Source organism: Pseudomonas fluorescens (genome assembly GCF_001307155.1).
Taxonomy (GTDB): domain Bacteria; phylum Pseudomonadota; class Gammaproteobacteria; order Pseudomonadales; family Pseudomonadaceae; genus Aquipseudomonas; species Aquipseudomonas helvetica.
The window spans coordinates 1470226-1527061 of the sequence record NZ_CP012830.1 but is presented as its reverse complement, the minus strand read 5'-3'; the positions used below and the strand labels follow the sequence as shown (position 1 = coordinate 1527061).

Genomic DNA, 56836 nt, shown 5'->3' with positions numbered 1-56836 from the left:
ACGCCAGTGTTCTTCATCCGTGATCCGTTGAAGTTCCCGGACTTTATCCACACCCAAAAACGTTTGCCGCAAAGCAACCTGAAAAGTGCACAGATGATGTGGGACTTCTGGTCGCACTCGCCTGAGGCGTTGCACCAGGTCACCATCCTGTTCTCGGATCGTGGCATCCCTGATGGCTATCGTCACATGCACGGTTTTGGCAGCCACACCTACAGCCTGATCAGCGCTAAAGGCGAGCGTCACTGGGTTAAATGGCACTACAAGACCAAACAGGGCATCAAGAACCTGGCGCCGGCAGAAGCTGCACGCCTGGCAGGTACTGACCCGGATTACGCTCAACGCGACCTGTTCGGTGCAATCGAACGCGGTGACTTCCCGAAATGGCGGGTATGTATCCAGATCATGACCGAGGCCCAGGCCGCGGCGCATTACGAGAACCCGTTCGACGTGACCAAGACCTGGTCGCAGAAGGAATTCCCGCTGATCGAAGTCGGTGAGCTTGAGCTCAATCGAAACCCGCAGAACTACTTCGCTGAAGTCGAGCAAGCGGCGTTTGGCCCGAGCAACATGGTGCCGGGTGTGGGCTTGTCGCCAGACCGTATGCTGCAAGGTCGAGTGTTTGCCTACGCCGATGCCCACCGCTACCGTGTCGGCACCAATCACCAGCAGCTACCGGTGAATGCGCCGCGCAGCCCGGTCAACAGCTATCAGCGCGACGGCTCCATGGCATTTGGCAGCAACGGTGGCAGTACACCGAACTACGAGCCTAACAGCTACGCTGGTGCAGCGAAGCAAGCTCCACAATACGCAGAGCCAGCACTGGCCCTGAACGGCGCGGCCGATCGTTACGATCACCGGGAAGATACGGATTACTACAGCCACGCCGGTGCGTTGTTCCGCTTGATGAGCGATGAGCAGAAAACCCTGCTGATCAACAACATTGCCGGTGCTATGTCGGGCGTTTCCAGTGATGTGGTTCAGCGTCAGCTGCAGCACTTCTACAAGGCAGATGCTGCTTACGGAGAAGGCATCGCAAAGGCCTTGGGTGTACAGCTTAACTAAGTCTAAACGATAAGCAGAACCGCCCTCATTTGGGCGGTTTTTGCGTTATTTAAGCTAGTTTTCTCGGAGTATCTTCGCTTTTATCGCGCTATTCGAGTGACCTATCAGTCCGCTTGGTTCAAACTACAGCCTTTCAAGCAGGGAGATGTAGGGCGATGCAAGGCCACCCAGACGTAATCGATTACCTCAACACGTTGCTCACCGGCGAACTGGCAGCGCGTGATCAATATTTCATCCATTCGCGGATGTATGAGGACTGGGGCTTTACCGAGCTCTACGAGCGCATCAATCACGAGATGGAAGAAGAGGCCCAGCACGCCGATGCGCTGATGCGCCGAATCCTCATGCTCGAAGGCACGCCACGCATGCGCCCGGACGATCTGGACGTTGGCACCACGGTGCCTGAGATGCTCGCTGCCGACTTGCGCCTGGAATATAAAGTTCGTGCCGCGCTCTGCAAAGGCATCGAACTCTGCGAGTTGCACAAGGATTACGTCAGTCGCGAGATTCTGCGGGTTCAATTGGCTGACACCGAAGAAGATCACACGTACTGGCTGGAGAAGCAGTTGGGTCTGATCAAGCTGGTCGGCCTGGAAAACTACCTGCAATCGCAGTTCTGATGCTATGACCGGCTTGTAGGAGCCAAGCTTGCTGGCGATGGCGATTTCAAGGACGCCATCGCCGGCAAGCCGCGCTCCTACAACTCAGGTACAAAAAAGCCCCGGTCACAGATGAAGTGACCGGGGCTTTTTCATGCGCGGACGTTAAGCCCGATCGCGTTCCAACAATGGCTTGAGGTAGAAACCGGTATGCGACTGCTTCATCTCGGCGACTTCCTCCGGCGTACCTACTGCAATGATCTGCCCGCCCTTGGAGCCACCTTCCGGCCCAAGGTCCACCAGCCAGTCAGCGGTCTTGATCACATCCAGGTTGTGCTCGATCACCACCACGGTGTTGCCGTGATCGCGCAGGCGATGGAGTACATCAAGCAACTGCTGGATATCTGCGAAGTGCAGGCCAGTAGTCGGCTCGTCGAGGATGTACAGGGTTTTGCCGGTATCGCGCTTGGACAATTCTCGGGACAGTTTCACCCGCTGGGCTTCACCGCCCGACAGGGTGGTCGCCGATTGCCCCAGCTTGATGTACGACAGGCCTACATCCATTAACGTCTGTAGCTTGCGCGCCAGCGCTGGAACCGCATCGAAAAACACTCGGGCTTCTTCGATGGTCATTTCCAGCGTTTCGTGGATGCTCTTGCCCTTGTACTTGATCTCCAGGGTTTCGCGGTTGTAGCGCTTGCTCTTGCAGACGTCGCACGGGACATAGATGTCCGGCAGAAAGTGCATTTCCACCTTGATCAGGCCATCGCCCTGACAGGCCTCGCAACGTCCGCCTTTCACGTTGAAGGAGAAACGTCCCGGACCATAGCCGCGTGAGCGGGACTCCGGCACGCCGGCAAACAGTTCACGAATCGGTGTGAACAGCCCGGTGTAGGTCGCCGGGTTGGAACGCGGCGTACGGCCGATCGGGCTTTGGTCGATGTCGACGACTTTGTCCAGATGTTCAAGGCCCTTGATGCTGTCGTGGGCTGCGGCTTCCAGGGTGGTTGCACCATTCAGTGCGGTGGCGCTGAGCGGGAACAGGGTGTTGTTGATCAGTGTCGACTTGCCGGAGCCGGACACGCCGGTCACGCAGGTCAGCAAACCAATCGGAATCTCCAGATCGACGTCGCGCAAGTTGTTGCCCCGGGCGCCCTTGAGCGACAACGAGAGCTTCTTGTTGCGTGCTGTGCGTTTGGCCGGGACTTCGATTTTCACGCGGCCGGACAGGTATTTACCCGTCAGCGAGTCGGGGTGCGCCATGACTTCGGCCGGGGTACCTTCGGCGACAATGTGACCACCGTGTACGCCCGCACCCGGGCCGATGTCCACCACATAGTCGGCCAGACGAATCGCATCTTCGTCGTGCTCGACCACGATCACCGTGTTGCCGATATCGCGCAGATGCTTGAGCGTTCCCAGCAGTCGATCGTTGTCGCGCTGGTGCAAGCCAATCGACGGTTCGTCGAGAATGTACAGCACGCCCACCAGGCCGGCGCCGATCTGGCTGGCCAGACGAATACGTTGTGCTTCACCGCCAGACAGCGTGTCGGCACTGCGGTCCAGCGACAGATAGTCGAGACCGACGTTGACCAGGAACTGCAAGCGCTCGCGGATTTCCTTGAGAATCTTGTCGGCAATTTCGCCGCGTCGACCGGTCAGTTTCAGCGTGCCGAAGTAATCGGACGCATCGCCGATCGGCAGGTTGGTCACCGCCGGCAGTGTCTTCTCGCCGACCCACACATGCCGCGCTTCACGGCGCAGGCGAGTACCGCGGCAATCCGGGCAAGGCTGGGTGCTGAGGAACTTGGCCAGTTCTTCGCGCACCGAAGCGGACTCGGTTTCGCGGTAGCGACGGTCCAGGTTCGGCACGATGCCTTCGAACGGGTGCGAGCGTTTGACGATGTCGCCGCGGTCGTTCAAATATTTGAAATCGACGTTCTGCGTGCCGCTGCCGTGCAGGATGACCTTCTGCTGATCGGCTGGCAGCTGGTTGAACGGCACTTCCAGGCTGAAGCCGTAATGCGAGGCCAGTGAACCGAGCATCTGGAAGTAGTAGACGTTACGCCTGTCCCAGCCGCGAATCGCCCCTTCAGCCAGGGTCAGCTCGCCATTGACCAGGCGCTTGATGTCGAAGAACTGCTTAACCCCCAAGCCGTCGCAGGTCGGGCAGGCGCCTGCTGGATTGTTGAAGGAGAACAGCTTGGGTTCAAGTTCGCTGATCGCATGGCCACAGATCGGGCAGGCGAAGCGTGCGGAGAAGATCATCTCTTCGCCCGGCTCGTCGTCCATCGGCGCGACCAGCGCAATTCCGTCGGCCAGTTTCAGCGCCGTCTCGAACGACTCGGCCAGCCGCTGTTGCAGATCGGCGCGGACCTTGAAGCGGTCGACCACGACATCGATCGAGTGCTTCTTCTGTTTATCCAGCTTCGGCAATTCGTCCAGTTCGAAGAGCTTGCCGTTGACCCGGGCCCGGACAAAGCCCTGGGCGCGCAGTTCTTCGAAGACCGAAAGGTGTTCGCCCTTGCGCTCGCGGATTACCGGTGCCAGCAGCATCAACTTGCTGCCTTCGGGCTCGGCGAGGACCAGGTCGACCATCTGGCTGACGGTCTGCGCTTCCAGCGGAATATCGTGATCCGGGCAGCGCGGAATACCCACGCGGGCATAAAGCAGGCGCAGGTAGTCGTAGATTTCGGTGATGGTGCCGACTGTCGAGCGCGGGTTGTGCGAGGTCGACTTCTGTTCGATGGAGATGGCTGGCGACAGACCTTCGATGGTGTCGACGTCAGGCTTTTCCATCATCGACAGGAACTGCCGGGCATAGGCCGACAGCGACTCGACATAACGTCGCTGACCCTCGGCGTACAAGGTGTCGAATGCCAGGGAAGACTTGCCGGACCCGGACAAACCGGTGATGACGATCAGTTTGTCCCGCGGCAGGGTCAGGTCGATGTTCTTCAGGTTGTGGGTTCGAGCCCCACGAATCAGGATCTTGTCCAAGGTGGCCTCGCTTGGCGGGCGTCGAAAACGTAGGAGTATACGGGCAAATACTGGATGGATGCACACTATCAAATGACGCTTGCTGAACGGCGCCTGACAACGGCGCGAGGCAGGCTCGCGACAAAGCGTCGCCCTATACCCCGTCAACCGATGGGACTGGTAGAATCGCCGCCGGTTCACATGAGGTTATTCCATGCACGATCCCCACAGCGAACGCATGAGTGGTGGCGAGACCCGCGCAGCAAGCGGTCTGGCCCTGGTGTTCGCCTTCCGTATGCTTGGCATGTTTATGGTGTTGCCGGTGTTGGCGACCTATGGAATGGATCTCGCAGGAGCGACCCCGGCCCTCATCGGTCTGGCGATTGGCGCTTACGGCCTGACTCAGGCGATTTTTCAGATTCCGTTCGGGATCATTTCCGACCGTATCGGCCGCCGCCCGGTGATTTACCTGGGGCTGATCGTCTTCGCCCTCGGTAGCGTTTTGGCCGCCAATGCCGATTCGATCTGGGGTGTGATCGCCGGACGAATCCTGCAAGGCGCCGGGGCGATTTCCGCGGCGGTCATGGCCTTGCTGTCGGACCTGACCCGCGAACAGCACCGCACCAAAGCCATGGCCATGATCGGCATGACCATCGGTCTGTCGTTTGCCGTGGCCATGGTGGTCGGGCCGCTGCTGACCCGCGCCTTTGGTCTGTCCGGCTTGTTCCTGGCGACGGGCGGCATGGCGCTGTTTGGCATCGTGATCGTGATGTTCATGGTGCCGCGCGCCACCAGCCCGTTGCATCACCGCGAATCCGGCGTTGCCCGCCAGGCGCTGATCCCGACGCTCAAGCATCCGGACCTGCTGCGTCTGGACCTCGGTATTTTTGTGTTGCACGCGATGTTGATGTCGAGCTTCGTCGCGTTGCCATTGGCGCTGGTCGAAAAAGCCGGATTGCCCAAGGAGCAGCACTGGTGGGTGTACCTGACCGCGCTGCTGATTTCGTTCTTCGCCATGATCCCGTTCATTATCTACGGCGAGAAGAAACGCAAAATGAAACGAGTTTTACTCGGTGCGGTCAGTACGCTGATGCTCACTGAGCTATTCTTCTGGCAGTTCGGCGACAGCTTGCGGGCTCTGGTGATTGGTACGGTGGTGTTTTTCACCGCATTCAATCTGCTCGAAGCTTCGTTGCCGTCGCTGATCAGCAAGGTTTCACCGGCAGGCGGCAAGGGCACGGCGATGGGGGTTTATTCCACCAGTCAGTTCCTCGGTTCGGCACTGGGCGGGATCATGGGCGGCTGGATGTTCCAGCATGGCGGTCTGTCGGCTGTGTTCCTTGGATGCGCAGGACTGGCTGCCCTCTGGTTGGCCTTTGCTGTTACCATGCGTGAACCTCCCTATGTGACGAGCCTGCGCTTGCCGTTATCGCCTGAAGCGATCCGCGAAGCTGGTTTGGTCGAGCGCCTGCTGGCCGTCGTTGGGGTAACAGATGCAGTGGTGGTTGCTGATGAAGCGGCCATTTACATCAAATTGGACACCGAACTATTGGATCGCACGACCCTCGAGAGCCTGGTCAACAACCCGGCCCCGACTGCGTGCGAAGCCTAGGAGAACGTTATGGCCCGTGGGGTTAACAAAGTCATATTGGTCGGCACTTGCGGCCAGGATCCCGAAGTTCGCTACTTGCCTAACGGTAACGCCGTGACCAACCTGAGTCTGGCGACCAGCGAACAATGGACCGACAAGCAAACCGGCCAGAAAGTCGAAAAGACCGAATGGCACCGTGTATCGATGTTCGGCAAGGTTGCGGAAATCGCCGGTGAATACCTGCGTAAAGGTTCGCAGGTCTACATCGAAGGCAAGCTGCAAACCCGCGAGTGGGAAAAAGACGGTATCAAGCGTTACACCACTGAAATCGTGGTCGACATGCAGGGCACCATGCAGCTGCTGGGCGGCCGTCCACAGGGCGACCAACAGGGCCAGGGCGGCGGTAACAACTACCAGCAATCCGCTCCGCGTCAGCAAGCTCCGCGTCCGCAGCAGTCGGCTCCGCAACAGCGTTCGGCTCCGGCACCACAGCAGGCCGCACCGCAGCCAGCTCCAGATTTCGACAGCTTTGATGACGATATTCCGTTCTGATCATCAGATCCGCCGGATATAGACAAAAGGCCCGTAGCAAACGCTACGGGCCTTTTTCTTTGGGCGCTTTCCAGGAGATAAGTCGTTCAGTCGAGTATCAGGTGCGGCAAAAACCGGCTTGAGTCTTTGGTGATCAAGCTGTTGTCCTCGCGCACGCCGATGCCGGCCGCCTGATCGCCGATCACCCAGGAACCGATCAGCGTGTAGCTGTCGCCGAACTTCGGCAGCGGGGCGAACTCCTGGAGGATGAACGGCGCGTCGGTGTACGGCCCGTCTTCCTTTACGACCAGGCCATCCGGGGTGTGCAGCTCGATGTTGGCGCCTTCGCGGGAGAAGAACGGTTTGCGTACCCAGCCTTTCGGCACCGGTTTGCCAGGCTCGGGATCCAGGTGGGTGGCAAGCAGGTTCGGGTGCCCTTTATTGAACTCCCACAGCAAAGGGAGGATGCCTTTGTTCGAGATGATCGATTTCCAGGCGGGCTCGAAAAACTGCGTGTCACTCTGGGCGATGGCTTCACCAAACGGCTCGTGGAAAATGAATTCCCAGGCGTGCAGTTTGAACAGGTGAGGAATCCAGCGTTCTTCGAGATCGACGAAGCGTCCTTCGCTGTTGAGGCCGATGTCTTCGATATCGATGTGGCGTGACTCGATCCCGACTTTTTCCGCAATCAGGCGCAAGTAGTCGGTGGTGCCCTTGTCTTCGACCGAGGCTTTCATCGAGGCGAAGTAGAAAGGCTGTTTGATCTGCAATTGCGCAAAGGCCTGATGCAGCTTGGTGTCGATGCTGTTGAACTGGTCGGCATGGCTGGGCAGTAAGCCGCGCTCGATGCATTGTTCCAGCCAGCCCCACTGAAACGCTGAGGCCTCGTACAAACTGGTGGGCGTGTCGTAGTTGAGTTCCAGCAATTTGGCGGGGCCGCTGCCGTTGTAGGAGAAGTCCAGGCGACCGTAAAGGTGCGGATGGCCTTCGCGCCATGAAGTGCGAATCATGTCGAAGAAGGGCGCCGGAATGCTCAGGCGCTCCAGCAGCTCTTCGCTCTGCACCACTCGATCGACCAGGTCCATGCACATCTCATGGAGCTCGGTAGTCGGGTCTTCGAGATCGTTCTCGATCTGCTTGAGCGTGAATTGGTAATACGCGCTCTCGTCCCAGTAGGGCTCGTCGTCGATGGTGTGAAACATGAAACCGAGGTTTTCGGCGGTCTGCTTCCAGTCGTGACGTTCCTGGCAGAGGATTTTCTTCATGGCGCTCGCTCCTTAACTGCTCGATCGACCGGAACTGCTCGAGCCACCCCAGCCGCTGCGGGCGCTGGCTTGGCTGCCAAAGCCGCCCCGGGAAGTGGACGATGCCACCGAGATTGGCTTGGAACTGCTCGACTTGAACGTAGAGCTGCTGTAGCCGCTACCGTATTTCGCCTGCTCGGACTTGGTGAAACTCGAGCCGGTGGCGATGCGCTGGCTGAGCGTCGACGATGAGTAATCGCCACGTGAGTCGCGGTAGCGGTAAACCGGTTCGGAGTTGTAGCTGCCCCGGTTGCTGTTCAACATGTTGCTGATCAGCATGCCGGCCAGAAGGCCGTTGACCATTCCTCCTGAACCGCCTGAGCTCGCCTCGGAGGCGGGCAGTTGGGCTTTGGCGGCGTCCAGCTGGGTCTGGGTGACTTCGCCATTGGCTGCCAGCTCGAAGCCGCCGAGTTTTGGAATGAACTTGCCGGTGGAGTCCTGTTGGCACCAGTCAGCGACAAAGTCGGCGTCGCAATCGGCCTGGCTGTCATACAGCGGCGCAATGCGACGGTGTTCGGTGAGGGCGGTCATGTAGGCGTTGGAGCAGACACTCACCGGAAGCTTTTGATCCACGCACTGCTGCACGGATTGAAAGTTGAACTTCTGATTCACTGTGTAGGTTTTTTCTGTCGGCCCGCAACCTGATATTGCGACGGCGACCGATGCCGCTAGGGACAGTTGAACGTACTTGCTTCGTTTCATCATTGCCTCCGTGGCGCGATCAGTTCTGCGAAGGGGTCATGCACGCAGCATTGAGCAGGCCAACGCTGATGGCGACGGCTGCGACGTAGATGGCGGCAGCGATTTCGCCATTACGGATGCGTTCGGAGGTGCCTTTAAGCACCAGGCTGGTCATCAGGAACGCCAACAGTTGCACCACTGCGGCAATCAGTGCCCACACGGCGAAGTCCAGCAGGTTGACCGAGTAGGCAATCACATTGCTCGCCGGGATCGCGAAACCGATGATGGCGCCGGACAGGGCGATGGCGGCCGCGGTGTTGCCGGAGCGAATCAGTTCGAACTCTTTGTGCGGCGTGATGCGGGTGTAGACGAACTGGAAAATCGCGAACAGCAGGGCGGCACCGATGATGTACGAAACAAATCCCAGGACGGCGGCTTTGTTCAGCGAGACGGAGAGTGCTTCTAGCATGGGCTGTTCCTTTTTAAAGAGTAGTGAGGTCGGTGGTGTACAGCGAGATACCCAGTGAGGTGCTCAAGCTGATGCTGCCTTCGGCGTCTTCTTCGACCGAGAACAGCAGGAATTCGCGGCGGTCGGTCAAACCGGTCTCGCGGGCGTAGAGCATCGAGCGATGTTCCACGACGTAGGACTGATCCGGATTGCTGACCTGCTCAGTGAAGGCCACCAGCTCGGTCTGCCCGGCCTCGGTGCCCCATTCGCGGCTGTATTCGACGCCGTCATGGGTGTAGGTCGGCAGGCCGATCAGGCTGTCCGGCCCCGCGAGCCTGCGCAGTTCGGATTCACTGTTGAGGGTGACGTAGCTCTGGTAGTTGAACAGGATCACCGACTCGACCTGGCCAGCGACGGCGCCAGTGGTATGAACCTGCAGCCAGAAGTCTTCATCGTCCATGTAGTAGCGCGAAAGCCAGGTCGACTGGCCGAGGTCAACAGTGCCGACGCTCCAGATCTGCTGGGTGCCGGGAATGACCACGCTGGTTTTTTCGTCAAGCAACAGCTTGAGGGTAGTGTCGAACACCAGCGCTTTGCCCTGGCCGAGCCCGAGGGGGCCGGCAACCGGTGCGCTGTCCTTGGGTGTCGGGGCCTCAAGGCCCATCAGCTGTTTAAACCATCCCATGGGTGATTTCCTTTAGGCGGGTGGAAGCGATATTGATCGAAGGCTCTAGTGGGCCTTTGGCGCGGAGGCCTATGAGGAGCGCCAGTTCGCCCAGGCAGGTGCTGGCAGCGTGTACGCCCAAGGTGATGGCGAGTCCGCCCGATCCAGACGTGTGGATGAGCGACGCTGCGTACATGCGTAAAAAGAGGAAAATCGACATTTGTCCCTGGCTCCCTGGGGTGGCGCGTCCTTGACGAATAAACCCGCTGCGGACGTTTTTGGTGCCTGCGTGTTTACCGGGCTGCATTAGACCTGCTGCGCGGCCTGGAGAGAAGTAGCCGGGCTGCAATAAAACCGGCGAATGCGCCGCCAATATGCCCTTCGAATGAGGTGCCCTGGCGCGGAATAAAGCCGAAAATCAGGCTTGCGTAGAGGAGGGCGACAATGCTGGCGATCAGAACGTTGCTCCAGCTGCGGTGGAACCAGGCTCGCGCCAGAAGGTACGCCCAGAGGCCAAAGACCCAGGCGCTGGCGCCCACATGAACGCCGTTGAAACCGAACAGCCAGACCAGCGAGCCGCCGAACAGAATGATGATTGCGCTGACGGCCGCAAAGCGTTTGAAGCCCTCGGCGATCACCAGGGTTCCCAGCACCAGGAACGGCACCAGGTTGGCGATCAAGTGCGCGAAGGATATGTGCAGAAACGGTGAGGCCATAATTCCGACGAGGCCGTGGGCGGTTCGGGGGACCAGGCCGAATATCGTCAGGCTGTAGCCTGTCAGTGCGTTCAGCAGGTGGATCGCGACCATCAGCATGGCCAGGCCTGCGATGATCTTGAAGCCGGTTACCCTGTCCATCCTTGTCCTCGAATCAACAAAAAGAAGGGCACGTCGGTGCCCTTGCTTCTGAGTGCTTGCGTAAGCCGGTTACTCGGCCGATTGTTTTTTCAGGCGGTCCAGAATCGAGTTCGCACTGCCCTGGTCCGGTGTGATGCCGGCTTCGCGCAGCTTGCGCTCCAGGTCGTTGCCGGTGGACGCGTCCGCCAGTTCGTCGCTCGCTTCCAGCTCGGCAGCACGTTGTTCCTGCTTGGCTTGCAGGCGATTCAAGGTGCCGACGGCGGTTTCCAGTTTGCCGTTGGCGCCGCCGCTGGCGATGGAGGCGCTGACCTGCGCTTTCTGTACGCTTTCACGGGCCTTGGCCATGTCCACTTGTTGGCGCAGGCTCTTGATGCGGGCTTCGGCCTTGGTGATGTCCTTGCGCATTTTGTCGGCGTAGGCACCGAACTCGGTGGTTTGCTTCTGTTCGGCGTCGTGTTCGTTGGTCAGGGTCGAAATGGCTTCGGCCACTTCCAGAGCCAGGTCTTCACGGTTGGCCTGGAGCGCGGCCATGGCCTTGGATTCCAGGTCCTTGATCTTGGCGTTGTACTGCGCCACGCGCTCGGCCGAGAGTTTGTGCTTGGCCATGATGGTGACCAGTTCGCGCTTGGCGTTTGCCAGAGCGCTGTCGGCGTCGCGGATTTCCTGATCGAGGATGCGCAGGGCCTGTTGGTCGGCGATGGCTTCGCCGACTTCGCTGGCACCGCCACGCAGTGCGGTGAACAACTTGCTCCAGATCGATTGGTTTTGCATGCGTCGGTACTCCCGAAAATTAGTTGAAGAAGCTTTCGAAGGCTTCGCTGGCGCGCTGAACGTTGTCGACGAGGGTTTTGATTTCGGTCACGACGTTGGTCAGGCTGGACTCGGAACTGAGCGCACCGAACATGTTGTAGACGGTCTGGCCGTTGGGCATGGATTCGATACCGATCGACGACAGCGGGAACATTTCCCGGCTGCGCAGCACGGCATCGTTGAAACGCTGCACGTCCTTGATGGATTCGAGATCGACCAGCACCGTGTCGACGATGATTTGCTCGCCGACGACAGCGATGTAAATCGGCAGCCCGCCAAACTCGTTCATTTCAAGCTTGATGCTCTGCTCGGAGCCTTGAATCAACGTCAGGGTGATTTCGTTGGATACCACCTCATCAAGGGCCTGCAGGGCGCTGAAGAGGCGATCGATGTTCCAGTTGTTACCTGCGCTCATGTAATCCTCCAACATGAATGAACCAGCCAGGATCGGCTGGCGTAGCTGTTTCTCCATTTGCTTGAGCAGGCTCCGGTTTTCGGGAAGCACCCAAGTTTCATGTTTCACATAGCCGGCGGCGCTAAGTCCTCCGCGCATCTGCTTCATATAGAAGCTCGATGGTTTTTTCGCGGAGGGTTTCGAGCGCTCTCCCTGGCTGCTCGCGGGTGTTGTGTCTGAGGCTGCTGGAGAGCGACGTTTCATTGCAGTGGCTCCGCTTTGTTTTGTATCACGCGTGAGAACACTACAGATAAATTCAGGCACTCTCAACAACTCACGCGTGAGATTTTTAATCGACTGATTTTCATCACGAAAAAAGGCCCGCAGTGCGTCAACGCTGCGGGCCTTTTTCGTGATGGGGGGCAACGCCATCAGGTCTGCCCCCCTGGTCTTGCTCGGTTTTAGTTTCTGCCAACAATCGTCTGGCTGCAGAGATGGCCAAAGGATACGTACGGAACGTTTTCCCCGCCAACCCCTACGCCTGGGAACTCCTTGAGCTCGATGCGCCAGGCGCCATAGTCGTAGGTGGTGTCCCAAGTATAGAGATACGGTCCGCTATAGGCCTGGTACTGCGTCTGATACCGGTAGTTGCAAGCACCCAGCGTGACACTCGACGTCGACGTACCGGCGCTATTGGTTTTAGCTTCATGGTCCTTGTAGTTGATTTCGGTGTTGACCCAATCCTGATCGAGGCGAAGTACCGGGGTTACCCCAAGCAGCGGAGCGCCGGTACTGTCTGACCAGTTCGTCGACCAGGTCAGCGTTTTAGCCGCCTGAGTCGTCATGTAGCCATAGGCGGTCGGGGCCGAGTTCGGGATTCTGACAACGCTGTCGCCCTGGACATCAGAGCTGTTCAGTCGTGGGCTGGAACCCAGGCTCAGTTTGTATTGAGAACCTCCATTCCAGGTCACTTCCGGATTTGCCCGTACGCGAACTTTCACCACGGCATTGGGGGCCAGGGTTGGGTAAGTCGATGTGGCGTTGGCAGGAATGGTGATCCAGTTGGCTCCGTCGAAACGTTCGAAGATCCACTGGTTGCGAGTGCCCTTTTTGTCATCGCCCAGGTACATGCTGACGCTCTGACCACGCACAGCGGTGAAGTCGAAGTAATCGACGTCAGTCGGACTGTCGAGGTTGCCAGTGATCTGGTTCAGTGCATCGGGCAGTGCGCGGGCTGTCTGCGCGGTGTCATTGGGCTCGTAGTCATCGATGTTGCTGTTGACGTCGGCACCGAAACTGAAGTCCGAACCATCGGCAGTATTGGCCTGCATGAACCAGTAGTAGTCACCTGCTTCAAGGATGCCGCTCAGTGATTCATCGCCATTACCCGGGCTGTCGGATGTGCCGAGGGGGATCAGGTTGTTTTGACCGTCGTCCTGAAACAAGGTCAGCGCCATGTTGGTGCCAGCGCTCTGACCGACCAGCAGCACAGTGGCCTTGGCCTTTTTCGGCACGTTGAAGTGATAGCAAATGCTGGCACCGGTCTGTGTATTGCTCAGGGTGTAAAGGTTATTGATCTCCAGCGTATCGCACAGAGGAACGAACGCAGCCTGGGCTTCGCTCGCGGCTTTCGTCTGGCTCTGTTTGAGAACGTTGGTCCCCGGTGCAGACAGCACCGTTTCGTAAGGTGCGGACCTGGCGGCGGCCTTGCTGACAGCCTTGGACGGACCGGAAGCTTTCGCTTGTTGCGCCGCTTGAGCCTTCAGCATCAGCGTCGGCGAAACCTTCTTCGCCTCGACTTTACCGCCAGCCTTGAGCGCCTGCTTCACCGCTTGCTTGATAGCCTGCCTGGTGAGCTGTTCGCTGGTGTGTGTGGGGTATTGCTCAGCCAGGGCATAGGCCGAAATGAAGCAGGAAGCCGCAATGGCGGTTCCTAACAAAAATCCATTTTTTACTTTCATTGTTTATCCAAACCTGCTTAAAAAAATAATGCTATGGGTACAAAGTGAATCCCTGCACCTGGGATTGAATGTAAATTTGTACTGTATATATGTCCAGTATTTTGTAGGATTATTCTTACTCGCCTCTCAGGACGAAATGATTGGATCGGCCTGCAGCCCACGCCAGACAAGGCTCGGCGCTTGAGTTAAAGGCGTTGGCTTTAGAGATAAAAAATCTCGACGGCTGTTGTTTTTCTGACGACAAACAAAAGGCCCATAGCGCTAAAACGCTACGGGCCTTTTGTTTTCGGCGGTTTGGATCAGCCTTTGGCGAGCGCCGACATGTCCGCATTCGCCTTCATGGGTATCCGTCAGCCCATGGGGCGCGCCCGGATAGGGGAAGCTCAGTGACTGGCCGCCAGGAAATCGTCGGTGGACACCACCGTTGCATAGGCAAATCCCAGGGCCGACATGAAGGCCGCGTGTACCTGGGCCGCCGGAACGATAACCCCGTTGAACTCCAGGTCACGGGTGGCGCAGGCGTCGTGGATCACTGTGACGCCGTAGCCAAGATCGGCCGCGGCACGTGCGGCGCCATCGATGCACATGTGGCTCATGCTGCCGACGATCACCAGGTTGTCGATGCCGTGTTGGTCAAGGATCGCCTCCAGTTCGGTTTCGCGGAACGCGTTGACGAAGTGTTTGAGCACCACCGGTTCATGGCTGCGGTTGCGGACTTTTTGGTGCAGCTGCGCACCCTCCGAGCCCGGTGTGAAAAACGGCGCGGTGTCAGAGGTGAATTCGTGGCGGATATGCACCACCTGATCACCGGCATCACGGAAGGCCTGGATCACCCGCGCAGCATTGTCGGCCGCCGCGTCAGCGCCGACCAGCGGCCATTTGCCTTGAGGGAAGTAGTCATTCTGGATATCGACTACGATGAGCGCTTGCTTGGCCATGGGTGTTTCCTCGGAAGGGGTGGTGTGGAACGAAGTATTGGGTTTCGCCGGCCGTTCGAGGATTGGCCGCACCGACAATAGAAGGGGGAAAACTGACAATGGGCGTAGAACGCGCAGTCGCCGAGTTGGGCGTGCTGATCTATCCCGGCGCGCAGATGGCGGCGGTGCATGGTTTGACGGATTTGTTCGGTGTCGCGAATCGCATTGCCGCCGAGCATCAGAGCGTGCAACTGCCATTGTTGCGAGTCAGCCACTGGCAGGCGAATGCCGAGCATGCGCCCCAACGCATTTACGACAGTCATCCCGCTGCTGACGGCGCACTGATAGCGCTGTTGATCCCGCCCTCGATTGGCGGCTTTTCCGAAGGTCAGGCATCGCCTGCGCTTATTCAGTGGATTCGCCAGCAACACGCGGCCGGCGCGACCCTTGGCGGGGTGTGCGTGGGGTCTATTCTGTTGGCCGAAAGCGGTCTGCTCGACGGTCGCCGCGCCACCACCCACTGGACCTCGGCGAAAAAATTCGCCGAGCGTTACCCGAAGGTCGCGCTCAACGCCGACAAGCCCATCGTCGACGACGGCGACCTGATCACCACTGGCGGATTAATGGCTTGGTCGGAGCTGGGTTTGCGCCTGGTCAATCGTCTGATGGGGCCGAGCATCGCCACCAGCACTGCGCGTTTTCTGGTGATCGAACACAGCGACAGTGCGAGCGAATGCGGCAGTAACTTCGCACCGATTCTGAGCCATGGCGATGCAGCGATTCTCAAGGTCCAGCACTGGCTGCAAGCCAATGGGGCGGTGGAGGTGTCGCTGAGCGTGATGTCGCAGCAGGCAGGGCTGGAAGAGCGGACATTCCTGCGGCGCTTTCGAGCTGCGACCGGTTTGAAACCGACCGAATACTGTCAGCATCTGCGAGTCGGCAAGGCCCGGGAAATGCTTGAGTTCACCAACGGCACCATCGATCACATCGCCTGGAACGTCGGCTACTCGGACCCGAGTGCGTTTCGCGCCACGTTCAAGAAAATCACCGGTCTGGCGCCGAGCGATTATCGCGCACGATTCGGGGTGACGGCCCCCGCACGGCAATAAGCAACACAGCCCCTGCGTGAAGCACAAAAAAACGCAGCCCGAAGGCTGCGTTGGTTTGAAGGATCAGTGCCCGGCGACAATCTGTGCCGAACCCTGCACCGGCTCGGCATACACCGGGCCGAGGCGATCGAGACGACCGCTCCAGGCGGTCAGCGCCAACGCGACCAGCACGACCAGACCACCGATCCACGCAGTATGGATCAAGCCCATGTGGGCGACGATCAACCCGCCACCCCAGGCACCGCCAGCGATGCCGAGGTTGAAGGCTGCGATGTTCAGACCTGACGCAACGTCCACCGCGTTCGGCGTGTGATGCTCAGCCTGACGCACCACATACACTTGCAGGCCGGGCACGTTGCCGAACGCCACGGCGCCCCAGACCAGTACGGTGGCCAGTGCCAGCCAAGGATTACCGGCGGTAAAGGTCAGTACGAACAGCACCGCGGCGAGCAGGGCGAAGATCAGTTTCAGCGCGCTGATCGGGCCGCGTTTATCGGCCAGTTTGCCGCCCCAGATATTGCCGATGGCCACCGAGACTCCGTAGACCAGCAGCACCAGGCTGACGGTGCTGGCGCTGAAGCCGGAAATATCCTGAAGAATCGGTGCCAGGAACGTGAAGGCGATAAACGAACCGCCGTAACCGACTGCCGTCATGGCGTACACCAGCAGCAAACGCGGTTGTTTCAGTACCTGCAATTGCTGCAACAACGACGCGGGTTTGCTGTGGGCGATGTTTTTTGGCACGTAGATCAGGCTGCCGATGAATGCAATCACACCCAGCGCCGACACGGCGAGGAAGGTCTCGCGCCAGCCGAAATGTTGACCGATAAAGGTCCCCAACGGCACGCCGGTCACCAGGGCCACGGTCAGGCCGGTGAACATGATGGCAATCGCGCTGGCGGCTTTTTCTTTCGGCACCAGGCTGGTGGCGATGGTCGAGCCAATCGAGAAGAACACCCCGTGGGCCAGGCCGGTGACGATTCGCGCAATGACCAGCGATTCGTAACTCGGGGCTTTCCAGGCCAACAGGTTGCCGAGGGTGAACAGCACCATCAGCGACAGCAGCAACAATTTGCGTGGGACCTTGCCAGTCAGGGCGGTGAGCACGGGTGCGCCAATGGCGACACCCAGTGCGTAAAGGCTGACCAGCAGGCCGGCTGACGGCAGGCTGACCCCAAGGTCGGCACCGATGGTGGGTAACAGGCCAACGATGACGAACTCGGTCGTCCCGATGGCAAAAGCGCTAAGGGTCAGCGCGAGCAAGGCAATGGGCATGGCTGCAACTCCGGTGGTTTGATTCAGGAGCGCAGTGTCGGGGTTGGGTTCTTGCGGAAAAATAGCGAGACGGGCATTTGATATTTGACCTTTAAGCAAAGATCAAAGTCGCGTAACCGAAAACCGCTTACAGGGTTCTGTATTGAGTCAGTTTTTTGTGCAGCTCAGCGGTATTGGGCTGATCCAGTTCCAGCCAGTAATGCTGCGTACCGGCGATTTCGGCGGCGGCCGGCAAACCATCGCGGTACACCAGCCGGTTGCTGGCGAGGGCCGGGACTTTGTGCCCCGGCAGCAGAGTGCCGGCGAGGTTTAGCGGGTCGACGCCGCAAACACTGATCAGGCTGCCGTCATGCTGACGGCGGCGCACTTCGCGCAGCAGCGGGATCGCTTCGGGCAGGGCGAATTGTTCGCCCGCCAGACCACTGACAAAACGTCCGCCGCGAATCTCTCCACGCGCCTCCAGCCGGTGAAAGGTGCGCAGCAATTCGCGCCAGCTCGGCAGCCACTCGGCCTCGCGTTCCAGCAGCCGCCAGAACACCACGCCGTAACGCCTGAGCAAGGTCAGGGCGATGTGTTCGAGGGTTTCGCTCGGGGTGCCACGGTTATCCACAACCGGCGGCGTCGATTGACGGCGCAACAAGGCCCAGCGCCCGGCATCGTCCATTCCGCCGACAAACGCCCCGCGTCCCCGTCGGCTGCTGCGCGCCTGGCGTTTGCTGGCCGGTGTAATCAACGCACGCAGGCCGGCGAAGCTGTCGGCGTTGACCAGACCGGCGCCGACCAGTTCCTGTAAGGCGATCTCCAGCTCACTGCGCAGCAGATGGGCTTCGTGCAGCAGCTCATCGAAGAACAACGCGCCATGTTGGCTCAGCGCTTGATGGACTTTCTGGGTTTTGGGCGACAGTTCGCTGACCTCCGGTGGCTCGGTCAGGCTGCTCCAGAGCGGGACCTGCGCCCGTGGCAACAACACAATCGGCGTGCTGCGCAGCGCTGCGCTAGTGGCTTTGTTGCGCACCGTCAGCCGGGTCCAGACCAGTTTGCCGCTGCGGCACAGCTCATCCAGCCACGTCGACGAATAGTTCTTGAGCCGCGCCGGCAGAAGATCGCTGTCCCAGGCAGACGCGGCTGCCGGGTAGCCTTCGAACTGACTGACAATCGCCGGCAACACCGCGCTGCCCTGGCCTTGGGTGGCTGGCGACAGATGCTGCCAGTCAAACAGAAAGCGCATGAAGTCCTGCAATGCCACGGGCTCGATTTCCCGTCGGAGGCGTTTGACCGTGTAACGATGAATGCGCGCCAGCAAATGCCGCTCGCACCATTCTTCCTGCGGGGCTGCCGGGCTGAAGCGCCCGCGCAACACGTAGCCTTCGCGCTCCAGTTGTGCCAGCGCTTGGGTGACTTGAGCCGTCGAAAGCCCCAGCGGTTGAGCAATCGCATGAATCGGCAACGGACCAAATGCGCTCAGGCGCGCGCGGATCAGTTCGACCAGTGCTTCATCGACGTCCCAGGGTTCATCGAAACCCGGCAAGGCTTGCAACGGCGGTAACAACGTGGCGTGTGGGTAGATCGCTTGCAGGCAGGTCAGGCGTTCCAGTGCCAGCCATAAAGAGTGCTCCGCATTGATCTGCAAACGACTGGCGCGACCACTGTCGGCCAGGGTCTGCAGCCAGTGCGACCACTGCGGATTGGCCAGCGCTTCGGCGTTGCTGATCGCGGCCAGGCTCATCAGCGCTTCATGCATTTCATCGACGCTGGTGGGCTGCGGCCAGGCCTCATCGCGCACCGATTGAATGGCCTCGGCATCCAGCGCACCGAGGTCATCGGTCGATTGCGGGTCGCTCCAGCGCCGATTGAGCACCGCTTGAGTACGGCGTTCTTCCAGCGGCGCATCGTCGAGAAAGGTGTAGGGCCGGGCGCTGAGAATTTCTGCCGCCAGCGGCGAGGGCGCAGGCAAGTCGCGGCTGATCAAGCGCACTTCGCCGCTCTCCATGCGTCGCAACAGCGCCAGCCAGCCTTCGCAGTCCATGGCTTCGTGCAGGCAATCGTCGAGGGTTTGCTCGACCAGCGGGTGATCGGGAATTTCGCGCTCGCCGACGAGGTTTTCCAGGCAGGCGATCTGGTCGGGAAACACGCTGGCGATCAGGTCTTCGCTTTTCATCCGCTGGATCTGCGGCGGCACTTTGCGTCCGCCGCTGTACCGCGGCAACGCGAGGGCGACGCCGGCGTTCCAGCGCCAGCGCACGCCGAATAGCGGCGCGTCGAGTACCGCTTGAATCAGGATCTGTTCGGCAGTGTTGCTGTGCAGATAACGCCAGACCTCGTCCAGCTCGAAGCTGTGGCTGGTGGACAGCGACAAGACGATGGCGTCTTCGCTGGCGGCAGCCTGCAATTCGAAGTTGAAGGTGCGGCAAAAACGCTTGCGCAAAGCCAGGCCCCAGGCACGGTTGATGCGGCTGCCGAACAGCGAGTGAATGATCAACTGAGTACCGCCGGACTCGTCGAAAAACCGCTCCATCAGCAGCGTGTTCTGAGACGGCAGGGCGCCGAGCGTCAGCCGGGCGCGGGCGAGGTAGTCCACCAGTTGTTCGGCGCTGGCGAGGTTTAGGCCGAGGGTCTCGGTCAGCCAGTCGATGCTCGGTTGCACATCGCCGGGCGTGGCGCCCAATAGCTCATCAAGATGCGCATGCAGGCGCGCCACGGCGAGCGACAATTCGGCACTGCGCCCTGGCGCTTCACCGAGCCAGAAGGGGATGGTCGGCGGCTGGCCCTGGGCGTCCTCGACGCGGATCTTGCCGGTTTCGACCCGCAAGATCCGGTACGAAGTGTTGCCCAACTGAAAGACGTCGCCAGCGATGCTTTCCACCGCGAAGTCTTCGTTGACGCTGCCGATGTTCAGCCCTTGTGGCTCCAGCAGCACGCTGTAATCGGCGTTGTCGGGAATCGTCCCGCCACTGGTCACCGCCGTCAGTTTGGCGCCGCGCCGGCCACGCAATGTGCGAGTCACCGCGTCGCGGTGCAGGTAAGCGCTGCGGATTCCCTGACGACCGTTATAGCCTTCGGCGAGCATCTGCAGCAGCGCTTGATAGTGTGTGTCGTCGAGTTCGGTATAGGGCGATGCACGGCGTACCATTTCGAGCAGGGCCCGCTCCTGCCATTCCTGGCAACTGACCTCGGCGACGATCTGCTGCGCCAGTACGTCCAGCGGAGCGTGGGGGATCAGTAAGGTGTCGAGTTCGCCCCGGCGCACACAGTCGAGCAGGGCGGCGCATTCGATCAGGTCGTCGCGGGTGGTGGCGAACAGACGGCCCTTGGGTGTGCCGCCGACCTGGTGCCCGGAGCGTCCGACCCGTTGCAGAAACCCGGCGATCGAACGCGGCGAGGCGATCTGGCAGACCAGGTCGACGTCGCCGATGTCGATGCCCAGTTCCAGCGACGCGGTGGCGATCAATACTTGCAGGTCGCCACGCTTGAGCCGCTGTTCGGCATCGAGGCGAAACTCCTTGGCCAGGCTGCCGTGGTGGGCGGCGACGGCGTCTTTGCCCAAGCGCTCGCTAAGGTGACGGCTCAAGCGTTCGGCCAAGCGTCGGGTGTTGACGAAAATCAGCGTGGTCCGATGCTCGCGTGCAAGCTCTGCGATACGGTCGTAGACCAGCTCCCAGACATCGTTGGCCATCACCGCCGACAGCGGCACCGGCGGCACTTCGATGCCCAGGTCCCGCCGACGAGCGTGGCCGATATCGATGATCTCGCAGGGGCGGCCGGTGCCCACTAGAAAACGCGAAACCGCTTCGATGGGTTTTTGCGTGGCAGACAGGCCGATGCGCATCAGTGGCTCGCAGCACAAGGCCTGTAAACGCTCCAGGCTCAGGGCCAGGTGGCTGCCGCGCTTGCTGCCGGCGATGGCATGGATTTCGTCGACGATCACTGTGCGGGTGCTGGCGAGCATGCGCCGGCCGGAGTCGGAGCCGAGCAGCACGTACAGTGACTCCGGGGTGGTAACCAGAATGTGCGGCGCGCTTTTGCGCATCGCCGAGCGGTCCTTTTGCGGAGTGTCGCCAGTGCGCACGGCGGTGTTGATCTGTAGTTCGGGGAAGCCCAGTTCTCGCAGTTGCTCGGTGATACCGGCCAGCGGGGTTTGCAGGTTGATCTGAATGTCGTTGGACAGCGCCTTGAGGGGCGAGACGTAAACCACCAGGGTTTCGTCGGGTAATTCGCCACCGTGGGCCAGGCCTTGATGGACCAGATCGTCAATGACCGCAAGAAACGCCGTAAGGGTTTTGCCGGAGCCGGTCGGCGCGGCAACCAGCGTCGAACGGCGCTGGCGAATCAACGGCCACGCGCCGGCTTGCGCGGCGGTGACCGCTGGGAAGGTGCTGTTGAACCAGGCGCGGACGGCAGGGTGAAAGCCTGCCAAGGCGCTCTCGGCTGATACGGGGAGGTTCATGGGGTAATTTATGCGGCTGGGTGGCTGAAGATGCAAGTTTCTGTGGCTGATCGGTGACCCCCGTGGCGAGGGAGCTTGCTCCCGCTGGGCTGCGAAGCGGCCCCAAAACCTGCAATCGCGATTTGTCAGGCACACCGCATCGGCCCATTGCGACTGCTTCGCAGTCGAACGGGGGCAAGCCCCCTCGCCACAACAAGCCCGTTTACCCAAATGAGCGGGCGTCAAACCTGAGGATCTACACTTTACGAGTGACGGTTGCGCTTTAAACCCGCAAAATGCAACGATTCTGGCAATTCTCAACGGCAACGCCTGCGGGCTGTGCCGATAAAATCATCGTTCCAAACAGACTGGGCCTGCTGACTCTATGCGAATGCGCCTTATGTTACTGGGTGGCGGAAATGCCCTTGGGCAGGCGCTGATTCGCCTCGGTGCAGAGGAAGACATCGGTTTCCTCGCCCCCCGTCCACCGCAAGACGGCTGGGACGCCGCAAGCCTGACGCAGCTGCTCGACGACACTCGTCCTGACGCGCTGATCAATCTCGCCTACTACTTCGACTGGTTTCAGGCGGAGAGCGTGGCCGAGGCGCGCTTGGCTGCCCAGGAGCGGGCGGTCGAGCGGCTGGCCGAACTGTGCCAGCATCACAATATTGTCCTGGTGCAGCCTTCCAGCTATCGGGTATTTGATGGCTCGCGGGCGACGGCCTACAGCGAAAAAGACGAACCGGTGCCGCTGGGGCTGCGTGGCCAGGCCTTGTGGCGTATCGAGCAAAGCGTGCGCGCGACCTGCCCGCAACATGTGATGCTGCGGTTTGGCTGGCTGCTCGATGACAGTGTCGACGGCACCCTTGGGCGTTTCCTCGCGCGTGCCGAACTGCCTGAAGAGCTGCTGATGGCCGATGACCGGCGTGGCAACCCGACACCGGTGGACGATGCTGCGCGGGTGATCATTTCGGTGCTCAAGCAACTCGATTGCGCAGCGCCACTGTGGGGCACTTACCATTACGCCGGACATGAGGCGACCACGCCGCTGGCGCTGGGGCAGGCGATCCTCGCTGAAGCGCGCACTCTGCACCCGCTGGCCATTGAAGCACCGACCGCGCAGGCTCACGCCGCACGGCCGGATGCCGCCGAAGAACCGCAGCACGCGGTACTCGCCTGCAAGAAAATTCTGCACACCTTCGGGATCAAGCCGCGCGCCTGGCGCGCAGCGCTCCCGGGCTTACTGGATAGGTTTTATCGTCATGGCTGATGGCCCTGTTTTGATCACCGGCGGTGCCGGTTTTATTGGTTCGCACCTTGCTGACGCCTTGCTCGCCAAGGGGCATTCGGTGCGCATCCTCGACGACCTGTCCACCGGTAAACGCAGCAACCTGCCACTGGACAATCCACGGGTCGAACTGATCGAAGGTGACGTCGCCGATGCTGCGCTGGTGGCAAAGGTGATGCTCGGTTGCAGCGCGGTGGCGCATTTGGCCGCCGTGGCGTCGGTTCAGGCGTCGGTGGATGATCCGGTGCGCACTCACCAGAGCAATTTCATCGGCACCTTGAACGTCTGCGAAGCGATGCGTCAGGCCGGCGTCAAGCGCGTGCTGTTCGCTTCAAGCGCAGCGGTCTACGGCAATAACGGTGAAGGCGAGTCGATCGACGAAGAGACCGCCAAGGCACCGCTCACGCCGTACGCCGCAGACAAGCTGGCAGGCGAGTACTACCTCGACTTCTACCGTCGGCAGCACGGTCTGGAACCGGCGATTTTCCGTTTCTTCAACATCTTCGGTCCGCGGCAGGATCCGTCATCGCCGTACTCCGGGGTGATCAGCATTTTCAGCGAGCGGGCGCAGAAAGGCCTGCCGATCACCGTGTTCGGTGACGGCGAACAGACCCGCGATTTTGTCTATGTCGAAGACCTGGTCGACCTGCTGGTGCAGGCGATTGAAATGCCGACGCTTGAAGTGGGCGCGGTGAATGTCGGCTGGAACCAGGCGACGACCCTCAAACAAATGCTCCAGGCGTTGGAGGAAGTGGTGGGGCAGTTGCCACCGATTGCCTACGGCCCGGCACGCTCCGGCGACATCCGCCATTCGCGGGCGAACAACCAGCGTCTGTTGCAGCGCTTCACCTTTCCCGAGCAGACGCCAATGAGCGTCGGGCTGGCGCGGTTGTTGGGGCGCTGAGTTTTTCGCAGTCATGAAAAAGGCGCCTTTCGAGGCGCCTTTTTCATGCGGCGGGTTTAGAACTTGTAACCCAGACCCACCATGTAGATCCACGGGTCCACGTCGATGTTGACCTTGGCGCGGGTGCCGGGGGCGACTGCGTTGTTGTCCACGTAGCCGGTGGTGTCGATGTCGATGTAGCGCACCTGGCCGTTGAGCATGATGTGGTCGGTCAGCATGTAATCGGCACCGACCTGCCATGCGAGGCCCCAGGAGTTTTTCGTTTTGAAGTTGCTGAAGCCGTTGGCTTGCGCTTCGTTACTGAGCTTTTCGTCGTAGATCCAAGTGTAGTTGATACCGGCGCCCACATACGGCTGGAATGCAGACTTGTTGTTGAGCGGGTAGTAAACCACGCTCAGGGTCGGCGGCAGGTGTTTGAGGGTGCCGAGCTTACCGTTGGCCGCGCCCAGGGAGGTGCCTTTGAGGTTTACGTCATGCTGGAACGGCGAGGCGGCGAGCAGCTCGATGCCGATATCGGGGGTGAGCATGTACGCGAAGTTCAGGCCCAACTGCGTGCTGCTGTCCATGGTCGCCTTGCCACCCAGATCGGCACCCGCCAATGGACCGCGATCAACCTTGACGCTGGAACTGCCGGCTGTCGGGTTTACGGTGATTGCACCGGCCCGAACAATGATGTCACCGGCTTCATGGGCCTGGGCGAAGGGGGGTGCAAGCGCGAATGCAATGAGGGACGCGCTGAGCAATGACTTGTGCATGGGGGCTCCAAAGGAAGATTCAAATTCTGTATCTCCAATGGTACGAAGCGTCAGGAACGGCGCTTTTGACTCAGCTCAATGAAACAGTGATGGGGTTTGAATCGGGGGAGCCTTCTGCGACCGCTTCGCGGTCGATCGCGGGCAACGAATGACTGCCAGATTCACTCCGGCAATTCGTACACGTAGATCTTGTCCGCATCCATCTGATACCCGGCATCCGCCAATTCGCTGGTCGACGCCTTGACCTGCATTGCCCCTTCAATCCAGTACGGCTGATACAGCTCGTCGAGCTTCACTCCAACCGCGCTTTTGACATGGACGATCTGGTTCGACGGCGGAGGCGGTACGTGGATGCACGCGCCGAAATACGGCACCAGCAGAAAATCGGTGGTGCGACCTTCCTCGCTGACTTCCAGCGGCACGATGTAACCCGGCAGGCGAATATTCTTGCCGTCGAGGTTTTTCACCACCGGCGCATTGGGCATGTCTTGCTTGGCCGCTGGCGCGGACTCGGCGGACAACGCGCTGCTCATCTGCGACAGGTCGTGCAGCGGTTTCATGTTCGGCACTTCTGCCGGCGCGTCGGGCGGGATCATTTCCGCCCAGGTCAGGTCTTTCGGTGCAGCCGCCCACAGGGGCAGGGCGACCAGCATCAACAGCGCAGGCAGAGTGCGGAGCATCTTCAATGTCCTCATAAACGGATCGACAGACCATCGGCCAACGATTGGCGATAGGCGCGCCAGGCCGGCACGCTGCCCATCAGCAGCGCGGCGATCAGGATGCCACCGAGCAGCGTCCATTCATACTCGCTTGGCCAGGCCAGCGGCAGGTACAAGCCGTAGGTCGATTGCACGTAGCCTTGGGCGGCGGCGATGCATACATACAGCAGCGCCAGGCCCGCAACCACTCCAGACAGCGCCAATGCAAAGGCTTCCAGCACCAGCAGCGTTGCAATGTGCCATGGCCGGGCGCCGACCGAACGGAGGATCGCCATCTCGCGGCGACGTTCGTTGAGGCTGGTGAGAATCGCCGTGAGCATGCCGATCAACCCAGTCAGCACTACGAACAGCGACACCACGAACAGCGCTTTTTCGGCGGTGCCCATCAGGCTCCAAAGCTCCTGCAAGGCGACGCCCGGCAAGATCGCCAGCATCGGCTCGCCACGGAATTCATTGATCTCGCGTTGCACGGCAAAGGTCGAAATCTTGTTGTTGAGGCCGAGCATGAACGCGGTGATGGCTTGCGGCGTGAGGTCCATGTTGCGCGCCTGATCGGCGCTGATCCGACCACTGCCCTGAGCCGGCACTCCGTTGTGCCAATCGATGTGAATCGCCTCCATGCCGCCGAGGCTGATGTGCAACGTGCGGTCGACCGGGGTGCCGGTGCGTTTCAGGATGCCGACCACGGTGAACGGTTTGTCATCGTGCTTGACCAGGCTGATCACTGCCACGCCGTGAGCCAGCACCAGTTTGTCGCCGAGCTTGTAATGCAGCGCATCGGCCACTTCGGCACCCAGCACCACTTCGAACGGATCCGTGGCAAACGCCCGACCGCTGGCCAGTTGCAGGTTTTGCTGACGGCCGTACTGGTAATGCTGGAAGTAGGCGTCGGTGGTGCCCATCACTCGATAACCGCGATGCGAGTCACCGAGGGAAATCGGGATCGCCCATTTCACTTTCGGGTTGTTGGCGAAGTGCTCGAAGCTGTCCCAACGGATGTTGTTGGTGGCGTTGCCGATGCGAAACACCGAGTACAGCAACAGGTTCACCGAGCCTGAGCGCGCGCCGACAATCAGGTCGGTGCCGCTGATGGTGCTGGCGAAGCTGTTCTTGGCTTCGGTGCGTACCCGTTCCACCGCCAGCAGCAGGCAGACCGACAGGGCGATGGCGAATGCAGTGAGGATCGCGGTGAAGCGGCGGTTAGCCAGGCTGGCCATGGCTAGACGAAACAAATACATTTCAGACCTCGAACGGCGTAGCGGCGCGATTGAGTTCGGCCAGCGACAGGTGACGATCGAACAGCGGCGCGAGGCTCTGGTCGTGACTGACGAACAGCAGGCTGGAACCGGCTTCGCGGCACTCGGCGAACAGCAAACGGATAAATGCCTCGCGGGCGTCGTAATCCAGCGCCGAGGTTGGTTCGTCGGCGATCACCAGTTCCGGCTGGCCGATCAGCGCCCGGGCAGCGGCGACCCGCTGCTGTTGGCCGATGGACAGCGAGTCGGCACGGCGGCCGAGCATGTTTTCATCCTTGAGCCCCAGGTGTGCGAGTAAGGTCGCTGCCGCCTGATCGATGCTGCCGTGGCGCTGAATCGCACGGCTGGCGCGCAGTTTGGAGAAGTGGCACGGCAGCTCGACGTTCTCGCGCACCGAGAGAAACGGCAGCAGGTTGAACTGCTGGAAGATGTAGCCCGTGTGGTCGACCCGAAAGTGATCGCGGGCGCCGGCCGACAGCTCGGTCAGCTCCTGGCCGAGCAGGCGAATGCTCCCGCGATTGGGTTTCTGCACGCCACCGAGCAGGCCGAGCAGGGTGGTCTTGCCACTGCCGCTGGGACCTTTGAGAAACAGCGTTTCACCGGGCTCCAGGCGAAACGCCGGGATATCCAGTAAAGGCGGATGACCGGGCCAGCTGAAGCCCAGGTCTGACAGTTCGATGAGTGCTTGGGTCATAGCGCCGATTTCATGGAGATTGAGGTCCTGTAGGAGCAAGGCTCGCCCGCGATGAGTACGCGGCGGTCTACCTTTAAAACCGCGTCATCGTTCATCGCGGGCAAGCCTTGCTCCTACGGGATTGCGGTGGATCAGAATTTCAGGGCAGCAGCTTTGGAGGTCACTTCAACCCCTTGCTGGCCGCTTGGGCTGATGAGTTGTACCTGAATTTTCTGCGTCGCGGGGAAGGTCGTGAACACTTGCGACAAGTCCAGGGTCTTCAGCGCACCCGGGGCGGCGCAGGTGAATTGGTAGTGCGCGTGGATTTCGCTGTGATCGTGATGATGCTCTTCGGCGGCTGCGCCTTTACCGTCAGTCGCGTGGTCGTCATCGTCGTCATGATCATCGGTATCCGGTTTGTCACCGAACAGCGGGCTGTTCAGTTCTTGCTGACTGACTACGCAGTTGGCCGCTTTTGGCAGGCTGAACAGCACCAGCGGTTTCTCCAGTTGCGCACGGGTGGCGGCGACTTTGGCCTTGTCTGCATCAGTGCTGGCAACGTGTTCGAAGCCCACCAGGTTCATCGCCGGGCTTTCCAGCTCCAGTTCCAGCGTCTGACCGTCCAGCGCCGCGTTCAAGCGCCCGACGCCGTGTTCGTGGGCGCCCAGGCTGCCGTGTTCATGTTCGTGATCATGAACTTCAGCGGCCTGAGCGATAGCCAGCGGCAACAGGGCAAACGGCAAAGCGAGTAACAGACGACGCATGGACTCTCTCCGGGAAGGAAGATGAAAATTTTGTTATGTAATCTTATAACAAGAATGGCGAGAGTTTGACTGTCCGCTTGGCGTTGCGCAAGACGCATGGGAGCATGTTCGTCATAAACCTGAGGAAAGCCCAATGTTGCGCATTCGTGGAAGCATCGGCGATTGGCCGGTGGATTTGACCCTGGAGCTGGATGATGGGGATTGGGCGAGGCTTGGCGCGCAGTTGCAGGTAAGCAAATCAGAAAACAGTGCAGCAGTGGCCGATCCGGTGGTCAAACCGGTCAATCAGGATGAGCTGCTGTGGCAACTCGCCAAGGATCTGCTGCGCAAGTCCGGGCAATTGACGGGGCCGGACCTGCTGGAGCAACTGCAGGGTTTGACCGGCAACACCGTCGCCGGCAAACGTCTGCTGGTGCGCTTGCGCCATAGCCCGGAGGTCAAGGTCGTGAGCGGCGGGGATACGCCGCTCTATAGTTGGATCGAGCAGGCCTAGTAGAGCGCTGCAAACAGCTTGCGGCGGTAAACGGTCACCAGCGGGTGATCGTTGCCCAGCAGTTCGAACACTTGCAGCAGGGTCTTGTGCGGCAACCCTTCGCTGTAGCTGCGATTGCGGATGAACAGCTTGAGCAGGGAGTCCAGCGCCGGCTCGTATTGTTGACGGGCCAGTTGCTGGATCGCCAGTTGGTAGACGGCTTCATCGTCCTGCGGGTTTTGCGCCAGACGCGATTTCAGGTCGGCGACATCCGGCAAGTCAGCGGCCTGGCCGAGAAACTTGATTTGCGCCTTGGCGCCGGCCAGTGCCGCTTTGTGTTCATCGCTTTTCACCGCATCGAGCACGGTCTGGGCTTCACCCAATTCGCCGCGTTCGGTCAGGCAGCGCGCGTAAAGGATCAGCGCGCGGGCGTTGGTATTGTCCTCACCCAGCAGCACTTTCAGTGTGGCTTCGGCATCCGCGAAACGACCTTCGTCGAACAGCGCCTGCGCCTGTTCGATCGGGTCGGAAGCGGCCGGCGGAGGCATTTTTACGTGTGGCTCAAGCAGTGCGCGAACAGCGGACTCGGGCTGTGCGCCGGCAAAGCCGTCCACCGGCTGACCGTCCTTGAACAGCACCACTGTCGGCAGGCTGCGAATACCGAAGCGCGAAACGATGTCCGGCTCGACGTCGCAGTTGACCTTGGCCAGCAGCAACTCGCCCTGATAGCTCTCGGCGATGGATTGCAGCATCGGCATCAGCGCCTTGCACGGCGCACACCATTCAGCCCAGAAATCCACCAGCACCGGCTTGTGGAACGAGTTCTCGATCACCGACTGGTCGAAATCGGCGGTAGTGGCGTCGAAGATATACGGCGTGTCTTGACTCATGGGGAATCTCGAAGAAACGTGAATGGGAGAACTATAAGGGCTGGCGGCGACGGGCATAAGTATCTACACAACTTTCTGCTCCAACGCCCGTAGCAGCTGTCGAGCCTGCGAGGCTGCGTTCGAGGACGAAGTCCTCGTAAATCCCGGGTACACGGACTGCCTGAAAAAACGTGCTGCCTGATTCCACGACTGCTTCGCAGCCGAACGCAGCCTCGCAGGCTCGACAGCTGCTACGGGCTGGAACGATCATGTACGTTTGGCGTGGTACAGGCTCACATGCCGAAACTCTTCTGGTTCTGCCAGATCCGGTAAGGTCATCGCCTCAAGCATTTCCAGCCGCTGATACAACGGATGACGGAAATCCCGAACTCGTGAATCCGCCACCAACGCCTCGCGGCCACGGCTGAGAAACTCATCGAGCAACGGCAGGTTGGCCCGGTCGTACAACACGTCGGCCACCAGAATCAGATCAAAACGATCGGCCTCGGCAAAAAAGTCTGTCGAGTAGCTGAGCTCGACGTCATTGAGTTCGGCATTCGCCCGGCAGGCTGCAATTGCCAATGGATCAAGATCACAGGCCACCACTTCCAGCGCCCCTGCCTTGACCGCTGCAATCCCCGCCACCCCGGAGCCGGCGCCGAAATCCAGCACGCGCTTGCCGGCAACCCACTGCGGATGCTCCGCCAGGTAACGGGCCATCGCCAGGCCGCTGGCCCAGCAAAAGCTCCAGTACGGTGGCTCGTGCAGAATGCGCCGGGTTTCTTCCGGGCTGAAGGCGCGGTCCATGTTGTCGCCGTCGATCAGCCAGAGTTTCAGCGTGGTTTCAGGCAATGGACACCGGACCAGCTGTGCATCGCCGAGCAGTTCACTTAACGCCTGTTGCAGGTCGAGCGGTGCATTCATGGCGCTTTGAGGAACTGCAATTGGCCCAGGGCCTGGGTCTTCGGCTCAAAGATGCGTTGCGCCGGCAGGTGCAAAATCAACTGCCCGGACTGGCTGGCGCGACCCCGCAGTTCGACGCGTGCACCGACCGGGAACGAGTCGGGATTGAATCGCAGATGGAATGGCAGAGCCTTGTTGTTGCCGATCAGGTTGGCGCTGGCGAGCAATTGCTGCGGCCGGGAGCGTTCGTCGATCACCAGCAGCGCAAGTTCAACCTCGGCGCCGGCCGGCACGCCCTGCAAGGTGCCGCTCAATTCCCGTTGATACGCGGGCAGCGGTCCGAGGTCGGCCGAGGCCTGGGCTTTTTTCTGGGCCATCTGCGGTGCAGGGCCCGGAGTCGGTGCCGCCGGTTTGGGTGCGCTGCTACACGCGACCAACAGGCCGATGAGACTGAGTAAAACAAGCGGTCTTAGCGGCATTTGCGGCTCCAGCAAAATGAAATCCATCGATCAGACAGTGTAGCCCGTCTGTATACCGCAAACCCTATGGCTTGTCTTGCCAGTGGGATGCGCTACCATGGCCCTCCCTTTTTTTGTTGCCTGCCACCATGCACTGTCCCTTCTGCGGTGCCAACGACACCAAGGTCATCGACTCGCGTCTGGTCGCCGAGGGCGAACAGGTGCGCCGCCGGCGCGAATGTCTGGCCTGCGGCGAACGTTTCACGACGTTCGAAACTGCCGAACTGGTGTTGCCGCGCCTGATCAAAACCGACGGCAGCCGTCAGCCGTTCGACGAAGAAAAACTTCGCGCCGGCATGCAGCGTGCGCTGGAGAAACGCCCGGTAAGCGTCGAGCGCCTGGAAGCGGCGCTGGCCCATATCAAACACAAACTGCGAGCGACCGGCGAGCGCGAGGTCAAATCCCTCGTGGTCGGTGAACTGGTGATGGCCGAGCTGCAAAAGCTCGATGAAGTCGCCTACATTCGTTTCGCTTCGGTGTATCGCCGCTTCCAGGACCTCAACGAGTTCCGCGAAGAGATCGATCGCCTGGCCCGTGAGCCGGTAAAAGAATGAGCATATCCCCGGAACAACAGGTCCTCGACGCCCATTACATGGCGCGCGCGCTGGAACTGGCGCGCAAAGGTCACTACACCACCCATCCCAACCCTCGGGTGGGCTGCGTGATCGTGCGTGACGGGCAGATTGTCGGCGAAGGCTGGCATGTGCGCGCCGGCGAACCGCATGCCGAAGTCCACGCCTTGCGCGCCGCCGGCGAAAACGCCCGCGGTGCCACTGCCTACGTCACGCTGGAGCCTTGCAGCCATCATGGCCGCACGCCGCCGTGCGCCGATGCGCTGGTGAACGCCGGCCTGGCGCGAGTGGTTGCGGCGATGCAGGACCCGAACCCGGAAGTCGCTGGCCGCGGTCTGCAGCGTCTGGAGCAGGCGGGCATCGAGACCCGCAGCGGCGTGCTCGAAGGCGAGGCGCGCAAGCTCAATGAAGGTTTTCTCAAGCGCATGGAACACGGCTTGCCGTTCGTGCGGGTCAAGTTGGCAATGAGCCTAGACGGTCGCACCGCCATGGCCAGTGGCGAAAGCCAATGGATCACCGGTCCCGCCGCCCGCTCGGCTGTGCAGCGTCTGCGGGCTCAGGCCAGCGTCGTGTTGACTGGTGCCGACACGGTGCTGGCCGATGATGCGCGCTTGACCGTGCGTGCCGACGAGTTGGGTCTGGATGCCGAGCAAACTGCGCTCGCCATGAGCCGCCCGCCGCTTCGCGTGCTGATCGACGGCCGCCTGCGCGTGCCGCTCGATGCGCCGTTTTTCAAGGCTGGCCCGGCGCTGGTCGCTACCTGTGTCGCGGTGGAAGAGCAGTACGCCAACGGCCCCGAATGCCTGATCGTGCCCGGCGATGATGGCCAGGTCGACCTGCGCAAGCTGCTGCTCGAACTCGCCGCCCGGGGCGTCAACGAAGTGCTGGTGGAAGCCGGCCCGCGTCTGGCTGGAGCGTTTGCCCAGCAAGGGTTGGTGGACGAATTCCAGATCTTCATCGCGGGCAAGTTCCTCGGCTCCACGGCGCGACCATTGCTGGACTGGCCACTCGCACAAATGAAGGATGCGCCGGAGCTGAAAATCACAGAAATTCGCGCGGTGGGCGATGACTGGCGAGTCATCGCGGTCCCCGTTCCGCCAGCGAGCGTATAATTCCCGACCTGCGCCACAAGCGAAGGTTTTGTTCTCGAGGAGGACTCCATGTTTACCGGCATCATCGAATCCATCGGCAGCATCCGTGCATTGACCCCAAAAGGTGGTGATGTACGGGTTCACGTAGAAACCGGCAAGCTCGACCTGAGCGACGTCAAGCTCGGCGACAGCATCGCGGTCAACGGCGTCTGCCTGACAGCGGTTGAACTGCCGGGCAATGGCTTTGCAGCGGACGTCAGTCGCGAAACCCTCGACTGCACCGCCATGAATGACCTGAAAAGCGGCAGCCCGGTCAACCTGGAAAAAGCCTTGACCCCGACCACCCGCCTCGGTGGGCATCTGGTCAGCGGTCACGTCGACGGCGTCGGCGAAGTCGTTGCGCGTACCGAGAATGCCCGTGCCGTGGAGTTCCGCATTCGTGCGCCGAAAGACCTGGCCAAATACATCGCCCATAAAGGCTCGATCACGGTTGATGGCACCAGCCTGACGGTGAACGCGGTCGATGGCGCCGAGTTCTTGCTGACGATCATTCCGCATACCCTGAGCGAAACCATCATGGCGTCTTACCAGCCAGGTCGCCGGGTCAACCTTGAGGTCGATCTGCTGGCCCGTTACCTGGAGCGTCTATTGCTGGGTGACAAGGCCGCAGAATCCTCGAAGGGCAACATTACCGAAAGCTTTCTGGCCGAGAACGGCTACCTCAATTCCTGAAACTCAATTTTTGAAAGAAGGGGGGTGCCGCGTGGCGCTCAATAGCATCGAAGAACTGGTTGAAGACATCCGCCAAGGCAAGATGGTCATCCTCATGGATGACGAAGACCGCGAGAACGAAGGCGACCTGATCATGGCCGCCGAGTGCTGCCAGCCTGAACACATCAACTTCATGGCCAAGCACGCTCGTGGCCTGATCTGCATGCCGATGAGCCGCGAGCGCTGCGAGCTGCTCAAGCTGCCATTGATGGCGCCGCGCAACGGCTCCGGTTTCGGCACCAAGTTCACCGTGTCCATCGAAGCCGCTGTCGGTGTCACCACCGGTATCTCTGCGGCTGACCGTGCGCGCACCGTGCAAGCGGCCGCTGCCAAGGACGCCAAGGCCGAAGACATCGTCAGCCCGGGCCACATCTTCCCGCTGATGGCCCAGGCCGGCGGCACCCTGGCCCGTGCCGGCCACACCGAAGCCGCTTGCGACCTGGCGCGCATGGCCGGTTTCGAGCCGAGCGGGGTGATCTGCGAAGTGATGAACGACGACGGCACCATGTCCCGTCGCGCCGAGCTGGAAACCTTCGCCGCCGAACACAACATCAAGATCGGTACCATCGCCGACCTGATTCACTACCGGATGATCCACGAACGTACCGTTCAGCGGATTGCCGAGCAGCCGCTGGATAGCGAACTGGGCCAGTTCAACCTGGTGACCTACCGTGATTCGGTGGAAGGCGACGTGCACATGGCACTGACCCTGGGCACCATTTGCGCCGAAGAACCGACCCTGGTTCGCGTGCACAACATGGACCCGCTGCGCGACCTGTTGATGGTCAAGCAGCCAGGCCGCTGGAGCCTGCGCGCCGCCATGGCCGCGGTTGCCGAGGCTGGCAGCGGTGTGGTGCTGTTGCTCGGTCACCCGCTTGATGGCGACGTGTTGCTGGCGCATATCCGCGAAACCGCCGACCACGCACAGCCGAAAAAACCGACCACCTACAGCATCGTCGGTGCCGGTTCGCAGATCCTGCGTGACCTGGGTGTACGCAAAATGCGCCTGATGAGTGCGCCAATGAAATTTAATGCGATATCCGGTTTCGATCTGGAAGTTGTAGAATACGTGCCCTCCGAATAAAGACCGGCTGTTTTTGTCTTGAATTCGCGGTTCAAATATCACTGAGGGACGCGTACTGAACGCGTCCCGGCTCTTTAAGAGATTTATCGAATGACCCTGAAGACCATCGAAGGTACCTTCATCGCCCCCAAAGGCCGCTACGCTTTGGTTGTTGGCCGCTTCAACAGCTTCGTTGTTGAGAGCCTGGTAAGCGGTGCTGTTGATGCCCTGGTTCGCCATGGCGTGAGCGAAAGCGACATCACCATCATCCGTGCCCCTGGCGCCTTCGAAATCCCGCTGGTTGCGCAGAAAGTCGCTCAGAAGGGCGAGTTCGCGGCAATCATCGCGCTGGGCGCGGTCATTCGTGGCGGTACTCCGCACTTCGAATACGTGGCTGGCGAGTGCACCAAGGGCCTGGCCCAGGTGTCCATGGAATTCGGCGTACCGGTCGCTTTCGGCGTACTGACCGTCGACTCGATCGAACAAGCCATCGAACGTTCCGGCACCAAGGCCGGCAACAAAGGTGCTGAAGCGGCCTTGTCCGCTCTGGAAATGGTCAGCCTGCTGGCGCAGTTGGAGGCCAAGTGATTAGCGACGAAAGCGATCGTTTCAACCCGCGCGATCCAAAGCCTGCGGATGCTGGCAAACCATCGAAAAGCGTCAAGCGTCGCGAAGCCCGTCAGCTCGCGACCCAGGCGCTATATCAATGGCACATGGCCAAGCAATCGCTGAACGAGATCGAAGCACAGTTCCGGGTCGATAACGATTTCACCGATGTCGATGGTGCTTACTTCCGCGAAATCCTCCACGGGGTTCCGGCGCATCGCACCGAGATCGACACCGCGCTCAAGCCATGCCTGGACATCGAAATCGAAGAGCTGGACCCGGTTGAACTGGCGGTTCTGCGCCTGTCCACCTGGGAACTGCTCAAGCGTGTCGACGTGCCTTACCGCGTGGTGATCAACGAAGGCATCGAGCTGGCTAAAGTCTTCGGTTCCACCGATGGCCACAAGTTCGTCAACGGTGTACTCGACAAGCTGGCCCCGCGCCTGCGTGAAGCTGAAGTGAAGGCGTTCAAGCGCTGATCGGCGCTTGAACTGCCATTGCCATGGGCGAGTTTGAGCTGATCCGCAATTACTTTGCCGCCGCGCCTTGTGCGCAAGGCGGTGAAGGCGTTGACCTGGGAATCGGCGACGACTGCGCCTTGCTCGCTGTTCCCGCAGGGGAGCAGCTGGCAATTTCCACCGACACGCTCGTGGCCGGTGTGCATTTCGCAGACCCTTGCGACCCGTTTCTGCTCGGTCAGCGTTCGCTGGCTGTGGCGGTCAGCGATCTGGCTGCCATGGGCGCGACCCCCATTGCCTTTACCCTTGCCCTGACTTTGCCGACGGTAACCGCCGATTGGCTGGACGCCTTTGCCCGTGGTTTGAACGCCATGGCGCAACACTGCGGTGTACGGCTGGTGGGCGGTGACACCACACGCGGCCCGCTGAGCCTGACCATGACCGTGTTCGGTCGGGTCCCGACAGGCAAGGCACTGACCCGTAGCGGTGCGCAACCCGGTGATCTGGTGTGCGTGGGCGGTGAACTGGGCAACGCCGCCGGTGCATTGTCGTTGGTGTTGGGTGAGCGCGTCGCGCCCGCCGATGTTGCCGAGCCGTTGTTGGCGCATTATTGGTCGCCACAGCCGCAGCTTGAATTGGGCATGGCGTTGCGCGGCAAAGCCACTGCGGCACTGGATATCTCTGACGGTTTGCTCGCCGATTGCGGGCATATCGCCAAGGCCTCGGCTGTCGGCTTGCTGATCGAAAGCGAAAAGCTGCCGCTGTCTACGGCACTGGTGAGCTTTCTCGGTGAGAATGCGGCTCGCGTGGCGGCCTTGAGTGGTGGTGACGACTATGTGCTGGCGTTCACTCTGCCACCCGCGCAACTACCGGGACTGCTCGCCGACGGCTGGCCGATTCACGTTGTCGGGCGGGTCGTGGTCGGGCAGGGCGTGACGCTGCTGGACGCGAACGGGCAGGACATCACCCCACAAGCCCGGGGTTATCAACATTTTCGGGAGACACCGTGACAGATCATCCCAAGCAGAGCCCGGCAGGACGCGTGCCGCCATCGGTCTGGCGTAATCCCTGGCATTTCCTGGCGTTCGGTTTCGGCTCGGGCACCTTGCCCAAGGCGCCAGGCACCTGGGGCTCTTTGGTTGCGCTACCTTTTATCCCGTTATGGCAGATGTTGCCCGGCTGGGGTTACTGGCTGATGCTCGGCATCACGATGCTGTTCGGCTTCTGGCTGTGCGGCAAGGTTGCCGACGATTTGCGGGTGCACGACCACGAAGGCATCGTCTGGGACGAAATGGTCGGGATGTGGATCACCCTGTGGCTGGTGCCGGCAGGTTGGTACTGGCTATTGGCGGGGTTCCTGCTGTTCCGCTTCTTCGACATTCTCAAGCCATGGCCGATTCGCTGGATCGACCGACATGTGCACGGCGGTGTCGGGATCATGCTCGACGACGTGCTGGCAGGCGTGTTTGCCTGGTTGGCGCTGCAGGGGCTGGTCCGGTATTTCGCCTGATTGGCTGATTGAGGGGCGAATGGATTGAGGGGCTGGGGGATGGTCGGGCGCTGGCTGTGGGTTCTGGTTTTTGCGGTGTTCTGTTCGCTCGCCCGTGCGGCGGATGTGCCGACGACACCGGCCGTGATTCATCTGGCCAGCGAGGACTGGGATGACTATACCGCCGCCGATGGCCATGGGCTGGCCTGGGACATTTTGCGCGCCGTGTTCGAGCCGTCCGGAGTGAAACTGGATATTCGCACCGTGCCTTACACCCGTTCGGTGGGGCTGGTACAGCGTCGTGAAGTGGACGCGCTGGTTGGCTCCTATTCCAATGAGGCCGATCAGGTCCTGTATCCCCGCTGGAATTTCGACTCCGATCATATTTATGCCCTGGGCCTTGCGAGCAACCCGGTACCGACTCTGGAGACTCTGGGGGCGTACCGACTGGCCTGGGTTCGTGGCTATCGCTACGAAAGTTACCTGCCGAACATCCACCGCTATAACCAGATCGAACGCCGCACCGGAATCTTGCCGATGCTCAAACAGGCTCGGGCGGACTTCTATATCGACGCGCTGACGGAAATCAATGAAGTGCTCGCGGAGGCTGAGGATCCGTCCCTGTATCGGCGCACGCACTTGACCGAACTGCCGTTGTACCTTGGTTTCGCCGATACACCACGGGCCCGTGCCTTGATGGCGCTGTACGACCAGCGCATGGTGTTGTTGGTCAAAAGCGGCCAGTTGAAACCGATCTTCGAACACTGGAAACAACCTTACCCCTTTGATGAGAGTGCCAAGCCGGCAGGGCAGTGATCAAACTTTTTGATCGTTATGGCCGATAATTCAGCCTAAGCGTCTGTAGGAACCTGCTGTTACAATGCCGCCTCTGCGAATCTCCAGTACATACAGATCAGGAGCACACCGGTGCCTGTCGTTTTTGTCGCCGCTTCCAAGCTGCCAACGCCTTTTGCGCAATTCACCATGCATGGCTTTCTCGATGAGGCTACTGGCCGCGAGCACGTCGTACTGAGCCTGGGTGATGTCGCCGACGGTGCCCCGGTACTCGGCCGGTTGCACTCCGAATGCCTGACCGGCGACGCCTTGTTCAGCCAGCGTTGCGACTGCGGTTCGCAACTCGAGGCGGCGTTGCAGGCGATCGCCCGCGAAGGTCGTGGCGTGTTGCTTTACCTGCGTCAGGAAGGTCGTGGCATTGGCCTGCTGAACAAGATCCGCGCGTATGAATTGCAAGATGGTGGTGCCGACACCGTTGAAGCCAACGAGCGTCTTGGCTTTGCTGCCGACCAGCGCGACTACGCCATGTGCCTGCCGATGCTCCAGCACCTGGGCGTGAAATCCCTGCGCCTGATGACCAACAACCCGCGCAAGGTCAAAGCCTTGACCGACATGGGCATCGTGGTTGCCGAGCGCGTGCCGCTGCACACCGGCCACAATCCCCACAACAAGCTCTACCTGGCGACCAAGGCCAGCAAGCTCGACCACATGATGGGCAACGAGCATCAGGGCGAGGCAGACCGGGCGTGACTCGCGGTCAGGTCCGGCGGCGACTGTCCGTCAACTGGTGGCAATACCTGGCGCTGGCTTTGCTGCCGCTGCTGGTGATCAACGCTGTGTTCGGCCAGAGCGAGGCGTTTTTGCCAGTGCTGGCGATGCCGTTTTTCATTGCCGGGGTGGCCTCGATGTTTGTCAGCCTGCGGTTTTTCGGCGGCTACAAACATGCCTTGATCGCCACCCAGAAAGCCCTCGATACCCCGGAAGAACCTGCTGCCTGGGTTGCCCTGGCGGCTAAACGCCGCCAAGCATTCCTTGTCGCGGCCTTGCCGGCCTGGATCGGTGCTCTGGCGGTGTTCGTCGGCCTCGAAGCGGTGCCTTTGGTCCTGCTGGCGCTGTCGACCACGGTGCTGTTCTACCTTTACCGTATTCCGCGTCAACTCGGCTGATGCGCCGTTGGCTGGCGGTTCTGCTGCTGGCCCTCAGTGGCTCGGCGGTCGCGGTAGAGCGGGTGGTCAGCCTCGCGCCGTCACTCTCGGAAATCGTCGTTGAACTGGGCTCGGCCGACCTGCTGGTGGGCGTGCTCGATGCTGGCGAGCGTCCTGCAGAACTCAACTCCATTCCTTCTGTTGGCCGTTACGGTCAGCTGGATATTGAGCGCCTGCTCAGTCTCAAACCGGATTTACTGCTGCTCTGGCCTGGCAGTGTCGGCCCGGCGCAGCGTGAGCAACTGAGCCGATTGGGGATCCCGACCTACGTCGCCGAACCGCATAACCTCAAACAACTGACCCACCAAATCGAAGCGATCGCCGAGCAGCTCGGCCGACCTGAACGTGGGCGCATGCTTGCGGTTGATTTGCGCAAGCAGCTCGACGATTTACGCCAGCGCTATCAACGCAAAGAACCGCTTCGGGTGTTTTATCAGGTCTGGGATCAGCCGCTCTACACCGTGGGCGGCGGGCAGATCATCAGCGATGCGCTTGAGGTGTGCGGTGCGCGCAACGTGTTCGCCGACATGACCTTGCCGGCACCGCAGGTCAGTGTGGAGTCAGTGCTTTCGCGTAATCCCCAGGTGATCCTTGCCAGCAGCCAGGTGCAGCTCGACGCCTGGAAAGCCTGGCCGCAGATGACCGCGGTGGCTCAAGGGCAATTGCTGTTGGTGGCGGATAAAGGCCTGGAGCGGCCGAGTGGGCAGATGATCGCGGCGACGGCCAAGTTGTGCCGGTTGATCGCGCCACAGCGTTAACCTGTGGCGAGGGGGCTTGCCCCCGTTCGGGTGCGTAGCAGCCGTAATCCAGTTGATGCGGTGTGCCTGATTAGAACCGGTTGCTGAATTTGGGGCTGCTTCGCAGCCCAACGGGGGCAAGCCCCCTCGCCACAAATGACCGAGGCGGTCTTTAGAGCTGCGGCATCCACGTCACCCCAAACATCAACGCCCGACCTTCTTCCCGATACCCGTACTGGCTACCGTCATGCTCGTAGAGTGCGCGGCTGTACGTCTTGTTCAGCAGGTTATCGACTTTCATTTCCAGCGTGACCTCGTGACTCGCCGCCCAACGACTGCGTAACCCGAGCAGGGCGTAACCGCCCAGCGGCTGGCGGTTGTCCTTGTCGTCATAGCTGCCGCTCACTGCTTGCCAGCTGGCGCCGAGGCCGAGCCGATCAAACTGACGGTCCAGATCCAGGCTCAAGGTCCGTCGTGCACGGCGGGCCAGGGTGTGGCCGCTGTCTTGATCCCGTGGGTCGATGACCGCAACGCCGAGGTTGCTCTGCCAGCCGAACCACTCCTGCCGGAGGGCGGCTTCGAAACCATTGATCTGCGCCGACGCGATGTTTTCCGGGCGCGAATGGCTACCGAAGATGATCGCGTCTTCAAGGTCGGTGCGGTACAGCGAGGCTTCCAGCCGACTGGTTTCGCTCAGCTGACTACGCCACTGTACCTCGTAGCTTTTCGAGGTTTCGGGTTTCAGTTGCGGGTTGCTGAAGTCCGGGTAGTAGAGGTCGTTGAAGGTCGGCGCGCGGAAGCCTTCGCTGTAGCTCAGCAGCACGTCGTTGTCCGGGTTCAATGGCAGGGTGAAGGTGCCGCTCCAGCTGTTCTGGCCGCCAAACTGTTGGTTCTGATCGCGACGCAGACCCAGTTCGGTGGAGAAACTTTCAGCCTGGAAGCGATGCTGGATAAACACCGCGCGGTTCCAGCGACTGTCTTCGGCAAACGCTGTGCTGCTGTTGACCCGGTCTTCATACCAATCGCCGCCAAGAATCAGGCCGTTCTGTGGGTTCAGCGTCAGGTCGTTCTGCCAGTTCAGCGAATTGCGATAGGTGTTGAACACGCTGTGATCGTCACTGAGTTTGTCGAAGGTCTCTTCGCGGTTTTCGCTGTGGCCCAGTTCCACGCGGGACTTCCACGCATCGTTGATGCGTGCGTCGACATAACTGCTGACGCTGCTCACGGTGAAATCGTTGTAGGGCTTTTGCTGGACGCTGTTACTGGTGTTCATGTCGTAGCGACCGAACGGGTTGTCGAATTCGTTTTTGCCACGGTTATCGAGGATGTTCAGGCCGGCCTCGATATCGTCATTGACGGCATGGCTAAGGCTCAGGCTGACGGACTGGTTGCGATAGGCATCATGGTCGTCATCGCTGGGGTAGGACGTATGAGTGCGATTGATCCCAGTCGTGTCATCGAGGCTGGCACCGAGGTTGAAACGGGTTTGCGCGTCGCCCCCGGACACGCCCAGGCTGCGCTCCCAGGTCTGGTGACTGCCAAAACCCATGTGCAAGCGCGGTTGCAGGCCTGACTCGGCGCCGCGACGGGTAAAGATCTGAATCACTCCGCCAATCGCGTCGCTGCCGTAAATCACCGAGCGTGAACCACGCAGTACTTCCACGCGCTCGATCTGCTGGATATTCAGGTGCTGCAGATTACTGTCGCCGGACGTCGAGTTGCCGATGCGCTGACCGTCGACCAATACCAGCGTTTGCGCTGAGTTGGTGCCGCGAATATAGATCCCCGGCAGGCTGCCGCGGCCACCGCTTTGCGCGACTTGTACGCCCGGCACCCGGCTCAGCAGGTCGGTCATGCTGCTCGGTTGCAGGCGGTCGATGTCGTCGCGGGTAAACACAGTGTTGGCGGCGCTGCTGTCGTTGCGCGCTTCGACCTGGCGGTTGGCGCTGATCAGTACGTCCGGCAGTTTCAGCGCTTGCTCGCGCTCGAAGGTGTCGGCCAAAAGCTGACCGGCAGGCAAAAGGCTCAACGTCAGGGCGAGGCGGGGGAAGTTCATGGGCACAGTATTGAGGGCTTTTTGTGGAGGGCTTTTGTGGGGGCTTTTGTGGCGAGGGGGCTTGCCCCCGCTGGGCTACGAAGTAGCCCCAAAACCAGCCAACGCGATTCTTCAGCAGGAACGCGTTGGCTTTTTTACGACTGCTTCGCAGCCGAACGGGGCGGTGCGGCGTTCCGACAAGCCCCCTCGCCACAGGGGGGGCGTACTTCCTGGCGGTTTAGAGGCCCAGCAGATGCAAGCGCTCGCGAATGGACGCTTCGATACCCGCTTCATCCAGACCACACTCGGCGAGCATTTGCGCCGGCTTGGCGTGCTCGACGTAGACGTCCGGCAGGCCTAGATGCAGCATCGACTTGAGGATGTTCTCGCGGGCGAGGAACTCGCTGACCGCGCCACCGGCACCGCCCATGATGGCGTTTTCTTCGATGGTCACCAGCAACTCGTGGCTGCCGGCGATCTCGCGTACCAACGCTTCATCGAGCGGTTTGACGAAGCGCATGTCGACCACGGTCGCATCGAGTTTTTCAGCGACTTTCAGTGCTTCGGCCAATTGCACACCGAACACCAGCAGGGCGACGGTGCTGCCCTGGCGACGAATCACGCCTTTGCCGATTTCGATCGGTTCGAGGTTCTTCTCGATTGGAGCATTCGGGCCGGTGCCGCGCGGGTAACGCACTGCCGCCGGGCCGTTGTACAGATGGCCGGTGCTGAGCATTTTGCGCAATTCGTTTTCGTCGCTCGGGGTCATCACCACCATGCCGGGGATGCAGCGCAGGAACGACAGGTCGAAACTGCCGGCGTGAGTCGGGCCGTCTTCGCCCACCAGGCCTGCACGGTCGATGGCGAACAGCACGTCGAGGTTTTGCACCGCGACGTCATGGATCAGTTGGTCGTAACCGCGTTGCAGGAACGTCGAATAGATCGCCACCACCGGTTTGGCGCCTTCGCAGGCCATGCCGGCCGCGAAAGTGACCGCGTGTTGCTCGGCAATCGCCACGTCGAAGTAGCGCAGCGGGAAGCGCTCGCTGAAGGCCACCAGGTCGGAGCCTTCTTTCATTGCCGGGGTGATACCGACCAGGCGCGGGTCAGCCGCAGCCATGTCGCACAGCCACTCGCCAAACACGCCGGAGTACTTTGGCCCGCCGGCTTTTTTCGGCGCGGCGGCAGGAGCGTCCAGCGGTTCGAGCTTGGTGATCGCGTGGTAACCGATCGGGTCGACTTCCGCCGGGGCGAAGCCTTTGCCTTTCTTGGTCACCACGTGCAGGAACTGCGGGCCCTTGAGGTCACGCATGTTGCGCAGGGTGGCGATCAGGGTCGGCAGGTCATGGCCGTCGATCGGGCCGATGTAGTTCCAGCCGAGTTCTTCGAACAGGGTGCCGGGAACCAGCATGCCTTTTGCGTATTCTTCGGTACGACGGGCGATTTCCCAGGCGCCGGGCAGGCGCGACAGGACCTTTTTGCTGCCTTCACGCATGCTGGCGTAAGTGCGGCTGGAAAGGATTTTCGCCAGGTAATTCGACAGCCCGCCGACGTTGCGCGAGATCGACATGTCGTTGTCGTTGAGGATCACCAGCATGTTGGCATCGACTTCCGGCGCATGGTTCAGCGCTTCGAACGCCATGCCCGCGGTCAGTGCGCCGTCGCCGATCACCGCGATCGCCTTGCGATCACTGTTTTGCAGACGAGCGGCAATCGCCATGCCCAGCGCTGCGCTGATCGAGGTGCTGGAGTGGCCGACGCCAAAGGTGTCGTACTCGCTCTCGGAACGACGCGGGAAGGCCGCAAGGCCGTCCTTCTGGCGCAGGCTGGCCATGCGTTCGCGGCGACCGGTGAGGATCTTGTGCGGATAGGCCTGATGACCTACGTCCCACACCAGCCGGTCGTCCGGGGTGTCGAAAACGTAATGCAACGCGATAGTCAGCTCGATGACACCCAGGCCAGCACCGAAATGCCCGCCGGTCTGACCGACCGTGTAGAGCAATTCCAGGCGCAACTCATTCGCCAGGGTTTCCAGCTCGGCTTCGCCTAACCGGCGCAGGCCGTCCGGCGTGTTGGCACGGTCGAGCAGGGGCGTGGTCGGGCGCTTGCGGGGAATCTCATGAAACGTCGTGGGCATCAGGCGAATCGTTATAGGTATAAAAGAGGCGGCAGTTTACCTGATGCATCGCACGCTGCCCACGCAGAGCTCGGAACTTGGCCGATTTACGGTGGGCAACGGGCGCCGGATCAGTTGCGGCGTTCGACGATATAGCGCGCCAGATCACGCAGCGGCTCGGCCGGCGCGTCAAACGGTCGCAGTGCGTGCAGGGCCTGATCGCGCAGTTCCAGGGCATAGGCCTTGGCCGCATCGAGGCCGAGCAGTGCCGGGTAAGTCGGTTTGTCCCGGGCGATATCGGCGCCCTGGCGCTTGCCGAGGGTTTCGGTATCGCTTTCGACATCGAGAATGTCGTCCTGCACCTGAAACGCCAGGCCGATGGCCTGTGCATAGGTCTGCAAGGATTTCAGTTGGTCTTTCTCGGCGCGGCCACTGGCCAGGGCGCCAAGCTTGACGCTGGCTTCGATCAGCGCGCCGGTTTTGTGCCGGTGCATGTATTCGAGAGCTTTTTGATCAAGCTTCAAGCCGACTGACCCCAGGTCGATGGCCTGACCGCCGACCATCCCGGCCGGGCCCGCCGCCAACGCCAGCGCGCTGACCATTTGCAGGCGGATTTCGGCATCGGCTGAATTCAGGCGCGGGTCGAGCAAAGCGCTGAATGCCAGGCTTTGCAGGCCGTCACCGGCGAGAATCGCGCAGGCTTCGTCGAATTTCTTGTGAGTAGTCGGTTGGCCGCGACGCAGATCGTCGTCGTCCATCGCCGGCAAGTCGTCGTGTACCAGCGAGTACGCGTGGATCAGCTCCACCGCACAGGCTGCGCCGTTGGCGTGCTCAGCCTCACCGCCCAGCGCTTCGCAGGCTGCATAGGCCAGCAACGGACGAACGCGTTTGCCGCCATTCATCACGCTGTAGCGCATGGCTTCATATAAACGTGCGAGTTCAGGGCTCGGCGCGGTGAACAGGGTTTCGAGTGCCGCGTTGACCCGGGCCTGACTGCTGGCCGAATACGCCGCGATCATTCTGGCTGTTCCGCGTCAAAGGGAGCCTCGGACAGCTCGCCATCACGCTCAAGCAGCACCTGAACCTTCTGCTCGGCCTGCGCCAGCGCAGCCTGGCAATCACGGGTCAGACCGATGCCTTGCTCAAAAGCGGTCAACGAGTCTTCCAGCGACAGCTCGCCGTTCTCCAGGCGCTCGACCAGCGTTTGCAGGTCGGCGAGGGATTGTTCGAAATCCAGTGCAGCTTTTTTGCGGGCCATGGCGGCGATTTCCGGTAGACGTTAAACCGGCGCGACACTAGCAGATAGGGGGGAGAGGGGCAAATGGGCGGGGTATTTGGCGCAGCCGTTGCGGGGTAAAAGCCACGTTGATGTCAGAACCTGTTGACGATCGATCCACTTTTCGGTCCGTCGTCCAGCCGCGGGCGTGATCCTCGCCGCAAATTTAGTTGTATCTGATTGTTAAAAACCGTCCATATCGCTAACCTTCGCGCTTTCTACGACCCAATAACCACGGGTCTTTCTGACGAAACACAGTTTTTTGATCTGTAACGCGCCGAGGACCGGGCGCAAGGTTTCGTTATGCATGGCAGGAGGCGTCACATGCGTTGTTTTCTTTCACTGCTGATCACACTGGTCTGCGCCTCGGCTGCCTGGGCAGGGCCCACGGCCGAAGTGTCGGAACCGGTGGGTGGCTGGCGCTATAACGGCCTGCTGGACCGCAGTGAAAACCCTCAAGTCGCCTATCCCACACCGCCCATCGATCGGGGCGTGCAGCGCAATCGCACGATGATCGAGGGGCAGCTCAAGGCCATTGGCACGCTACGCGGGCCCCACACTCTCGCGGTCAACGGCAATCCCCTGAATCTGTACACCGATGACAACGGGCGTTTCACCCGACCGTATGCGTTCGGTGCCGGTTCCAACAGCGTCGAAGTTCGTAGTTCCGAAGGCAAGTCGCTCAAGCGCGTGCAGTTCTATGAAGCGAATAACCTGCGCACCCCGGCGCGGATTCGCGTGGTGCTGGGTTGGGACGATCCGAAGGCCGAACTCGATCTGCACATCATTACCCCCGACGGCCAGCATGCGTTTTTCGCCCACACGACGTTGACCAATGGCGGCGGCCTCGACCCGGATGGTGTCGATGGCCCTGGCCCGGAAATGTTCACCATGACTGCACCGATGCATGGCACCTATCTGGTTTACGTGAACTATTGGGGCAACTTCGGCAGCGGCGGCTATAACTTCGATGAGTCCAGCAACCAGAACGAGGTGATCACCTCGCAGATCAATCTGGTGCTCAACGAAAACACCGTCGACGAAAAACGCGAGACGTTCATCGTGCCCTTGCGGGCTATCGGTGATCTGTTGCTGGTCAAGACTTTCAACTATTGAACATCCCGCACCACGGATGAATTGCCGAGCTTTGGGAACATGAGCGTGAACATGAGCGATAAGACGATTTCACCGGCTGATTCCCCGGCCGCCGGCGCACCTGCGGCCAACACCTCTCGTCGTTGGCCGGCGCTGCTGATCGGGCTGTGCCTGGTGGTCGGCGTGGCGGGCGGGTTGGGGTGGTTCATGCACAAACCCAAGGCGCCGCCTGCGCAGTTGGCCAGTGACAAACTGGGCATGAGCCGGCCGGACGGTCTGCTGGAAACCCGTTCCTTGAGCCAGTTGCCCAAGGACTTGCTGACAGTGCCATTTCTCAAGGAAACCCTGACCGAAGATTTCGTCTTCTATTACGAAGCCCATGCAGATCGCCTCGGGTTGATCGGCAGTCTGCGCCGGATCATTTACGAGCATGACCTCAAGTTGCAGGACAGCCTGATCGAACAGCTATTCGATCAGCCAACAGACGTGGCGCTGTGGCGTGGGGCGGATGGTCGCCTGAAGGACTTCCTGTTGGTGATGGATCGCGGTGGCCTGGCCAAGGTGCTGGAGCCGCTGGCTAAAGTGGCGCTGGATGATTCGCAGTTGAGCCAGCTCGGCGAGATGAAAGTCGCCGGCGATGTGGTGCCGGTTTATCAACTCACCTACAACGCCGGCAAAGCCCTGGTGTTTGCTTCTCACGGCGACAAACTGGTGGTGCTGTCCAACCCGCGCAAGCTGTATGACATGGGCCATGGTCCGACCGACGAGCACGGCATGGTCTCGACCCAGGCGCTGGAAGCACTGCTGGGTGGTGAAAAACTCTTCCCCGAAGCCTTTGGGCTGCAACCTAAAGCCCCGGAGGTCAAACAACGCCTCTCGGTCAACTCCAGCGTATTAGCCATGGGCTACCAGCGCTTCATCCCGAACTTCGCCGGGCTGCGTTTCGACATGGACGACAAGGGCTGGCACAGTTTCCTGGCCATGGATGAGCTGGAAAACCAGCCGGACTTCGATTTCAAACCGATCTGGCAAGCCATGCCCATGGGCGCCAGCGCCTGCGTGGCCCTGCCGCTGGCCGCCGAACAACAAAAACCGCTGCTGGTGAAACTCGGCGCCGACGAAGCGGTAGCCCAGGCCCTGACCGACCATGTGGCCGGTGCCGCCGGCCTCTGCTGGTATGCCGACTCACGGTTGTACACGCCGTTGCTGGTCGCCAGCCTGAATGACAAGGACAGTGCCAAGCTCGACGGCGATCTGGGCAAGCTGTTTGGCTCGATGGTCGGCGCTTATGAACGCAACGTCGCCGAACGCGCCTTTGCGGTGGTCGAGAAACAGCAAGGCGAAACCCATCGGTGGCAGCGCCAGGTCAGCTCCAACTTTGGCCAATACCCGGCCAAGGCAGCCGAGCAGCCTGCCGCAATCGCCGCCAAGGCATTCCTGCGGGTGAGCCTGGCGCGCCACGGCTCGACGCTGCTGTTCTCCCTCGACGACACACTGGTGGACAAGGCCCTTGGCACCCTCGACAAACGTTTCCCGCCACTGGCCGACGTATTGCCGAAAGATCAGTTGACGCCGCTCTACTTTGGCCCGGATTCCATGGCACAGCTGATGCAGCGGGAAACCCTGGATAGCCTGCCGCAAGACATGGAGCCGGTTTTCTACAACGCCGCGCAAACCTACCTGATTCCGAAACTGCGCACGCTCGGCGGCTACGGCAAATACGCCCTGACATTGCCCAAAGGCAGCGAGCCCGATGGCCACTGGCAATGGCTGCCGCTGGAATGGAAAGCCCTGTGACGGCACTCATCCGAGGCCTTGGCCTGCTGGCGCTGCTGCTCGGCACGCGGGCATTTGCCAGCGAAGCCGCGCCGCTTGACCCGCAGCAATCCCAGGTCTTTCGCGCCTGGTTCGTGCGCATCGCCCAGGAACAATTGACCCAGGGCCCGAGCCCGCGCTGGTTTCAGCAGGACTGCGCCGGGCTGGTACGTTTCGCCGCCAACGAAGCGCTGAAAGTCCACGATGACAAATGGCTACGTAGCAATGGCCTGTCCAACCGCTACCTGCCGCCGGAACTGCCATTGAGCGACGCCCAGCGCGGCCTCGCGCAGCAATGGCAGCAGGGCGGTGGCAAGGTCGGACCTTACGTCAATGCCATCAAGCTGATTCAGTTCAACAGCCGTCTGGTGGGCCGCGACCTGGCCCAGGCCCGGCCTGGCGATCTGATGTTTTTCGATCAGGGCGACGACCAGCACCTGATGATCTGGATGGGCCGCTACATCGCCTATCACACCGGCACCACCACCCCAACCGACAACGGCATGCGCTCCGCAAGCCTGCAGCAACTCATGACATGGAAGGACACCCGATGGATTCCCGACGCAGCCAACCCCAACTTCATCGGCGTCTATCGACTGAACTTTCTCTCCCAATGATCGGTGCCCGCATGTTGCGCATTTGTTCAAGACTGCCCCTGTTGTTGGCCTTGCTGGCCCCTTTGGCCACGGTCAATGCCGATGATTCCGTCGAGCCCAGCGGCTACACGGCGGTGGCCGGTGAAAGTTTTTTCCTGTTGGCCGACAGCAGTTTTGCCAGTGACGAGCAGGCGATGGTTCGCCTCGAAGCGCCGGGCCGCGACTATCGCCGATACCGTATGGAGCCGTACGGCGGCGCGGACATTCGGGTCTATCGGATCGACAAGCCGCTGGATTTCCTCAAGCGTCAGAAGAACCTGCACCGCGTGGTCAGCGACGGCCAGTTCAAGGGTGAAGGCCTGTCGAACACCCTCGCTTACCTGTGGGATAGCTGGTACCGCAAATCCCGTCGGGTGATGCAGCGAGCGTTTTCTTACGAGTCTCGCAAACAGGTCACCGAGCAAGTGCCGGAACTGAAGATGGGCACCGCCATCGTCGCGCGCACGCCTTACGACGCGCAGCCGCAATTTGCCTTGATTCCGGGTTTGCCGGTGGTCAGCCAATTTCGTTATCCGCTGTGGGAGGCCAAGCCGATCCAGCCACCTGCGGGTGTGAACCTGGCGGGTTCTTCCAGCGAGTTCATCAGTGTCGCGCCGGGTAATGTCTACATCCCGCTGGGTAACCTGAAGCCGGGGCTGTATCTGGTGGAGGCGCTGATCGGCAAGTACCGTGCGACCACTATGGTGTTCGTCTCCAACACCGTGGCCGTGAGCAAGATTGCTGGCGATGAACTACTGGTCTGGGCTGCCCGCAAACATGAAGGCAGTTCGGTGCCCAAGGTCAATGTGTTGTGGACCGATGGCCTGGGTGTCATGAGCAGTGGCGCCACGGATGCCGATGGTTTGCTGCGTCTGAAACACGTCAGCCCGGAGCGTTCCTTCGTGATCGGCGAAGACGAAGAGGGCGGGGTGTTTGTCTCCGAGAACTTCTATTACGACAGTGAGATCTACGACACCAAACTCTATGCATTCACCGACCGTCCGCTCTATCGGCCGGGGGATTGGGTGTCGCTGAAAATCGTGGGTCGCGAGTTCAAGAACGCCCGGGATTCGGTGTTGCCAGCGGCTGCCGACGTCAACGTCAGCGTGCTGGATGCCACCGGTACCGTGCTGCAATCGTTGGCATTGAAGCTGGATTCCAAGGCCGGTACCCAGGGCCGCTTCCAGTTGCCGGAAAACGCTGTGGCCGGTGGTTATGAGCTGCGCTTCAGCTACAAGGATCAGGCCTACAGCAGTGCCTTTCGCGTTGCTGAATACATCAAGCCGCACTTCGAGATTTCCCTGAGTCTGGCCAAACAGGATTACCGCACCGGCGAACCGGTCAAGGGTAGCCTCGTGCTGCTGTACCCGGACGGCAAGCCCGTGACCAACGCCAAGTTGAGCCTGAGCCTGCGCGCCCAGCAACTGTCGATGGTCGATAACGAGCTGCAATACCTCGGGCAATTCCCGGTGGAGCTGACCAGCACCGAACTGACCACCGATGCCAAGGGCAACGCCACGCTCGACCTGCCGGCCGCCGAGAAACCGAGTCGCTACATGCTCACGGTGTTCGCCAGCGACGGCGCGGCGTATCGGGTCAAGACCACCAAGGAAATCCTCATCGACCGCGGCGCCGCAAGTTTCCGCTTGAGCGCGCCGCAGCGCTTCAGTGCGGTAGGCGACAAGGTTGCATTCAGCTACGCCAACGAGGGTGGCAGCGAGCAGGGCAAAGCGCTGAGCCCGAGCACCTACAGCTGGGTGCGCCTGGAAGACCAGACCCAGGGCGAGGGCAAGCTCGCGGCCGCGGATAAAGGTTTTGCTCTGACGTTCGATCGCCCGGGTACCTACAACCTGACGTTGAAGGATGACCACGGTCGTGCGCTGGGTGGTACCGGCCATTCGGTCACCGGCGACGGGGTCAAAGCCGTACCAGGCACTGTGGAAATCGTTCTCGACAAACCCGAGTACAAGGCGGGCGATGAAGCGCTGGCACTGATCACGTTCCCCGAGCCGGTCAGTGATGCCCTGTTGTCTCTGGAGCGCGACAAAGTCGAGGCCACGGCATTGCTGTCCAAGGGCGGCGACTGGCTGAAAATGGAAAAGCTCAGCCCCACGCAGTACCGCGCGCGGATTGCGGTGAAGGACACGTTCGCCCCGAACCTGACCTTCTCCGTGCTCTACACCAAGGGCGGCCAATACAGCTTCCAGAACATCGGCATCAAAGTCGTCGCGCCGCAGATCGACGTGACCATTGCCACCGACAAGGACAGCTACCAGCCGGGCGACACCGTGTCGGTGGACCTGACCACCCGGTTCGCCGGCAAGCCGGTTCCGGCGCACCTGACGGTCAGCGTGGTGGATGAAATGATTTACGCGTTGCAACCGGAAGTCGCGCCGACCATCGACCAGTTCTTCTACCACCCACGGCGCAACAACGTGCGCACCAGCGCCAGCCTGTCGTTCATCAGCTACGACGTGGCCTTGCCGGGCAGCCCTGGCGCGCCAGGCAAGGCCAACCGTAGCGAGCGCGGAGTGAAAGTGCTGGAGCGACCACGCCGCGAAGACGTCGACACGGCGGCGTGGCAGCCGGAGTTGATGACCGACGCCAACGGCAAGACCCGTTTCACCTTCAAGATGCCCGACTCCCTGACTCGCTGGCGCATCACCGCCCGGGCCATTGCCGATGACGGTCAGGTCGGTCAGAAGAAGCAATTCGTGCGCTCGGACAAACCGCTGTACCTGAAGTGGAGCGGGCCCAGCAAATTCCGCAGCGGCGACAAACCGGATCTCGGGGTGTTCGCTTTCAGCCAGTCCGAGAAACCGGTCAAGGCCGAGCTGGTGAGCCATTACGGCGGCATCGATCAGCGTGTGCCGGTGACCCTGAACAACGGCATCAACTACATCGCGCTACCCGCCTTTGCATTGGCCAGTGGCGAGTGGACCGCCGAGTTGCTGCAGAATGGCAAAACTGCAGACGCCCTGGCCGTGCGCTTGACCGCGACCGGTGAAGGTTGGCAAGTGACTCAAAGCCAAAGTCTGGATGTGCTCGGCGGCGATACACCGCTGACCCTGCCGGCGGATGCCAGCGATATCCGCCTGCGGCTGGATGACAGCCCGCAAGCACTGTTCCGTTCGGCCCTCGACGACCTGTTGAGCTACCCGTACGGTGGCGTCGAGCAGACCGCCAGTCGTTTGCTGCCGCTGAGCATCGCTTACCCGACCTTGTCATCGAACCCGCGGATTCGCGACCGCTTGCGGCTGATCATGCAGAACAGCCGTCTGCGGCTGGTGCAAATGGCCGGGCCTTCCGCGTGCTTCACCTGGTGGGGCCAGGATGGCGAGCCGGACGCGTTCCTCACCGCTTACGCTTATTACGCCGACTGGTACGCCAGCAAGGCGCTGGATCTGAGTCTGCCGCCGGAGCACTGGCAGCAGGTGCTGGAGATCTATGCAAAACAGGCGAAGGACACGCCGCTGTTGCAGCGAGCGCTGATTGTGTCGTTCGCCCGGCAGATGCAATTGCCGGTGAATACGTTGCTCAGCGGTTTGATGGAAGATCTGGCGAAAGCCGGCGAGGGCAATGCTGCAAACCTGATGGACGAGGGGCAAGACAGCATCGTCATGAGCGATCCGGACTCGGCGCTGGGTCTGGCCAGTGCTCGCGTGCTGACCGCATCGATGGCCGTACAGGCGAAGGTCAATCTGCCGGACGCTTTCAATCGGCAATTGGCGGATGCCCGGCAACGTTTGGCCGCCAGCTCCCAGCCATTTGTCGAAGCCTTGAACCTGTCGCTGCAACCTTTCGATCAGGCACACGCGGCAACATTGTTGCAACGCCTGTTGCCGCAGCAATCGACCCTGGAGCGTGCTTTGGCGCTGACCTGGTTGCAACGCAGCATCGAACAGGCTTCCCCCGCTGTTGCATTGACACCGGGTGAAGGCTGGAAGCAAGGGCAGGGCGCTACCGGCGAAATCTACTGGCAGTGGCAAGGTGCGCAAGTGCCTGGCGTGTTGTCCCTGACCGGCGCCCAGGAGCGTCCGCTGCGGGCCGCGTTGAGCTTCCAGAGCAAGCAACCGGCATTCGATCCGATGGCCGTGACCATCACCCGTCGCCTGTCGCGGCTGGTGCCGGGTGACGAAGCCTTCAACTTCAAGCTGGAAGCGGTCGGCACCCAGCCATTGTCCAGTGACAGCCTGTACCTGGACGAAGTGATCATCGCCAGCAACGCCGCGAAGCCACTGCGCTACGGCATGCTCGAAGTGCCGCTGCCACCCGGTGCGGATGTAGAGCGTACGACCTGGGGCATCAAGCTCATGGGCAAGGCCGGCAGCGAGCCGAGCTCGCTGGAAAAGGCCCGTTTCGAACCGGGACAAATGGCCTACGCGATTCCGGTCGATGCCCTGAGCGGTGAATTGCGCTTGCGTCATCTGGTGCGTTTCTCGCAAAAAGGTCAGTTCAACCTGCCGCCGGTACGCTTCACCCAGGTCTATGCGCCACAGCACCAGGCCCTGGAACAGAAGCCGGCCCTCGGCCAGATCACGGTTAAATGACATGATCCGGCCTCTGGTCTGGTGGCTGCTGTGTCTGATCCCTGCGCTGGCCACGGCGCAGGACGAGCCGCTGCGCCTGGCTCTGAAGGGTGAGTTGCTGCAGTTGAGCCGGACTCAGGTGATGGCGCGCGAGCCGTTGCCGCAGACGCTGCAGACGCCGCTGGGAAGTGTGTGGAAGCTGTTCGTTTACGGGTGGCTGGTCGATACCGGCGCTCGTGAGCCGGTTTATGAGTGTCGCGGGCAGTCGAAAGAAGAAGTGTATTGCTGCACCGCTGGCGCGAGCATTGGGCGGGATCAGGCGTTGGCGAAATCCTGCGGGCTGTATTTCGAGCCGCAGCGGTTGGGTATTACTGACGCCGGTTGGCGGGAATATTGGCAGGCGCGTCAGGCGCCGGAGTGGTTGCTGGATTTGCCGTCGTTGCAGCCGCAAACCCGGGTTTCGGTGGCTGAGTTGTTAAAGGCCCTGGCGCTGATGCCAGCGCAGGATCAGGCCCGTCGAGTGTTGCTGGATGTGGTGTTGAACGCTGCTGATGGCAATGCCGTGGGTGAACTCGGTGGCCGCCTGCGAGTGAAAACCTGGAGTTGGCTGGGGGATCAGGATCCTTCGTCGCGTCAGGGCGGGTTCGCCGGATGGCTGGCGGACGGAACGCCGATCTGGGCCGGCGGGCGTGGTACCAGCCAGAGGGTCCTGCGTAACTACACAGAGGCGCTGTCCAGTGTGTTGCCGTCCACTTGGCCTGCGCAAGCGGGGCGATGCGTCGAAGTCAGCCTGTTCTCCCGCTATCCACTGCAACGCGTGCTCTCAGGTGATCGCGTGGCGCCCCCCGGCCCCTTGCAGGGCGACTACCGCGTCGAGTTCGTCAACGGTAACCAACTCGACATCCACAGCGATGGCGAGCTGTTTCTATTGAAGGACGGCCCTTCACAAAAGCTGGTCGCGCGCCTGGACCGTGAAGAATACGTCGCTCGCGTCCTCCAGCGCGAAGCCCGGCCCGAGCCCGCCGAAGCTGCCAAAGCCCAGGCCGTCGCGATCCGCACCTACCTGCTGCAAAATGCCACCCGCAGCGGTGACTGCCTGAGCATCGACGACAGCAGCAGTCGTCAGCGCGTCGCCCCACGCCCGGCCGCGGCGGACTCGCGCAACATTGCCGCCTGGACCAGCGACCTGGTTCTTGCCGGCAGCACCGTCACTTACCACTCCGATCAGACCGGCACAGACAAACTCTCCTGGCAGCAAGCCGTCGAACAAGCCAGTGCCGGCCAGCGCTACGACGCGATTCTGCTTCACGCCTACCCGCGCGCGAGCCTCAGCCGTTGGGACAATCCCGTCGCCTCCTGCGAGGCCCTGCCCGCCGCACAAGACTGGCTGCAGAAGCAGCGCCGCGGCTGGCGCCAGCGCCTTGAAAGCGAAGTCGGCTACAACGAAGTCAGCACCTTCGCCGTCTGCCGCCTTGCTTTCGGCCACCCTTATGTCGACCGCGAACGCCAGCGCATTTACGTGCGCGGCGTGCTGTCGCTACAGGATCGTCTGGACCTGACTCACGAATACCTGCACCTGGCCTTCGATGCACACCCCAACGGCCAGGACGAAACCTACATCGAAGGGCTCGCCCGCCACCTTTTACTGGAATAGGCCATGAAACATCGTTATCCACAGGTCATCCTGTTCCTTTGCGCCATGACTGCATTGCCTATGGCGATGGCAGCCGACGCCGTCAAACTCGACACCCCTGTCGGCGGCTGGCGCATCGGTGCCGCCGAGGGTGAAGGCGAAAACTTCCGTCAGACCGTCAACTACCCGGCTTCCTCGGTCAACACCCCAGTGGGCCAGGCCAACACCGCTCGCATTAACGGTCAAATCAAAGCCACGCCCAAGCGCAACGAGCCCGGCAAACTCATCGTCAACGGCGTCAGCATGCCGCTGAAACTCGACCCCGCCGGACATTTCGACCGCCCGTTTTCATTCCCCAATGGCAGCAATAGCGTCGAAGTCCGCAGCCCCGACGGTCAGCAACGCCACCGCACTCAATTCCTCCACCTCAGCGGCGGTGCGACCCCGGCCAAGCTGCGGGTCCTGCTGTCCTGGGACAGCGATAACACCGATCTGGATTTGCACCTGATCACCCCTGATGGCGCACACATCTGGTACGGCGACCGCGTGGCGCCCAATGGCGCGGCGCTGGATGTCGACGTCACCACCGGATACGGGCCGGAGATTTTTTCCATGCCGGCGCCGATCAAGGGGCAATACCTGGTGTATCTGAATTACTTTGGAGGCGGCTATCGCAGTGGCGAAGAGGGGCAGGAGAATGCTGTTCAGCCGCTGACGACAGCGCAGGTGACGGTGATTACAGAAGAGGGAACGCCTGACGAGAAGATGCAGACGTTTGTCGTGCCGATGCGGGCGGTGGGGGAGTTGACGCTGGTTCGGGCGTTTAGTTATCCGTGAGGGGGAGGGTAGCTGATCTGATACCGAGTACTACGACCGCCCCCTGGCAAACGCATCAGGCAGCCTTTCTCCAGCAACTCCGTCAAGTGTCGGGTTGCGGTGGCTTTGGATACTTTTGCCACGGCTTGATACTGGGCAGCGCTGATGCCGTTCTCAAAGCCGTTCTCGCCGCCATCGAGCAAGCGATTGAGTACTTTGACTTGTTCTGAAGACAGCGGATGTTCTCGATGCTGTTGCCAGAAGCGCGCTTTGCCGAGCACGCGGTCGATACGAACCATAGCCTGTTGAAGGCTGCGCAATAGTGTTTGCAGAAACCACTCCAGCCACTCGGTGATATCAAGCGTGGCTTTCTGAGAGGTCTCCAGCACCCGGTAATAACCGCTGCGATCATCCAGGATACTGGCGGACATGGCGTAGAAACGGATGACCTGGTTTTCGCCTTGAGCGAGCGCCAAGTCAGTGAGGGCACGGGTCAAACGCCCGTTGCCATCGTCGAACGGATGGAGGGTCACAAACCAGAAGTGCGCGATGCCGGCACGGAGCAATGGATCGAGTTGTGTCTTGGTGCGGCTGGTTTCGAACCAGTCGAGGAAGGCATCCAACTGCTGCTCCAAGCCGTCCCGCGCAGGGGCCTCGAAATGAACGGTCGGCTTATCCAGGCGGCCGGAAACCACCTGCATCGGCTCATCTCCACGCAAGGCGCCGACACGGATATTGCGTGCACTGAAGTCTTCTTCCTGAGCAGGGAACAACCACTCATGCCAGCGCAGCAGACGTTCAAGGTTCAGCGGCTCGGCGAAATGCTGGGTGGCATCCAGCATCAACTCCGCCAACCCTTCACTGCGCTTGCTCACGCGACTGTCGCCGACGTCTTCCAGGCCCAGACGTCGGGCCAGTGAAGAGCGGACCGAACCCACATTAAGCTGTTCGCCTTCGATGGCGGATGAGGTCACGATGTTCTGAAGTAACGAATCCAGCTCACTTTGTGCGGTCAGTTCCGCCCCCACATAACTGGACATCCCCAGCAAGCGACCTTGCGCCAGCACGCACTCGCGCAACAGCGGCGACAAGCGCTCGGACTGCCAGTGAAAGTGCGGCCAATCGGGCTGTTGCCAGATCCAGCGAGGATGGTCCATGGGGAAGGGCTCTTGAGTGTGAGCCGAATAAGGAGGTTATTCGGCTCATTTGATGAGCCGATTGTGTGAGCTATTCGGCTCACCGTCCAGTAGATCGTCAGTGCGCCTGGCGATTCAGAAGAAACGACCGGCCATCACTCAATCACTCTGATCCGCTGTGGACAGCACGTCATTGATCTTCCAGCAGCCATTGTTCTTGACCAGCAACACATCAAC

The 56836-nt window shown here is 60.9% G+C and carries 53 protein-coding genes (2 of these 53 running past the window's edge); 26 read left to right on the top strand and 27 right to left on the bottom strand.

The genetic code is table 11. The features are described from left to right. Together AO353_RS06865 and bfr are read left to right on the top strand one after the other, a co-directional pair. A protein-coding gene (locus AO353_RS06865) for a catalase (RefSeq protein WP_054594276.1) crosses the window boundary here: on the top strand, positions 1-1062 show its 3' portion. Its footprint begins 387 nt before the window's first position; the window shows 1062 of its 1449 coding nt (coding positions 388-1449); its start codon lies beyond the left edge, outside the window; the stop codon is at positions 1060-1062. Positions 1063-1217: 155 nt separating this feature from the next. Continuing rightward, positions 1218-1682, top strand: coding sequence for a bacterioferritin (gene bfr / locus AO353_RS06860; protein WP_054594275.1), 465 nt, complete (start codon positions 1218-1220; stop codon positions 1680-1682). Between the two features lie 144 nt (positions 1683-1826). Here the strand turns inward: bfr and uvrA are convergent, their stop codons facing one another. Continuing rightward, positions 1827-4661: an excinuclease ABC subunit UvrA gene (gene uvrA, locus AO353_RS06855; RefSeq protein ID WP_054594274.1), complete on the bottom strand. Its 2835-nt coding sequence runs from the start codon at positions 4659-4661 to the stop codon at positions 1827-1829. A gap of 193 nt (positions 4662-4854) precedes the next feature. On the opposite strand from uvrA, the gene AO353_RS06850 reads away from it, so the two are divergent. Both AO353_RS06850 and AO353_RS06845 read left to right on the top strand, forming a co-directional pair. Next, positions 4855-6252, top strand: a complete 1398-nt coding sequence (locus tag AO353_RS06850) for an MFS transporter (protein WP_054594273.1) — start codon at positions 4855-4857, stop codon at positions 6250-6252. Positions 6253-6261: 9 nt separating this feature from the next. Then, positions 6262-6783: a single-stranded DNA-binding protein gene (locus tag AO353_RS06845; protein ID WP_053162823.1), complete on the top strand. Its 522-nt coding sequence runs from the start codon at positions 6262-6264 to the stop codon at positions 6781-6783. An 86-nt stretch (positions 6784-6869) separates the two neighbouring features. Here the strand turns inward: AO353_RS06845 and AO353_RS06840 are convergent, their stop codons facing one another. The 10 genes from AO353_RS06840 to AO353_RS06795 form a co-directional block, all read right to left on the bottom strand. Beyond that, positions 6870-8027 carry a glutathionylspermidine synthase family protein gene (locus tag AO353_RS06840; protein ID WP_054594272.1) on the bottom strand — a complete coding sequence of 386 codons (1158 nt, stop codon included), beginning with the start codon at positions 8025-8027 and terminating at the stop codon, positions 6870-6872. A gap of 12 nt (positions 8028-8039) precedes the next feature. Further along, positions 8040-8768: a DUF1190 domain-containing protein gene (locus AO353_RS06835; RefSeq protein WP_054594271.1), complete on the bottom strand. Its 729-nt coding sequence runs from the start codon at positions 8766-8768 to the stop codon at positions 8040-8042. 19 nt (positions 8769-8787) lie between these two features. Then, positions 8788-9216 (bottom strand): DUF350 domain-containing protein, encoded by a 429-nt coding sequence (locus AO353_RS06830; RefSeq protein ID WP_054594270.1) that lies wholly within the window; start codon positions 9214-9216, stop codon positions 8788-8790. Between the two features lie 13 nt (positions 9217-9229). Then, positions 9230-9880, bottom strand: coding sequence for a DUF2491 family protein (locus tag AO353_RS06825; RefSeq protein ID WP_054594269.1), 651 nt, complete (start codon positions 9878-9880; stop codon positions 9230-9232). Beyond that, on the bottom strand, positions 9867-10079 hold the full coding sequence (locus AO353_RS06820) for a hypothetical protein (protein ID WP_054594268.1): 213 nt from the start codon (positions 10077-10079) through the stop codon (positions 9867-9869). Before AO353_RS06820 ends, AO353_RS06825 begins: the two co-directional genes overlap by 14 nt. Before the next feature lie 73 nt (positions 10080-10152). After that, on the bottom strand, positions 10153-10716 hold the full coding sequence (locus tag AO353_RS06815; protein ID WP_054594267.1) for a rhomboid family intramembrane serine protease: 564 nt from the start codon (positions 10714-10716) through the stop codon (positions 10153-10155). A gap of 69 nt (positions 10717-10785) precedes the next feature. Continuing rightward, a complete protein-coding gene (locus AO353_RS06810) occupies positions 10786-11487 on the bottom strand; it encodes a PspA/IM30 family protein (RefSeq protein WP_054594266.1) in 702 nt (233 codons plus the stop codon). 19 nt (positions 11488-11506) lie between these two features. Continuing rightward, on the bottom strand, positions 11507-12184 hold the full coding sequence (locus AO353_RS06805) for a YjfI family protein (protein WP_054594265.1): 678 nt from the start codon (positions 12182-12184) through the stop codon (positions 11507-11509). A gap of 197 nt (positions 12185-12381) precedes the next feature. Then, positions 12382-13881, bottom strand: coding sequence for a hypothetical protein (locus AO353_RS06800; RefSeq protein ID WP_054594264.1), 1500 nt, complete (start codon positions 13879-13881; stop codon positions 12382-12384). 383 nt (positions 13882-14264) lie between these two features. Continuing rightward, positions 14265-14819 carry a cysteine hydrolase family protein gene (locus AO353_RS06795; RefSeq protein ID WP_054594263.1) on the bottom strand — a complete coding sequence of 185 codons (555 nt, stop codon included), beginning with the start codon at positions 14817-14819 and terminating at the stop codon, positions 14265-14267. Between the two features lie 98 nt (positions 14820-14917). Here AO353_RS06795 and AO353_RS06790 point away from each other — a divergent pair, with 98 nt between their 5' ends. Continuing rightward, positions 14918-15907 carry a GlxA family transcriptional regulator gene (locus AO353_RS06790; RefSeq protein WP_054594262.1) on the top strand — a complete coding sequence of 330 codons (990 nt, stop codon included), beginning with the start codon at positions 14918-14920 and terminating at the stop codon, positions 15905-15907. A 63-nt stretch (positions 15908-15970) separates the two neighbouring features. On the opposite strand, the gene AO353_RS06785 is transcribed toward AO353_RS06790, so the two are convergent. Next, a complete protein-coding gene (locus AO353_RS06785) occupies positions 15971-17182 on the bottom strand; it encodes an MFS transporter (RefSeq protein WP_019693863.1) in 1212 nt (403 codons plus the stop codon). 127 nt (positions 17183-17309) lie between these two features. After that, a complete protein-coding gene (locus AO353_RS06780) occupies positions 17310-21626 on the bottom strand; it encodes a DEAD/DEAH box helicase (RefSeq protein WP_054594261.1) in 4317 nt (1438 codons plus the stop codon). A gap of 364 nt (positions 21627-21990) precedes the next feature. Between AO353_RS06780 and AO353_RS06775 the strand changes: the two genes are divergently transcribed. Both AO353_RS06775 and AO353_RS06770 read left to right on the top strand, forming a co-directional pair. Beyond that, the gene (locus AO353_RS06775; protein ID WP_054594260.1) at positions 21991-22875 is read left to right on the top strand and encodes a sugar nucleotide-binding protein; all 885 of its coding nucleotides are present in this window, start codon (positions 21991-21993) and stop codon (positions 22873-22875) included. Further along, entirely contained in the window at positions 22868-23797 is a 930-nt protein-coding gene (locus tag AO353_RS06770) for an NAD-dependent epimerase/dehydratase family protein (protein WP_054594259.1), read from the top strand. Before AO353_RS06775 ends, AO353_RS06770 begins: the two co-directional genes overlap by 8 nt. Before the next feature lie 56 nt (positions 23798-23853). Here the strand turns inward: AO353_RS06770 and AO353_RS06765 are convergent, their stop codons facing one another. The 5 genes from AO353_RS06765 to AO353_RS06745 all read right to left on the bottom strand — a co-directional run bounded on the left by AO353_RS06765 (position 23854) and on the right by AO353_RS06745 (position 27964). Next, positions 23854-24552 carry an OmpW/AlkL family protein gene (locus tag AO353_RS06765; RefSeq protein ID WP_054594258.1) on the bottom strand — a complete coding sequence of 233 codons (699 nt, stop codon included), beginning with the start codon at positions 24550-24552 and terminating at the stop codon, positions 23854-23856. 161 nt (positions 24553-24713) lie between these two features. After that, entirely contained in the window at positions 24714-25232 is a 519-nt protein-coding gene (locus AO353_RS06760) for a DUF3299 domain-containing protein (protein WP_054594257.1), read from the bottom strand. Between the two features lie 11 nt (positions 25233-25243). After that, positions 25244-26509: an ABC transporter permease gene (locus AO353_RS06755; protein ID WP_054594256.1), complete on the bottom strand. Its 1266-nt coding sequence runs from the start codon at positions 26507-26509 to the stop codon at positions 25244-25246. A gap of 1 nt (position 26510) precedes the next feature. Then, positions 26511-27221 carry an ABC transporter ATP-binding protein gene (locus AO353_RS06750; RefSeq protein ID WP_054594255.1) on the bottom strand — a complete coding sequence of 237 codons (711 nt, stop codon included), beginning with the start codon at positions 27219-27221 and terminating at the stop codon, positions 26511-26513. Between the two features lie 131 nt (positions 27222-27352). After that, positions 27353-27964: a DUF2796 domain-containing protein gene (locus AO353_RS06745; RefSeq protein WP_054594254.1), complete on the bottom strand. Its 612-nt coding sequence runs from the start codon at positions 27962-27964 to the stop codon at positions 27353-27355. A 133-nt stretch (positions 27965-28097) separates the two neighbouring features. Here AO353_RS06745 and AO353_RS06740 point away from each other — a divergent pair, with 133 nt between their 5' ends. Next, positions 28098-28457, top strand: a complete 360-nt coding sequence (locus AO353_RS06740) for a hypothetical protein (protein WP_054594253.1) — start codon at positions 28098-28100, stop codon at positions 28455-28457. Here the strand turns inward: AO353_RS06740 and trxA are convergent. From trxA to AO353_RS06725, 3 genes are all read right to left on the bottom strand, one after another. Further along, a complete protein-coding gene (gene trxA, locus AO353_RS06735) occupies positions 28454-29326 on the bottom strand; it encodes a thioredoxin (RefSeq protein ID WP_054594252.1) in 873 nt (290 codons plus the stop codon). The two genes, AO353_RS06740 and trxA, sit on opposite strands and share 4 nt — an antisense overlap. A 246-nt stretch (positions 29327-29572) precedes the next feature. Continuing rightward, positions 29573-30229, bottom strand: a complete 657-nt coding sequence (locus tag AO353_RS06730; protein WP_054594251.1) for a class I SAM-dependent methyltransferase — start codon at positions 30227-30229, stop codon at positions 29573-29575. Continuing rightward, positions 30226-30687, bottom strand: a complete 462-nt coding sequence (locus tag AO353_RS06725; RefSeq protein ID WP_054594250.1) for a hypothetical protein — start codon at positions 30685-30687, stop codon at positions 30226-30228. Before AO353_RS06725 ends, AO353_RS06730 begins: the two co-directional genes overlap by 4 nt. Before the next feature lie 128 nt (positions 30688-30815). On the opposite strand from AO353_RS06725, the gene nrdR reads away from it, so the two are divergent. The 12 genes from nrdR (at position 30816) to AO353_RS06665 (ending at position 39534) form a co-directional block, all read left to right on the top strand. Then, positions 30816-31280, top strand: a complete 465-nt coding sequence (nrdR, locus tag AO353_RS06720) for a transcriptional regulator NrdR (protein ID WP_054594249.1) — start codon at positions 30816-30818, stop codon at positions 31278-31280. Next, complete coding sequence (gene ribD / locus AO353_RS06715) at positions 31277-32410, top strand: bifunctional diaminohydroxyphosphoribosylaminopyrimidine deaminase/5-amino-6-(5-phosphoribosylamino)uracil reductase RibD (RefSeq protein ID WP_054594248.1); 1134 nt, start codon at positions 31277-31279, stop codon at positions 32408-32410. Before nrdR ends, ribD begins: the two co-directional genes overlap by 4 nt. A gap of 48 nt (positions 32411-32458) precedes the next feature. Next, positions 32459-33121 (top strand): riboflavin synthase, encoded by a 663-nt coding sequence (locus AO353_RS06710; protein WP_054594247.1) that lies wholly within the window; start codon positions 32459-32461, stop codon positions 33119-33121. 31 nt (positions 33122-33152) lie between these two features. Beyond that, positions 33153-34244 (top strand): bifunctional 3,4-dihydroxy-2-butanone-4-phosphate synthase/GTP cyclohydrolase II, encoded by a 1092-nt coding sequence (ribBA, locus tag AO353_RS06705; protein WP_054594246.1) that lies wholly within the window; start codon positions 33153-33155, stop codon positions 34242-34244. 90 nt (positions 34245-34334) lie between these two features. Further along, positions 34335-34811 carry a 6,7-dimethyl-8-ribityllumazine synthase gene (gene ribE / locus AO353_RS06700; RefSeq protein ID WP_003228649.1) on the top strand — a complete coding sequence of 159 codons (477 nt, stop codon included), beginning with the start codon at positions 34335-34337 and terminating at the stop codon, positions 34809-34811. Beyond that, positions 34808-35308 (top strand): transcription antitermination factor NusB, encoded by a 501-nt coding sequence (gene nusB / locus AO353_RS06695; RefSeq protein ID WP_054594245.1) that lies wholly within the window; start codon positions 34808-34810, stop codon positions 35306-35308. The genes ribE and nusB overlap by 4 nt, the downstream gene beginning before the upstream one ends. Positions 35309-35331: 23 nt before the next feature. Continuing rightward, on the top strand, positions 35332-36297 hold the full coding sequence (gene thiL, locus AO353_RS06690) for a thiamine-phosphate kinase (RefSeq protein ID WP_054594244.1): 966 nt from the start codon (positions 35332-35334) through the stop codon (positions 36295-36297). Beyond that, positions 36294-36797 carry a phosphatidylglycerophosphatase A gene (locus tag AO353_RS06685; RefSeq protein WP_054594243.1) on the top strand — a complete coding sequence of 168 codons (504 nt, stop codon included), beginning with the start codon at positions 36294-36296 and terminating at the stop codon, positions 36795-36797. The genes thiL and AO353_RS06685 overlap by 4 nt, the downstream gene beginning before the upstream one ends. A 39-nt stretch (positions 36798-36836) precedes the next feature. Continuing rightward, positions 36837-37592, top strand: a complete 756-nt coding sequence (locus tag AO353_RS06680; protein WP_054594242.1) for a substrate-binding periplasmic protein — start codon at positions 36837-36839, stop codon at positions 37590-37592. A gap of 111 nt (positions 37593-37703) precedes the next feature. Beyond that, positions 37704-38321 (top strand): GTP cyclohydrolase II, encoded by a 618-nt coding sequence (ribA, locus tag AO353_RS06675; RefSeq protein WP_054594241.1) that lies wholly within the window; start codon positions 37704-37706, stop codon positions 38319-38321. Further along, positions 38318-38737, top strand: a complete 420-nt coding sequence (locus AO353_RS06670) for a hypothetical protein (protein WP_054594240.1) — start codon at positions 38318-38320, stop codon at positions 38735-38737. Before ribA ends, AO353_RS06670 begins: the two co-directional genes overlap by 4 nt. Further along, on the top strand, positions 38737-39534 hold the full coding sequence (locus AO353_RS06665) for a cobalamin-binding protein (RefSeq protein ID WP_054594239.1): 798 nt from the start codon (positions 38737-38739) through the stop codon (positions 39532-39534). The genes AO353_RS06670 and AO353_RS06665 overlap by 1 nt, the downstream gene beginning before the upstream one ends. 151 nt (positions 39535-39685) lie before the next feature. Here AO353_RS06665 and AO353_RS06660 read toward each other — a convergent pair whose 3' ends face one another. From AO353_RS06660 to AO353_RS06645, 4 genes are all read right to left on the bottom strand, one after another. After that, positions 39686-41569 carry a TonB-dependent receptor domain-containing protein gene (locus AO353_RS06660; protein ID WP_054594238.1) on the bottom strand — a complete coding sequence of 628 codons (1884 nt, stop codon included), beginning with the start codon at positions 41567-41569 and terminating at the stop codon, positions 39686-39688. Positions 41570-41786: 217 nt separating this feature from the next. After that, a complete protein-coding gene (dxs, locus tag AO353_RS06655) occupies positions 41787-43685 on the bottom strand; it encodes a 1-deoxy-D-xylulose-5-phosphate synthase (RefSeq protein WP_054594237.1) in 1899 nt (632 codons plus the stop codon). Between the two features lie 110 nt (positions 43686-43795). Then, positions 43796-44683, bottom strand: coding sequence for a (2E,6E)-farnesyl diphosphate synthase (ispA, locus tag AO353_RS06650; RefSeq protein WP_054594236.1), 888 nt, complete (start codon positions 44681-44683; stop codon positions 43796-43798). Further along, positions 44680-44922, bottom strand: coding sequence for an exodeoxyribonuclease VII small subunit (locus AO353_RS06645; protein ID WP_027617730.1), 243 nt, complete (start codon positions 44920-44922; stop codon positions 44680-44682). Before AO353_RS06645 ends, ispA begins: the two co-directional genes overlap by 4 nt. Before the next feature lie 342 nt (positions 44923-45264). On the opposite strand from AO353_RS06645, the gene AO353_RS06640 reads away from it, so the two are divergent. From AO353_RS06640 to AO353_RS06615, 6 genes are read left to right on the top strand one after another with little or no spacing between them, the layout of a single operon-like run. Beyond that, positions 45265-46056: a YfaP family protein gene (locus tag AO353_RS06640; RefSeq protein WP_054594235.1), complete on the top strand. Its 792-nt coding sequence runs from the start codon at positions 45265-45267 to the stop codon at positions 46054-46056. Between the two features lie 51 nt (positions 46057-46107). Continuing rightward, the gene (locus AO353_RS06635; protein ID WP_054594234.1) at positions 46108-47832 is read left to right on the top strand and encodes a DUF2138 domain-containing protein; all 1725 of its coding nucleotides are present in this window, start codon (positions 46108-46110) and stop codon (positions 47830-47832) included. Next, positions 47817-48467, top strand: coding sequence for a DUF1175 domain-containing protein (locus AO353_RS06630; RefSeq protein WP_054594233.1), 651 nt, complete (start codon positions 47817-47819; stop codon positions 48465-48467). Before AO353_RS06635 ends, AO353_RS06630 begins: the two co-directional genes overlap by 16 nt. Further along, on the top strand, positions 48464-53035 hold the full coding sequence (locus tag AO353_RS06625; protein WP_081013705.1) for an alpha-2-macroglobulin family protein: 4572 nt from the start codon (positions 48464-48466) through the stop codon (positions 53033-53035). Before AO353_RS06630 ends, AO353_RS06625 begins: the two co-directional genes overlap by 4 nt. A gap of 1 nt (position 53036) precedes the next feature. Continuing rightward, positions 53037-54668 (top strand): DUF2300 domain-containing protein, encoded by a 1632-nt coding sequence (locus tag AO353_RS06620; protein ID WP_054594232.1) that lies wholly within the window; start codon positions 53037-53039, stop codon positions 54666-54668. Positions 54669-54671: 3 nt separating this feature from the next. After that, positions 54672-55484, top strand: coding sequence for a YfaP family protein (locus tag AO353_RS06615; RefSeq protein ID WP_054594231.1), 813 nt, complete (start codon positions 54672-54674; stop codon positions 55482-55484). Here the strand turns inward: AO353_RS06615 and AO353_RS06610 are convergent. Together AO353_RS06610 and AO353_RS06605 are read right to left on the bottom strand one after the other, a co-directional pair. Further along, complete coding sequence (locus AO353_RS06610; protein ID WP_054594230.1) at positions 55475-56620, bottom strand: Fic family protein; 1146 nt, start codon at positions 56618-56620, stop codon at positions 55475-55477. The genes AO353_RS06615 and AO353_RS06610 overlap by 10 nt on opposite strands. Positions 56621-56758: 138 nt before the next feature. Next, positions 56759-56836, bottom strand: the final stretch of a protein-coding gene (locus AO353_RS06605) for a DUF3828 domain-containing protein (RefSeq protein WP_054594229.1). It continues 372 nt past the right edge of the window; only the last 78 of its 450 coding nucleotides appear in the window; the start codon falls outside the window, past its right edge; it ends in the stop codon at positions 56759-56761.

Excerpts from the sequence above, each read along its gene's own strand:
- bfr (WP_054594275.1), top strand. The coding sequence starts at position 1,218 with ATGCAAGGCCACCCAGACGTAATCGATTACCTCAACACGTTGCTCACC.
- AO353_RS06850 (WP_054594273.1), top strand. The coding sequence starts at position 4,855 with ATGCACGATCCCCACAGCGAACGCATGAGTGGTGGCGAGACCCGCGCA.
- AO353_RS06845 (WP_053162823.1), top strand. The coding sequence starts at position 6,262 with ATGGCCCGTGGGGTTAACAAAGTCATATTGGTCGGCACTTGCGGCCAG.
- AO353_RS06840 (WP_054594272.1), bottom strand. The coding sequence starts at position 8,027 with ATGAAGAAAATCCTCTGCCAGGAACGTCACGACTGGAAGCAGACCGCC.
- AO353_RS06835 (WP_054594271.1), bottom strand. The coding sequence starts at position 8,768 with ATGAAACGAAGCAAGTACGTTCAACTGTCCCTAGCGGCATCGGTCGCC.
- AO353_RS06830 (WP_054594270.1), bottom strand. The coding sequence starts at position 9,216 with ATGCTAGAAGCACTCTCCGTCTCGCTGAACAAAGCCGCCGTCCTGGGA.
- AO353_RS06825 (WP_054594269.1), bottom strand. The coding sequence starts at position 9,880 with ATGGGATGGTTTAAACAGCTGATGGGCCTTGAGGCCCCGACACCCAAG.
- AO353_RS06820 (WP_054594268.1), bottom strand. The coding sequence starts at position 10,079 with ATGTCGATTTTCCTCTTTTTACGCATGTACGCAGCGTCGCTCATCCAC.
- AO353_RS06815 (WP_054594267.1), bottom strand. The coding sequence starts at position 10,716 with ATGGACAGGGTAACCGGCTTCAAGATCATCGCAGGCCTGGCCATGCTG.
- AO353_RS06810 (WP_054594266.1), bottom strand. The coding sequence starts at position 11,487 with ATGCAAAACCAATCGATCTGGAGCAAGTTGTTCACCGCACTGCGTGGC.
- AO353_RS06805 (WP_054594265.1), bottom strand. The coding sequence starts at position 12,184 with ATGAAACGTCGCTCTCCAGCAGCCTCAGACACAACACCCGCGAGCAGC.
- AO353_RS06800 (WP_054594264.1), bottom strand. The coding sequence starts at position 13,881 with ATGAAAGTAAAAAATGGATTTTTGTTAGGAACCGCCATTGCGGCTTCC.
- AO353_RS06795 (WP_054594263.1), bottom strand. The coding sequence starts at position 14,819 with ATGGCCAAGCAAGCGCTCATCGTAGTCGATATCCAGAATGACTACTTC.
- AO353_RS06790 (WP_054594262.1), top strand. The coding sequence starts at position 14,918 with ATGGGCGTAGAACGCGCAGTCGCCGAGTTGGGCGTGCTGATCTATCCC.
- AO353_RS06785 (WP_019693863.1), bottom strand. The coding sequence starts at position 17,182 with ATGCCCATTGCCTTGCTCGCGCTGACCCTTAGCGCTTTTGCCATCGGG.
- AO353_RS06780 (WP_054594261.1), bottom strand. The coding sequence starts at position 21,626 with ATGAACCTCCCCGTATCAGCCGAGAGCGCCTTGGCAGGCTTTCACCCT.
- AO353_RS06775 (WP_054594260.1), top strand. The coding sequence starts at position 21,991 with ATGCGAATGCGCCTTATGTTACTGGGTGGCGGAAATGCCCTTGGGCAG.
- AO353_RS06770 (WP_054594259.1), top strand. The coding sequence starts at position 22,868 with ATGGCTGATGGCCCTGTTTTGATCACCGGCGGTGCCGGTTTTATTGGT.
- AO353_RS06765 (WP_054594258.1), bottom strand. The coding sequence starts at position 24,552 with ATGCACAAGTCATTGCTCAGCGCGTCCCTCATTGCATTCGCGCTTGCA.
- AO353_RS06760 (WP_054594257.1), bottom strand. The coding sequence starts at position 25,232 with ATGCTCCGCACTCTGCCTGCGCTGTTGATGCTGGTCGCCCTGCCCCTG.
- AO353_RS06755 (WP_054594256.1), bottom strand. The coding sequence starts at position 26,509 with ATGTATTTGTTTCGTCTAGCCATGGCCAGCCTGGCTAACCGCCGCTTC.
- AO353_RS06750 (WP_054594255.1), bottom strand. The coding sequence starts at position 27,221 with ATGACCCAAGCACTCATCGAACTGTCAGACCTGGGCTTCAGCTGGCCC.
- AO353_RS06745 (WP_054594254.1), bottom strand. The coding sequence starts at position 27,964 with ATGCGTCGTCTGTTACTCGCTTTGCCGTTTGCCCTGTTGCCGCTGGCT.
- AO353_RS06740 (WP_054594253.1), top strand. The coding sequence starts at position 28,098 with ATGTTGCGCATTCGTGGAAGCATCGGCGATTGGCCGGTGGATTTGACC.
- trxA (WP_054594252.1), bottom strand. The coding sequence starts at position 29,326 with ATGAGTCAAGACACGCCGTATATCTTCGACGCCACTACCGCCGATTTC.
- AO353_RS06730 (WP_054594251.1), bottom strand. The coding sequence starts at position 30,229 with ATGAATGCACCGCTCGACCTGCAACAGGCGTTAAGTGAACTGCTCGGC.
- AO353_RS06725 (WP_054594250.1), bottom strand. The coding sequence starts at position 30,687 with ATGCCGCTAAGACCGCTTGTTTTACTCAGTCTCATCGGCCTGTTGGTC.
- nrdR (WP_054594249.1), top strand. The coding sequence starts at position 30,816 with ATGCACTGTCCCTTCTGCGGTGCCAACGACACCAAGGTCATCGACTCG.
- ribD (WP_054594248.1), top strand. The coding sequence starts at position 31,277 with ATGAGCATATCCCCGGAACAACAGGTCCTCGACGCCCATTACATGGCG.
- AO353_RS06710 (WP_054594247.1), top strand. The coding sequence starts at position 32,459 with ATGTTTACCGGCATCATCGAATCCATCGGCAGCATCCGTGCATTGACC.
- ribE (WP_003228649.1), top strand. The coding sequence starts at position 34,335 with ATGACCCTGAAGACCATCGAAGGTACCTTCATCGCCCCCAAAGGCCGC.
- thiL (WP_054594244.1), top strand. The coding sequence starts at position 35,332 with ATGGGCGAGTTTGAGCTGATCCGCAATTACTTTGCCGCCGCGCCTTGT.
- AO353_RS06680 (WP_054594242.1), top strand. The coding sequence starts at position 36,837 with ATGGTCGGGCGCTGGCTGTGGGTTCTGGTTTTTGCGGTGTTCTGTTCG.
- AO353_RS06665 (WP_054594239.1), top strand. The coding sequence starts at position 38,737 with ATGCGCCGTTGGCTGGCGGTTCTGCTGCTGGCCCTCAGTGGCTCGGCG.
- AO353_RS06660 (WP_054594238.1), bottom strand. The coding sequence starts at position 41,569 with ATGAACTTCCCCCGCCTCGCCCTGACGTTGAGCCTTTTGCCTGCCGGT.
- dxs (WP_054594237.1), bottom strand. The coding sequence starts at position 43,685 with ATGCCCACGACGTTTCATGAGATTCCCCGCAAGCGCCCGACCACGCCC.
- ispA (WP_054594236.1), bottom strand. The coding sequence starts at position 44,683 with ATGATCGCGGCGTATTCGGCCAGCAGTCAGGCCCGGGTCAACGCGGCA.
- AO353_RS06645 (WP_027617730.1), bottom strand. The coding sequence starts at position 44,922 with ATGGCCCGCAAAAAAGCTGCACTGGATTTCGAACAATCCCTCGCCGAC.
- AO353_RS06640 (WP_054594235.1), top strand. The coding sequence starts at position 45,265 with ATGCGTTGTTTTCTTTCACTGCTGATCACACTGGTCTGCGCCTCGGCT.
- AO353_RS06635 (WP_054594234.1), top strand. The coding sequence starts at position 46,108 with ATGAGCGATAAGACGATTTCACCGGCTGATTCCCCGGCCGCCGGCGCA.
- AO353_RS06630 (WP_054594233.1), top strand. The coding sequence starts at position 47,817 with ATGGAAAGCCCTGTGACGGCACTCATCCGAGGCCTTGGCCTGCTGGCG.
- AO353_RS06625 (WP_081013705.1), top strand. The coding sequence starts at position 48,464 with ATGATCGGTGCCCGCATGTTGCGCATTTGTTCAAGACTGCCCCTGTTG.
- AO353_RS06620 (WP_054594232.1), top strand. The coding sequence starts at position 53,037 with ATGATCCGGCCTCTGGTCTGGTGGCTGCTGTGTCTGATCCCTGCGCTG.
- AO353_RS06615 (WP_054594231.1), top strand. The coding sequence starts at position 54,672 with ATGAAACATCGTTATCCACAGGTCATCCTGTTCCTTTGCGCCATGACT.
- AO353_RS06610 (WP_054594230.1), bottom strand. The coding sequence starts at position 56,620 with ATGGACCATCCTCGCTGGATCTGGCAACAGCCCGATTGGCCGCACTTT.